This window comes from Pseudoduganella rhizocola (assembly GCF_045984285.3).
Lineage (GTDB): Bacteria > Pseudomonadota > Gammaproteobacteria > Burkholderiales > Burkholderiaceae_D > Rugamonas.
This window is the reverse complement of the sequence record NZ_JBJQIK030000002.1, coordinates 613,015-668,054: the sequence shown is the minus strand read 5'-3', so window position 1 is coordinate 668,054 and position 55,040 is coordinate 613,015. Positions and strand designations below refer to the sequence as shown.

50 protein-coding genes (2 of these 50 only partly in view) are annotated in these 55,040 nt (G+C 64.8%); 27 read left to right on the top strand and 23 right to left on the bottom strand.

All coding sequences use genetic code 11. From position 1 onward, the window contains the following. Positions 1-115, top strand: the 3' portion of a protein-coding gene (locus ACJRPG_RS06795; RefSeq protein ID WP_407999281.1) for an NUDIX hydrolase. 302 nt of this gene lie to the left of the window's left edge; only the last 115 of its 417 coding nucleotides appear in the window; its start codon lies off the left edge, out of view; the stop codon is at positions 113-115. On the opposite strand, the gene ACJRPG_RS06790 is transcribed toward ACJRPG_RS06795, so the two are convergent. Genes ACJRPG_RS06790 through ACJRPG_RS06780 form a run of 3 tightly spaced genes read right to left on the bottom strand, consistent with a single transcriptional unit; the run spans position 98 to position 3,295 of the window. Beyond that, the gene (locus tag ACJRPG_RS06790) at positions 98-1,597 is read right to left on the bottom strand and encodes an FAD-dependent oxidoreductase (protein ID WP_407999280.1); all 1,500 of its coding nucleotides are present in this window, start codon (positions 1,595-1,597) and stop codon (positions 98-100) included. The two genes, ACJRPG_RS06795 and ACJRPG_RS06790, sit on opposite strands and share 18 nt — an antisense overlap. A gap of 32 nt (positions 1,598-1,629) precedes the next feature. Then, positions 1,630-2,130, bottom strand: a complete 501-nt coding sequence (locus ACJRPG_RS06785; RefSeq protein WP_407999279.1) for a hypothetical protein — start codon at positions 2,128-2,130, stop codon at positions 1,630-1,632. A gap of 10 nt (positions 2,131-2,140) precedes the next feature. After that, positions 2,141-3,295, bottom strand: a complete 1,155-nt coding sequence (locus ACJRPG_RS06780) for a zinc-dependent alcohol dehydrogenase (protein ID WP_407999278.1) — start codon at positions 3,293-3,295, stop codon at positions 2,141-2,143. 94 nt (positions 3,296-3,389) lie between these two features. On the opposite strand from ACJRPG_RS06780, the gene ACJRPG_RS06775 reads away from it, so the two are divergent. Beyond that, on the top strand, positions 3,390-3,941 hold the full coding sequence (locus ACJRPG_RS06775) for a hypothetical protein (RefSeq protein WP_407999277.1): 552 nt from the start codon (positions 3,390-3,392) through the stop codon (positions 3,939-3,941). A gap of 102 nt (positions 3,942-4,043) precedes the next feature. Here the strand turns inward: ACJRPG_RS06775 and ACJRPG_RS06770 are convergent, their stop codons facing one another. After that, the gene (locus ACJRPG_RS06770) at positions 4,044-7,559 is read right to left on the bottom strand and encodes an indolepyruvate ferredoxin oxidoreductase family protein (protein ID WP_407999276.1); all 3,516 of its coding nucleotides are present in this window, start codon (positions 7,557-7,559) and stop codon (positions 4,044-4,046) included. A gap of 120 nt (positions 7,560-7,679) precedes the next feature. On the opposite strand from ACJRPG_RS06770, the gene ACJRPG_RS06765 reads away from it, so the two are divergent. Continuing rightward, positions 7,680-8,147: an Lrp/AsnC family transcriptional regulator gene (locus tag ACJRPG_RS06765; protein WP_407999275.1), complete on the top strand. Its 468-nt coding sequence runs from the start codon at positions 7,680-7,682 to the stop codon at positions 8,145-8,147. A gap of 53 nt (positions 8,148-8,200) precedes the next feature. Here the strand turns inward: ACJRPG_RS06765 and ACJRPG_RS06760 are convergent, their stop codons facing one another. The 4 genes from ACJRPG_RS06760 to ACJRPG_RS06745 are packed head-to-tail and all read right to left on the bottom strand — an operon-like array spanning position 8,201 to position 12,348. Beyond that, positions 8,201-9,145 carry a 2-hydroxyacid dehydrogenase gene (locus ACJRPG_RS06760; protein WP_407999274.1) on the bottom strand — a complete coding sequence of 315 codons (945 nt, stop codon included), beginning with the start codon at positions 9,143-9,145 and terminating at the stop codon, positions 8,201-8,203. After that, on the bottom strand, positions 9,135-10,100 hold the full coding sequence (locus tag ACJRPG_RS06755; protein ID WP_407999273.1) for an alpha/beta fold hydrolase: 966 nt from the start codon (positions 10,098-10,100) through the stop codon (positions 9,135-9,137). Before ACJRPG_RS06755 ends, ACJRPG_RS06760 begins: the two co-directional genes overlap by 11 nt. After that, entirely contained in the window at positions 10,097-10,906 is an 810-nt protein-coding gene (locus ACJRPG_RS06750) for an SDR family NAD(P)-dependent oxidoreductase (protein ID WP_407999272.1), read from the bottom strand. The genes ACJRPG_RS06755 and ACJRPG_RS06750 overlap by 4 nt, the downstream gene beginning before the upstream one ends. Beyond that, entirely contained in the window at positions 10,903-12,348 is a 1,446-nt protein-coding gene (locus ACJRPG_RS06745; RefSeq protein WP_407999271.1) for a flavin-containing monooxygenase, read from the bottom strand. The genes ACJRPG_RS06750 and ACJRPG_RS06745 overlap by 4 nt, the downstream gene beginning before the upstream one ends. A gap of 76 nt (positions 12,349-12,424) precedes the next feature. Here ACJRPG_RS06745 and ACJRPG_RS06740 point away from each other — a divergent pair, with 76 nt between their 5' ends. Both ACJRPG_RS06740 and ACJRPG_RS06735 read left to right on the top strand, forming a co-directional pair. Next, on the top strand, positions 12,425-13,057 hold the full coding sequence (locus ACJRPG_RS06740) for a TetR/AcrR family transcriptional regulator (protein WP_407999270.1): 633 nt from the start codon (positions 12,425-12,427) through the stop codon (positions 13,055-13,057). Continuing rightward, positions 13,054-13,596 (top strand): cysteine hydrolase family protein, encoded by a 543-nt coding sequence (locus ACJRPG_RS06735; RefSeq protein ID WP_407999269.1) that lies wholly within the window; start codon positions 13,054-13,056, stop codon positions 13,594-13,596. The genes ACJRPG_RS06740 and ACJRPG_RS06735 overlap by 4 nt, the downstream gene beginning before the upstream one ends. A gap of 283 nt (positions 13,597-13,879) precedes the next feature. Here ACJRPG_RS06735 and ACJRPG_RS06730 read toward each other — a convergent pair whose 3' ends face one another. Next, a complete protein-coding gene (locus tag ACJRPG_RS06730) occupies positions 13,880-14,527 on the bottom strand; it encodes a DsbA family protein (RefSeq protein ID WP_407999387.1) in 648 nt (215 codons plus the stop codon). Positions 14,528-14,691: 164 nt separating this feature from the next. Between ACJRPG_RS06730 and ACJRPG_RS06725 the strand changes: the two genes are divergently transcribed. Continuing rightward, complete coding sequence (locus ACJRPG_RS06725; RefSeq protein ID WP_407999268.1) at positions 14,692-16,527, top strand: AI-2E family transporter; 1,836 nt, start codon at positions 14,692-14,694, stop codon at positions 16,525-16,527. Between the two features lie 3 nt (positions 16,528-16,530). On the opposite strand, the gene ACJRPG_RS06720 is transcribed toward ACJRPG_RS06725, so the two are convergent. Next, on the bottom strand, positions 16,531-17,385 hold the full coding sequence (locus ACJRPG_RS06720) for a LysR family transcriptional regulator (RefSeq protein WP_407999267.1): 855 nt from the start codon (positions 17,383-17,385) through the stop codon (positions 16,531-16,533). Positions 17,386-17,486: 101 nt separating this feature from the next. Between ACJRPG_RS06720 and ACJRPG_RS06715 the strand changes: the two genes are divergently transcribed. Then, complete coding sequence (locus ACJRPG_RS06715; RefSeq protein WP_407999266.1) at positions 17,487-18,887, top strand: MFS transporter; 1,401 nt, start codon at positions 17,487-17,489, stop codon at positions 18,885-18,887. Positions 18,888-18,922: 35 nt separating this feature from the next. Continuing rightward, complete coding sequence (locus ACJRPG_RS06710) at positions 18,923-19,144, top strand: tautomerase family protein (protein ID WP_407999265.1); 222 nt, start codon at positions 18,923-18,925, stop codon at positions 19,142-19,144. Positions 19,145-19,307: 163 nt separating this feature from the next. Here ACJRPG_RS06710 and ACJRPG_RS06705 read toward each other — a convergent pair whose 3' ends face one another. The 3 genes from ACJRPG_RS06705 to ACJRPG_RS06695 all read right to left on the bottom strand — a co-directional run bounded on the left by ACJRPG_RS06705 (position 19,308) and on the right by ACJRPG_RS06695 (position 20,886). Next, complete coding sequence (locus ACJRPG_RS06705) at positions 19,308-19,757, bottom strand: carboxymuconolactone decarboxylase family protein (protein ID WP_407999264.1); 450 nt, start codon at positions 19,755-19,757, stop codon at positions 19,308-19,310. A 144-nt stretch (positions 19,758-19,901) separates the two neighbouring features. Further along, positions 19,902-20,120, bottom strand: coding sequence for a 2-hydroxymuconate tautomerase family protein (locus tag ACJRPG_RS06700; protein WP_407999263.1), 219 nt, complete (start codon positions 20,118-20,120; stop codon positions 19,902-19,904). Between the two features lie 22 nt (positions 20,121-20,142). Continuing rightward, the gene (locus tag ACJRPG_RS06695) at positions 20,143-20,886 is read right to left on the bottom strand and encodes an SDR family NAD(P)-dependent oxidoreductase (RefSeq protein WP_407999262.1); all 744 of its coding nucleotides are present in this window, start codon (positions 20,884-20,886) and stop codon (positions 20,143-20,145) included. Between the two features lie 128 nt (positions 20,887-21,014). Here ACJRPG_RS06695 and ACJRPG_RS06690 point away from each other — a divergent pair, with 128 nt between their 5' ends. From ACJRPG_RS06690 to ACJRPG_RS06675, 4 genes are all read left to right on the top strand, one after another. Beyond that, complete coding sequence (locus ACJRPG_RS06690) at positions 21,015-21,941, top strand: LysR family transcriptional regulator (RefSeq protein WP_407999261.1); 927 nt, start codon at positions 21,015-21,017, stop codon at positions 21,939-21,941. Between the two features lie 21 nt (positions 21,942-21,962). Beyond that, a complete protein-coding gene (locus tag ACJRPG_RS06685) occupies positions 21,963-22,466 on the top strand; it encodes a GNAT family N-acetyltransferase (RefSeq protein ID WP_407999260.1) in 504 nt (167 codons plus the stop codon). A gap of 277 nt (positions 22,467-22,743) precedes the next feature. Next, positions 22,744-24,447 carry a sensor histidine kinase gene (locus tag ACJRPG_RS06680; RefSeq protein WP_407999259.1) on the top strand — a complete coding sequence of 568 codons (1,704 nt, stop codon included), beginning with the start codon at positions 22,744-22,746 and terminating at the stop codon, positions 24,445-24,447. Positions 24,448-24,602: 155 nt separating this feature from the next. Next, entirely contained in the window at positions 24,603-26,240 is a 1,638-nt protein-coding gene (locus tag ACJRPG_RS06675; protein WP_407999258.1) for a methyl-accepting chemotaxis protein, read from the top strand. 181 nt (positions 26,241-26,421) lie between these two features. On the opposite strand, the gene ACJRPG_RS06670 is transcribed toward ACJRPG_RS06675, so the two are convergent. Then, a complete protein-coding gene (locus tag ACJRPG_RS06670) occupies positions 26,422-27,177 on the bottom strand; it encodes a hypothetical protein (protein ID WP_407999257.1) in 756 nt (251 codons plus the stop codon). 58 nt (positions 27,178-27,235) lie between these two features. Beyond that, entirely contained in the window at positions 27,236-29,434 is a 2,199-nt protein-coding gene (locus ACJRPG_RS06665; RefSeq protein ID WP_407999256.1) for a hypothetical protein, read from the bottom strand. 262 nt (positions 29,435-29,696) lie between these two features. On the opposite strand from ACJRPG_RS06665, the gene nhaA reads away from it, so the two are divergent. From nhaA to ACJRPG_RS06640, 5 genes are all read left to right on the top strand, one after another. Continuing rightward, positions 29,697-30,887, top strand: coding sequence for a Na+/H+ antiporter NhaA (gene nhaA / locus ACJRPG_RS06660; RefSeq protein WP_407999255.1), 1,191 nt, complete (start codon positions 29,697-29,699; stop codon positions 30,885-30,887). Positions 30,888-30,918: 31 nt separating this feature from the next. Next, the gene (locus tag ACJRPG_RS06655; protein WP_407999254.1) at positions 30,919-32,193 is read left to right on the top strand and encodes a DUF819 family protein; all 1,275 of its coding nucleotides are present in this window, start codon (positions 30,919-30,921) and stop codon (positions 32,191-32,193) included. Positions 32,194-32,450: 257 nt separating this feature from the next. Beyond that, entirely contained in the window at positions 32,451-32,873 is a 423-nt protein-coding gene (locus ACJRPG_RS06650) for a FixH family protein (protein ID WP_407999253.1), read from the top strand. Then, positions 32,870-34,120, top strand: coding sequence for a cytochrome-c peroxidase (locus tag ACJRPG_RS06645; protein WP_407999252.1), 1,251 nt, complete (start codon positions 32,870-32,872; stop codon positions 34,118-34,120). The genes ACJRPG_RS06650 and ACJRPG_RS06645 overlap by 4 nt, the downstream gene beginning before the upstream one ends. Positions 34,121-34,143: 23 nt before the next feature. After that, a complete protein-coding gene (locus tag ACJRPG_RS06640) occupies positions 34,144-35,157 on the top strand; it encodes a GlxA family transcriptional regulator (protein WP_407999251.1) in 1,014 nt (337 codons plus the stop codon). Positions 35,158-35,170: 13 nt separating this feature from the next. Here the strand turns inward: ACJRPG_RS06640 and ACJRPG_RS06635 are convergent, their stop codons facing one another. Further along, on the bottom strand, positions 35,171-36,220 hold the full coding sequence (locus tag ACJRPG_RS06635) for a GlxA family transcriptional regulator (RefSeq protein ID WP_407999250.1): 1,050 nt from the start codon (positions 36,218-36,220) through the stop codon (positions 35,171-35,173). Positions 36,221-36,459: 239 nt separating this feature from the next. On the opposite strand from ACJRPG_RS06635, the gene ACJRPG_RS06630 reads away from it, so the two are divergent. Then, a complete protein-coding gene (locus ACJRPG_RS06630) occupies positions 36,460-37,599 on the top strand; it encodes a DJ-1/PfpI family protein (protein ID WP_407999249.1) in 1,140 nt (379 codons plus the stop codon). A 16-nt stretch (positions 37,600-37,615) separates the two neighbouring features. Here the strand turns inward: ACJRPG_RS06630 and ACJRPG_RS06625 are convergent, their stop codons facing one another. Then, complete coding sequence (locus ACJRPG_RS06625; protein WP_407999248.1) at positions 37,616-38,317, bottom strand: hypothetical protein; 702 nt, start codon at positions 38,315-38,317, stop codon at positions 37,616-37,618. 245 nt (positions 38,318-38,562) lie between these two features. Between ACJRPG_RS06625 and ACJRPG_RS06620 the strand changes: the two genes are divergently transcribed. The 5 genes from ACJRPG_RS06620 to ACJRPG_RS06600 all read left to right on the top strand — a co-directional run bounded on the left by ACJRPG_RS06620 (position 38,563) and on the right by ACJRPG_RS06600 (position 44,161). After that, complete coding sequence (locus ACJRPG_RS06620; protein WP_407999247.1) at positions 38,563-39,741, top strand: hypothetical protein; 1,179 nt, start codon at positions 38,563-38,565, stop codon at positions 39,739-39,741. 9 nt (positions 39,742-39,750) lie between these two features. Beyond that, positions 39,751-40,158 (top strand): type 2 periplasmic-binding domain-containing protein, encoded by a 408-nt coding sequence (locus ACJRPG_RS06615; RefSeq protein ID WP_407999246.1) that lies wholly within the window; start codon positions 39,751-39,753, stop codon positions 40,156-40,158. A 67-nt stretch (positions 40,159-40,225) separates the two neighbouring features. Continuing rightward, a complete protein-coding gene (locus ACJRPG_RS06610) occupies positions 40,226-41,860 on the top strand; it encodes a methyl-accepting chemotaxis protein (protein ID WP_407999245.1) in 1,635 nt (544 codons plus the stop codon). A gap of 16 nt (positions 41,861-41,876) precedes the next feature. Beyond that, positions 41,877-43,622 (top strand): putative bifunctional diguanylate cyclase/phosphodiesterase, encoded by a 1,746-nt coding sequence (locus tag ACJRPG_RS06605; RefSeq protein ID WP_407999244.1) that lies wholly within the window; start codon positions 41,877-41,879, stop codon positions 43,620-43,622. Further along, on the top strand, positions 43,619-44,161 hold the full coding sequence (locus ACJRPG_RS06600) for a hypothetical protein (RefSeq protein WP_407999243.1): 543 nt from the start codon (positions 43,619-43,621) through the stop codon (positions 44,159-44,161). The genes ACJRPG_RS06605 and ACJRPG_RS06600 overlap by 4 nt, the downstream gene beginning before the upstream one ends. A 50-nt stretch (positions 44,162-44,211) precedes the next feature. Here ACJRPG_RS06600 and ACJRPG_RS06595 read toward each other — a convergent pair whose 3' ends face one another. Genes ACJRPG_RS06595 through ACJRPG_RS06585 form a run of 3 tightly spaced genes read right to left on the bottom strand, consistent with a single transcriptional unit; the run spans position 44,212 to position 46,354 of the window. Next, positions 44,212-45,216, bottom strand: coding sequence for a hypothetical protein (locus ACJRPG_RS06595; RefSeq protein ID WP_407999242.1), 1,005 nt, complete (start codon positions 45,214-45,216; stop codon positions 44,212-44,214). Positions 45,217-45,255: 39 nt separating this feature from the next. Further along, positions 45,256-45,744: a hypothetical protein gene (locus tag ACJRPG_RS06590; RefSeq protein ID WP_407999241.1), complete on the bottom strand. Its 489-nt coding sequence runs from the start codon at positions 45,742-45,744 to the stop codon at positions 45,256-45,258. Between the two features lie 7 nt (positions 45,745-45,751). Beyond that, positions 45,752-46,354 carry an RNA polymerase sigma factor gene (locus ACJRPG_RS06585; RefSeq protein ID WP_407999240.1) on the bottom strand — a complete coding sequence of 201 codons (603 nt, stop codon included), beginning with the start codon at positions 46,352-46,354 and terminating at the stop codon, positions 45,752-45,754. 280 nt (positions 46,355-46,634) lie between these two features. On the opposite strand from ACJRPG_RS06585, the gene ACJRPG_RS06580 reads away from it, so the two are divergent. After that, positions 46,635-50,309 carry a DUF4214 domain-containing protein gene (locus tag ACJRPG_RS06580; protein WP_407999239.1) on the top strand — a complete coding sequence of 1,225 codons (3,675 nt, stop codon included), beginning with the start codon at positions 46,635-46,637 and terminating at the stop codon, positions 50,307-50,309. 127 nt (positions 50,310-50,436) lie between these two features. On the opposite strand, the gene ACJRPG_RS06575 is transcribed toward ACJRPG_RS06580, so the two are convergent. Then, positions 50,437-51,315: a LysR family transcriptional regulator gene (locus ACJRPG_RS06575; protein WP_407999238.1), complete on the bottom strand. Its 879-nt coding sequence runs from the start codon at positions 51,313-51,315 to the stop codon at positions 50,437-50,439. 103 nt (positions 51,316-51,418) lie between these two features. On the opposite strand from ACJRPG_RS06575, the gene ACJRPG_RS06570 reads away from it, so the two are divergent. Genes ACJRPG_RS06570 through ACJRPG_RS06560 form a run of 3 tightly spaced genes read left to right on the top strand, consistent with a single transcriptional unit; the run spans position 51,419 to position 53,984 of the window. Beyond that, positions 51,419-52,165 (top strand): glucose 1-dehydrogenase, encoded by a 747-nt coding sequence (locus ACJRPG_RS06570; RefSeq protein ID WP_407999237.1) that lies wholly within the window; start codon positions 51,419-51,421, stop codon positions 52,163-52,165. 7 nt (positions 52,166-52,172) lie between these two features. Beyond that, positions 52,173-53,627 (top strand): MFS transporter, encoded by a 1,455-nt coding sequence (locus ACJRPG_RS06565; protein ID WP_407999236.1) that lies wholly within the window; start codon positions 52,173-52,175, stop codon positions 53,625-53,627. Between the two features lie 33 nt (positions 53,628-53,660). Further along, the gene (locus tag ACJRPG_RS06560; protein WP_407999235.1) at positions 53,661-53,984 is read left to right on the top strand and encodes an EthD family reductase; all 324 of its coding nucleotides are present in this window, start codon (positions 53,661-53,663) and stop codon (positions 53,982-53,984) included. Positions 53,985-54,093: 109 nt separating this feature from the next. On the opposite strand, the gene ACJRPG_RS06555 is transcribed toward ACJRPG_RS06560, so the two are convergent. Together ACJRPG_RS06555 and ACJRPG_RS06550 are read right to left on the bottom strand one after the other, a co-directional pair. Further along, complete coding sequence (locus ACJRPG_RS06555) at positions 54,094-54,876, bottom strand: SDR family oxidoreductase (RefSeq protein ID WP_407999234.1); 783 nt, start codon at positions 54,874-54,876, stop codon at positions 54,094-54,096. Then, a protein-coding gene (locus tag ACJRPG_RS06550) for a nuclear transport factor 2 family protein (RefSeq protein WP_407999233.1) crosses the window boundary here: on the bottom strand, positions 54,873-55,040 show its 3' portion. 171 nt of this gene lie beyond the right edge of the window; the window shows 168 of its 339 coding nt (coding positions 172-339); the start codon falls outside the window, past its right edge; its stop codon occupies positions 54,873-54,875. Before ACJRPG_RS06550 ends, ACJRPG_RS06555 begins: the two co-directional genes overlap by 4 nt.

Genomic DNA, 55,040 nt, shown 5'->3' with positions numbered 1-55,040 from the left:
TGTAACGGGCGAACCAACGCCGGAAGCGGATGGCTTCCGCTGGGCCGCGCGCGAACAGATCTCTACCCTGTGCTGGCCGCGCATGGCCCAGCGCCTGCTATCCCTCGACTGGTGACAGCGGTGCGTTCGACGGGCCGTGCAGTACCTGGCCCTTGGTGTCGAAACGCGAGCCGTGGCAGGGACAGTCCCATGATTTCTCGTCCGCGTTCCAGTGCACCGCACAGCCGAGGTGCGGGCAGGCGGCGCTGAGCCGCGTCAGTTCACCGTCCGGCGCCTTGTAGACCGCGATCAGCTTCCTTCCTTCGCGCACCAGAGCGCCCTCGCCCGCCGGAATCTGCTCCGGCGACGCCGCTTCGCCGCGCTTCAGCCAGTCCGCATACTGGGCCATGGTATTGGCCTGCTCCATGGCAAAGTCGCCCAGGCCATGCAACGGTTTGCGGGCCGGATCATAGAGTTCCGTCCAGGGATTGCTGCGGCCCTGGATCAGGTCCGTCACCAGCATGGCGCCTGCCGTGCAGTGCGTCATACCGTTGCCGGAATCACCGGTGATGAGATAGACCGAACCGTTGTCCGCCGGGTTGCGGCCGAGGTAGGCCACGCCGTCCGAAGGCTCCATGATTTCGCCGGACCAGCGCCATGCCGCTTCCTGCACCTGCGGGAAGCGTTCGCGGGTCCAGGCCTCTATCTGCTCGTAGCGTGGCTGCGGGTGGCTGTCCTGCCCGACCTTGTGGTCCGCGCCGCCGACGATCATGATGTCGTGCGTGGATTCGCCCTTCTGCACATCGAGCCGCACATAGTAGTAAGGATCGCCCGTATCCCACAGCAGGAAAGGCTGCAGGGCGCCGCGCGGCACACGCAGGCCCACCACATAGCTGCGGTAGCCGGCCACCTTGGTGTGCATCACGAAGCGGTCGTTGAATGGCGTGTTGGTCGCCACCACGACGGACTTTGCCGCCACGCGGCCTTTTTCGGTGACGACCGTTGTGTCCTCGATATCGCGCGCACGGGTGCTGCCGTAAATGCGGCCGCCGAGCCGCGTTACGGCGCGCGTCAGGCCGCCGAGATACTTCAGCGGATGGAATTGGGCCTGGTGGTGGAAGCACAGTGCCGGTCCGGTGTCCCAGCCCAGGCCGGGCGCGCGCAGCAGGCGCGTGACGGCAATGCCCAGCCGTTCGCAGGCAGCGAACTCGCGGTCGACGATGTCGGCGCCGCCGTCCGGCGCTGGAACGAGGTAGCCGTCCAGGCGCAGGAAGTCGCATTCGATCTGCTCGCGCTGCACGATCTCTTCCACCAGCTCAGTGGCTTTCTTGTAACTGTCGCGCAGCAGCGCCGCCCGCTCGCGGCCGAAGCGCTTCTCGATATTGAAGTAGCGCTCATCGGGCGGAAAGAAATGCGCCGTGGTGCGGCCGGTCTCGCCCTGCCCCACGTCCAGCGCATCCACCAGCACTACCGAGCGCCCCTCGCGCAGCAGCAGGTAAGCCGCCGTGAGCCCGGCGATGCCGCCGCCGACAACGCAAACATCCGCCTCCGCGTTGCCCTCCAGCGGCGCATGCTGCGGCAGGTCGGCGCTGGCATGCCATAGCGATTTGGTATCCATCCTCGTGTCCCCCGCGCAGGCGGCGACATACCTCAATGCGAACGGCGGCGTTTCAGCAGGTACCAGGCCGCGCCGGCGACTGCCGCGCCGATGGCGGCCTTGCGTACCAGCCCCGCCTTGTTGTGCTCCCACTCGGCCTTGATGCCCATTTCAGCCAGCACATTGGGGACTTTGCCGCGCGCCAGGTCTTCGCCGATCCCTTCCACCATATCGACACGGTCGGCCAGCAGCAGCATGAGCCAGTGGCGGATATCGTTCTCCGTCCCCTTGTAGGCGACCCTGCGCAGCAGGCCGCTCAGGCCGCGCGGCGGCGCACTGGTGCCGAACAGCGGCGTGATGCCCGGCCTTTCGGGCGAACAGAAAACTTCGATATCGCGCGGCTGCTGGGTGAGTTCTCCCTCCGGCACATCCAGCCTTTGCGGCATGCGCTCCATCGGCACGGCCGGGCGGTTGGCACGGTCGAGGTCTGCGCCCCAGCCCTGGATGGCGCTGCGGTCCGGCACGGGGCGGTGATGATGATGTTCATGTTCCATGGTCAGCTCCTCAATGCCGCGCACCGGGCGGGATCAGAATGGTCTTGATGCAGTTATCCAGCTTGCCGGAGAAGATGTGATATGCATCCGACACTTCTTCCAGCGGCACGCGGTGGGTGATGATCTCCCTCGGGCTGATGCGCCCGGCCTGGATATGCTCGATCAGGCGCGGCAGGTGGCGCTTCACGCTGGCCTGATTCATGCGCAGCGTTAGGCCCTTGTTCAGCGCATTGCCGATGGGGACGGCATTGAAGGTCGGCCCATACACGCCAACGATGGAAACATTGCCGCCCTTGCGCACCGAGTTGATGGCCCAGTGCAGCGCCGTGGCGGAACCGGCCTGCAGCATCATGTAGCGGCCGGTCAGCGTCTGCATCGCGTTGCCTGCGGCCTCGCAGCCCACGGCATCGATGCACACATCGGCGCCCAGCCAGTCCGTCATCTTCTTGATGTGCAGCGCCATATCATCCACTTCCTTGAAGTTGATGATCTCGCACTGCGCATAGCGCCTGACGAACTCCAGCCGGTATTCGATGTGATCGACCACGATCACGCGGCCTGCGCCCATCAGCCAGGCCGACTTCGCTGCGAAGATGCCAACCGGACCTGCGCCGAAAACCACCACGGTATCGCCTTCGCGGATATCTCCCATCTCGGCAGCCTGGTAGCCGGTGGGCAGCGCATCGGTCAGCAGCACGGCATCGTCTTCGTGCAGGTCGTGTGGAATGACCGTGGGTCCGACATCGGCCATCGGCACGCGCACATATTCGGCCTGGCCGCCGTCGTAGCCGCCGGCCGTGTGGGAGTAGCCGTAGATGGCGCCCACTGCCGTCGCTTCCGGATTCGTGTTGTGGCAGTTGCCATAGAGTTCGCGATCGCAGAAATAGCAGGAACCGCAGAAGATATTGAAAGGTACCAGCACATGGTCGCCCACCTTCAGCTTCTGCACGGCCGAGCCCACCTCCTCCACGATGCCGATGAACTCATGGCCGAAGGTGGTGCCGACGCGCGTGTCCGGCACCAGGCCGTGGTAGAGGTGCAGGTCGGAACCGCAAATGCAGGAACGGGTAACGCGGATGATGGCATCGCCGGGATGCTCGATGACGGGGTCTGGCTTGTAGTCGGCCCGCACACGATAGGGGCCACGGTAATTCATAGCTAGCATGCTGCTCTCCTGGTGAAGGACCGACCGCAGCAAAGCCGCACCGTTCAGGGGCGGCTTTGCATGGCGCTGGGCGGATCAGCGAGTTGGCGGCGGCGTGGTTGCGGTGCCGCTGCTGGTATTGGTGCTGGTACCGGAGCTGCTGGTACCGCTCGTGCCCGAGGTGTCCGAGGTGCCGGTCATGCCGGACGAACCGCTGGTGCCGGAAGTGCCGGTCGTGCCGGAAGAACCACTGGTGCCGCTTGTGGTGCCGGAGGTGCCGGAGGTGCCGGAGGTGCCGCCAGTGCCCGACGTCCCGGTGCCCGATGCGCCAGAGCTGTTCATGCCGCTTGTGCCGCTGGAACCGCGCCAGGTATCGGTGCCGCTGTCGCCCCGGTTACCGCTGCCGCTCGTACCGGACTGGCTGCTGCCGCTGCTCATCGAGCTGTCGGTTGAGCTGGAGCCTGCAGTACCGCTTGCACCGGAAGAAGTGCGGTCAGCAGAGCTGTTGGACTTCTTCTGTTTTTTCTTCGAAGTGGACTGTTTCTGCGGGTCAGTGCTGGTGTCCGTCGACTGGGCAACCACACCTGCGCTGACCAGCAATGCAGTAAGAATCAAGGCGATTTTGCTTTTCATGGGTATCTCCTTCAATGAAATGCCGCGTCAGTAGCGGCCAGCAAAAATTGTCCCACGGCGCTTTGGCAACGCACGTAGGACAACGCCCCTTACATCAGTCAGAACCTTGCGAAGTAATGGATGTGCAGACGTCCTTTCACGCCGCCCGCGCGTTCGCCGAGAGCTGTGCACGCAAACGCTGCGCTTCCTGCTCCGCCTTGTCCATGCTGGCCAGCTTCACATGGCCGTAACCGCGAATCTGTTCGGGAAGCTGGGCAAGCTTGAGCCACACTGCCTTATTGTCCGAGGTCAGGTTTGCGCACATTTCATCGAGGAGCGCGAAGTAATCATCGCGCAGTGCGCGTTCGCGCTTGCGTTCCGCCGTATAGCCGAAGAGATCGAGCGGCGTACCGCGCAGCACCTTCAGCGGCGCCAGCATGCGGAAGGCAGGCTGGATCCAGCCACCGAAACGCAGCTTGCGCTTGCCCAGTATGGGAGGCGCCAGGTGGAAGTTCAGCTTGTATTCGCCGCCGAACTGGCCGGCAATCTGCTGGCGGAACTCGTCGGAGGCATGCAGGCGCGCCACCTCATATTCATCCTTGTAAGCCATCAGCTTGAACAGATAGCGGGCCGCCGCTTTCGCCAGCGGCGTGCGCGACTGCTCGCCATCCAGCTCACGCTCCCTGGCCTCAATGCGGCGCACCGCATCCACGTAGCGCTGGGCGTAGGCTGCGTTCTGGTAGCGTTCCAGGCGTGGCATGCGCTGCGCGACCAGCTCTTCCAGCGATGCCGGGGCAGTGAACTGGATGACTTTCGCCCGCGCGCCCGACAAGCGCTCCAGCGCAGCAGCATCCGCTGCCGCGATACGGCCCAGCAGCAGCGCTTTCTTGTTCATCTCCACCGCCACATTGTTCAGCTCCACCGCCCGCAGCAGCGCAGTCATGGAAACCGGGACCAGGCCCTTCTGCCACGCATAGCCCAGCATCAGCATATTGGCGGCGATCGGCTCGCCCAGCAGGCGGCCGGCGACTTCCTGCGCATCGATGGCATACACGCGGTCCTCGCCCGCCGCACAGCGCAACTGGGCGAACAGGCCGGGCATATTGTTGCTGGCGTCCGGATTTCGCGTGAAGGCGGCGGTAGGAATCTCGCGCTCGTTGGCGATAATGGTGGTATGGCCATGGCGCATTACGGCCAGCGCATCCGGCATGGCGCCGACCACCAGGTCGCAGGCCAGCACGGCATCGGCCTGCTGCAGGTCGATGCGCACCTGGTTCAGCGCAGCGGGCGACGAGGCCAGGCGCACATGCGACATCACCGCCCCGCCCTTCTGCGCGAAGCCCATGAAGTCCAGCGTGGAGGCGCCCTTGCCTTCCAGGTGGGCCGCCATCGTGATGAGGGCGCCGATGGTGACGACGCCGGTACCGCCAACGCCCGCCACCAGCATTTCGAAAGGCTTGCCGTAATCGTGCGGCGCCGGCAGCGGGTAGGCAGCCAGCGCGCGTTCGAGGTCGGCCAGCTCCAGCTTTGCCGCTTCCGGCTTTTTCAATTCGCCGCCAATGACGGAAACGAAGCTCGGGCAGAAGCCCTCCACGCAGGAGAAGTCCTTGTTGCAGGAAGCCTGTTCGATCTGGCGCTTGCGGCCCAGTTCCGTTTCCAGCGGCAGAACGGACAGGCAGTTCGACTGCACGCCGCAGTCGCCGCAGCCTTCGCACACTTCCGCATTGATGACCATGCGGCGCGCCGGATCGGGGAACTCGGTATGCGTCGCGGTGTTTTTCTTGCGGCGGCGGCGCTTCTCGGCGGCGCAGGTCTGGTCGTAGACCAGCACGGTCACGCCCGGCGTATCGCGCAGCTCGCGCTGCACCTGGTCCAGGTCGCGGCGATGGTAGACCTTCACGCCTTCCGGCAGGGTGACGTCTTCATAGTTATCCGGTTCGTCGGTGACGACCACCGCACGCACCACGCCTTCGGTCAGCACCTGCTGCACGATCTGCGGCACGCTCAGTTTTCCATCCACCGGCTGGCCGCCCGTCATGGCGACAGCATCGTTGTACAGGATCTTGTAAGTGATGTTGGCGCGTGCCGCGACGGCCTGGCGCAGGGCCAGGAAGCCGGAATGGTAGTAGGTGCCGTCGCCAAGGTTCTGGAACACGTGCTTCTTGCCCACGAAGCGCGAGGCTGCAACCCAGGTCACGCCCTCGCCGCCCATCTGCGTCAGCTGCACGGTATCGCGCTGCATCCAGGTCGCCATGAAGTGGCAGCCGATACCGGCGATGGCAGTGCTGCCTTCCGGCACGCGGGTGGAGGTATTGTGCGGACAGCCGGAGCAGAAGTAAGGCGTGCGGACCGCATTGCCCGGATTGGCCTGCACATCGGCGGCGCAGAACGCCGGCAGGTACTGCTGCAGGCCAAGCTGCGGCAGGTGCGGCGCCAGCCAGCGGATCAGGGCCGGTGCGATGCGCGACGGCCGCAGCTCGCCGATGGCGGCCAGCATGGGCTGCCCGGCCAGGTCGGTCTTGCCCAGCACCTGCGGGCGTTCGCCGGCTGGCCGGTTGTAGAAATGGTTCTTGAGCTGCTGCTCGATGATGGGATCTTTTTCCTCCACCACCAGCACCTCGGCCAGCCCCTCGGCAAACTGCGCGAGGCGCTGCGGTTCCAGCGGCCAGGTCAGGCCCGGCTTGTAGAGGCGGATGCCCAGTTCTTCCAGCCGCTGCTGGGTGAGGCCCATGCGCTGCATTGCTTCCAGCAGGTCCAGGTAAGCCTTGCCCGCACTGATGATGCCCAGCGTCGCGCCGGGCGCCTGGGTGATGAAGCGATCGATGGAATTCGCCTGCGCGAAGGCGCGCACGGCGTTCAGCTTCTCGGCCACGCGCTGCTCGATCTTCAGGCTTGGCAGGTCGGGCCAGCGGTAGTGCAGGCCCTCGGCCGGATACTGGTAGTCCGGCGCTGCGAACACGGGCATGGGCGGCAGCTCGACTACCGCCCCGCCTTCCACGGTCTCCGAAATCGCCTTGAAACCCACCCAGTTGCCGGAGAAACGCGACAGCGCCCAGCCATACAGGCCGAACTCCAGGTACTCCTGGATGTTGGACGGGTTCAGGATCGGCATACTCCACGCGATCAGCGCCTGCTCGCTCTGGTGCGGCATGGAGGAAGACACGCAGCCGTGGTCGTCGCCCAGCACCACCAGCACGCCGCCGTGCGGCGAGGAACCGTAGGCATTGCCATGCTTGATGGCGTCGCCGGAGCGGTCCACGCCCGGGCCTTTGCCGTACCACATGGCGAACACTCCATCGACGTGGCGGGTGGGATCGGTTTCCACCTGCTGCGTGCCGAGAACCGCCGTGGCGCCAAGGTCTTCATTGATGGCGGGAAGGAACTCGATGCGGTGACTGGACAGCTGCTTCTGTGCGCGCCACATCTCCTGGTCCACGGCGCCCAGCGGCGAACCGCGGTAGCCGCTGACGAAGCCTGCGGTATTCAGGCCATTGGCGCGGTCCAGGCGCTGCTGCATCATCAGCAGGCGCACCAGGGCCTGGGTGCCGGTGAGGAAAACGCGGCCCGTTTCGCGGGTGAGGTTGTCCTGCAGGCGGTAATCGGGGTCGGCCAGTGTCTCGGCTGGCTGCGCCGCTGCGAGGGCGGCGGCGCTGTGCGCGGTATGAGCGTTCATATGCTTCTTCTAAGGCAGGAATCGAAGAAGAAATGATAGTTCGGCGGTGGCGGAATAATATTCCTGCTTTTTCAAGACAACGGTAGAATTGAGTAAGTTCCTTTCGATTTTTACGTGAATATGAAAAATCATTCCCTTGACCCCGCATCCGTGCGGATTCTGGCCGCCCTGCAGGACAACAGCCGCCTCTCGACGGCCGAGCTGGCGGAGGCGGTCGGCCTGTCGGCAACCCCGTGCTGGCGGCGCCAGAAAGAGCTGGAAGACGGCGGCTACATCACGCGCTATGCGGCGCTGGTGGACCGGCGCAAGGTCGGGCTGATGGTGTGCTGCCTGGCGCACGTATCGCTGAACCGGCACTCGGCAGGGATAGTGGAAGCTTTCGAAAGCGCGATGCAGGCGCGCGCAGAAGTAGTGGAATGCTACGAAACGACGGGCAATTCCGACTACACGATCAAGGTCATCGTGCCGGACATGGAGGCCTACCAGAACTTCCTGCACGAAGTAATGTTCAAGCTGCAGGGCGTATCCCAGATCAACACCAACGTCGCCCTGCGCGAAGTCAAATACAAAACCGCCCTGCCCCTATAGTCGAGCCCGTGTCCACCTTGGGGTCAGGCACCAAGGTGGACACGGGCTGAGCTTTAGGGGACGGGGGTAGGCAAGGGGGCGCCGCTGAAGTGGGCGAGCAGGTTGTCGACCACCAGCTGGCCCATTGCGTGGCGGGTTTCGGTGGTGAGGCTGCCCACGTGCGGCGTGAGGACGACGTTCGGCAGCGCGGCCAGCGCTTGCGGAACATGGGGCTCGTGCTCGAACACATCCAGGCCCGCGGCGCCGAGCGTGCCGTTCGATAGCGCTTCGATCAGCGCCGCTTCGTCCACCACGCTGCCGCGCGCGATGTTGATCAGGGTGCCGCCCGGCCCCAGCGCAGCCAGCACCTCCGCATCCACCACCCCGCGCGTCGCGGCGCCGCCTGGCGCGCAGACGAACAGGTAGTCGCTCTGCTCCGCCAGTTCGCGCAGCGATGCGGCGCGCGGCGTGTCCGTGTCAGCCACCACGCGCGGCTGGTAGTAGCGCGACGCCACGCCGAAGGCTTGCAGGCGCTGTGCGATGGCGCGGCCGATGCGTCCATAGCCATAGATGCCTGCCGCCTTGCCGCGCAGGGAGCGGGCCAGCGCCAGCGGCGCCTTGCGCGCCCAGGCGCCGCTGCGCACATAGCTGTCCAGCGCGGGAATGCGGCGCGTGGTGGCCAGCAGCAGCGTGACAGCCAAATCGGCTACGTCATCGGTCAGCACGCCCGGCGTATTGGTGACACGGATGCCGCGCGGGCGCAGCGCGTCGAACGCAACGGCATCGACGCCGATGCCGTTCACCGCCACGATTTCCAGCCTGGGCAGCCGCGCAGCCAGCTCTTCGGAAATGCCGATGATGCCGGTGGTCGCCACGCCGCGCACACGGTCTGCAACAGCGCCGATCAAGCTGTCCGCATCGCTCGCCTGCCACACATGGTGGCAGGCGAAATGGCGCTCAAGCTGCTCCATCACCGATGGCGACGGACTCGCCGCCATCACAAGAATCTCAGGTTTCATTCAGCAGGGCTTCCTTGGTCCACGCATCTTGCGCTGCCTGCATGATAAACCTTGCGCACAATTCCGGCTGCGTGACCGGCAGCATATGGCCGCCATCCACCAGCTGCAGGGTACTGCCCGGCAGCTGCGCCAGCAGGCCTTGTCCGTTGGCTTCCCAGTCCAGGATCCGGTCCTGCCGCCCATACAGCACGCTGACCGGCACCCGCATCGCGGGATAGCGCGCCATCACGCCCGGCATCGCATCGGGCACGGCCTGCATGTCCGCACAGGCGGCCAGGAACTGGCTGGGACGCAGGCTGAGAATGCCGCCGCCGCGCACGGCATAGTCGCGCGGTACGGCCTCCGGCCCGAACACCTGCTCCAGCACCTGCCGGCTGCGCGCAATCGTCGCCGGCGTCACCACCGTCCACGCCAGCAGCTGCCGCAGGGCGCGCGACTCTATCGTCAGCGCACGGAAAGCGGGCGGCACTTGTTCCGGCAATTGCGTAAGCGGCGCCAGCAGCGCGAGCGCTTTCACCTTGTCCGGGTGGCGCTGCGCCAGCGCCAGCGCCACCGCACCGCCGAGCGAATGGCCGACCACCACCGCCCGCCCGAGCTGCAGCGTATCGATCAGCGCGGCCAGCGCGTCCGCCTGGGCGTCAAGGCTGGCCGGATGCGCAGCGTCGCGCTCCGAGTAGCCGGAACCGGGCCGGTCCACCGTCACCACGCGGTAGTGCTGCGCCAGCAGGCCGGCCAGACGGTAGGTGTAATGGCAGGCCTGGCCACCGAGGCCGTGGATCAGCAGGATGGCCGGACCCGCGCCCTGCTCCTGCACGTGCATGCGACCACCCGGCACCGCGACCATCCGCCCCGCTGGCGGAAGCGCTGCCTCCACCTTGCCGGCGGTATAGCGCGTGAAGGCGGCCAGCACGCCGCTCAGTGCAAGCAGCGCAAGACCAAGCGTCAACAGCATCATGTCCTGATCCCTTTCTTCAGCAGCTTCCAGTAAGCGACCGGCATCAGGCGCTCAAGCAGCGCCACCACCACCGCATCAAACCCCACCAGCACGCGCGCCTTGCGCCGCTCGATGCCGCGCACAATGATTTCGCCCGCTTTCTCCGGCGGCATGCGCAGCAGCTTCTGGGCGATGGCGCGGTGGCGGCGGATCTCTTCTTCCGGCACCCCGGCCGGCGCGCGCGCGCTTTGCGCGATCGACGTGGCCACGCCGCCCGGATGCACCACCGTCACGCCCACATTGCTGCCCTCCAGCTCGTGCCGCAGCGCGTTGCTGAAGCCGCGCACCGCGAATTTGCTGGCCGAATAGGCCGATTGCCCCGGCGGCGACACAATGCCGTACAGGCTGGAGATGTTCACGATGCGGGCCTCCCCGCTGCGCTGCAGCTGCGGCAGGAAGGCGCGCGTCATGCTCACCACGCCGTGGAAGTTGATGTTCATGAGCCAGTCGAAATCTTCTTCGCTGACCTGCTGGAACGTGCCGCCGAGCGCCACGCCGGCATTATTCACCAGCAGCCGGGCGCCGCCATGCTCGCGCGCCACGGTCTGCGCCAGCTCGCGCACCGCCTCGCGGTCGGCCACATCGAGCCGGTAGCAATGCGCCTGCACGCCGGCCTCGCGCACCTCGCGCGCCGTCTGCGACAGGCCTTCCTGCGCAATATCGGCCAGCACCAGGTGGCAGCCGCGCCGCGCCAGCGCCAGCGCAATACCGCGTCCGATGCCGCTGCCGGCGCCCGTCACAACGGCGAGGCTGTTTTCAAGCTTCATGGCATGCGTCCTTTCGCACCGAAACGCATCACGCCGTCGCCGATTGCGCCATAGCGTATGGTGAACAGATCCTGGATATAGTTCTGGTACACCTGCCAGGGCCTGCGCGATCCCTGCTTCGGCAGGCCGGCGATGGCGCGCTGCACATAGCCCGAGGTAAAGCTGAGGAAGGGCTGCGGGCTCACGTCCGCCTCCTTCTGCGGCACGGCGATCGCATAAGCCTTGCGGTCCATGAAGCGCAGCAGGCGGCACACATAGGCAGCCGTCAGGTCCGCCTTCAGGGTCCAGGAAGCATTCGTGTAGCCGAAGGTCATGGCGCAATTGGGCAGGCCGCTCAGCATCATGCCCTTGTAGGCCATGGCCTGCGACGGTTCGAAAGGCAGGCCATCAATGGTGATGGCCATGCCGCCAAGGATGCGCAGCTTGAGGCCCGTGGCGATCACCACCACGTCGGCTGCCAGCTCCCGCCCTGAACCGAGCACGATGCCGTCCGGCGTGAAGCGCTCGATGGTATCGGTGGCTACCGAGGCCTTGCCTTCACGGATGGCGCGGAACAGGTCGCCGTCCGGCACCACGCACACGCGCTGGTCCCAGGGCTTGTAGTCCGGCGTGAAATGCTCGCGCGCCAGGCCGCTCTCCTTCGCCGCCAGCCGCACGATATGTTCCTTGACGATCTCCGGACGGCTGCGCGCCAGCCGGAACAGCACGATGCCTTCGACGATATTTTTCCAGCGCGTGAGCCACCAGGCCGCCCTTTCCGGCAGCATGCGGCGCAGGCGCCGGGCGATGCCGTCCACCGACGGCCGCGTAACGATGTATGTAGGTGAGCGCTGCAGCATGGTGACATGGGCCGCCGTTTCGGCCATGGCCGGCACCAGCGTGACCGCCGTGGCGCCGCTGCCGATGACTATCACGCGCTTGCCGCTGTAGTCCAGGCCCTCGGGCCAGAACTGCGGCTGCACCAGCCGGCCGCGGAACAGCTGTTCGTCCGCGAACTCCGGCCGGTGCCCTTCTTCGTAATCGTAATAGCCGCTGCACAGGCAGAGGAAGCGTGCGCGGAAGCTGCGCCGTTCGCCGCCGCATTCGGCTTCCAGCACCCAGCTCGCGTCGCTGCTGGACCACGCGGCGCTCACCACCCGGTGGCCGAAGCGGATGTGGCGCGCAAGGCCGGCCTCCGCCGCCGTCTCGCGGATATAGCGCAGGATGGCCGGGCCGTCGGCGATGGCCTTCGGGTCGGTCCAGGGCCGGAAGCCGTAGCCCAGGGTGTACATGTCGGAGTCCGAGCGCACGCCGGGATAGCGGAACAGATCCCAGGTGCCGCCGATGGCCTCGCGCCCTTCCAGGATCAGGAAGCGCTTGTCCGGACAGCGCTGCTGGAGCTGGTGCGCGGCGCCGATGCCGGACAGGCCCGCGCCGACGATGAGAACGTCGAATTCTTCCATCTTGTCTCCGCTTCCTTTTTCTGACACTGTACATTGTCACAATTTATCTGACAACAATATGTGCCAAAATAATGGCATGAGACCGGAATCACCTCCCGCCCGTGCCTACCGCGGCATTTCGCCGGAAGAACGGCGCGCGCAGCGCCGCAGCCGGCTGATTGCAGCCGCCGTCGACGTGTACGGCGAACGCGGCTACCGGCATGCCACGGTGAAGGCCGTGTGCAGTGCCGCAGGCCTGACGGAACGCTATTTTTACGAGTCCTTCGAAAACAGCGAAGCGCTGCTGATCGCCTGCTTCAACGCCGTCACCTACACCGTCTACCAGGAGATCGGTGCGGCGGCGAAGGCGGCAGGCCGCAGCCGCACCGCGCGCGCGCGCGCCATGCTGCACACCTATTTCGCCGCCCTGAAGCGCGAGCCGCGCTCGGCGCGCGTGTTCCTGGTGGAGATCCGTGGCGTGAGCCGCGCCGTGGACGAAGCCTTCGACGCGGCGCTGCGCGTGATCGGCCGCGGCGTGGCCGCCGCCGTGGCGCCGCCGGAAGCGCAGGACGACGAACTGCTGCAGGCCGGCGTGGTCGGCGGCGTGATCCACATTGCCCTGCGCTGGATTGAGCAGGGCTACCGGCCATCCATCGACGAGGTCAGCGACACCGCCCTGCGGCTCGGCATGATCCTCGCCCGCAAACCACCTGTACGGGGACCGCAATGAAGACCGCACTACTGATTATCGATGTCCAGGAAGCCCTCTGCTTCGGCGAGGAAGCTGCGTTCGAAGCCGAACGCGTGATCGACCGCATCAACACTGTGTCGCGCAAGGCGCGCGAGGCGGGCATGCCCGTGGTGCTGATCCAGCACGAGGAAGAGGAAGGCTCCTTGCAGTTCGAGAGCAGCGGCTGGCAGCTGGCGCGCGGCCTGTCCACCGCGCCGGCCGACCTGCGGGTGCGAAAGACCACACCGGACTCCTTCCACCTGACGCCGCTGCAGGCGCTGCTGGATGAGCGCGGCGTGACGGACGTGGTGGTCTGTGGCCTGCAAAGCGACTTCTGCGTGGACACCACCACGCGCCGCGCGCTGGGCCTCGGCTACCCGGTGGTACTGGTGAAGGATGGACATTCGACCGTCGATAACGGCCTGCTGACGGCAGCGCAGATTTCAGCGCATCACGCGCTCACGCTGAGCAATATCGGAAGCTTCGGGGTGGGCGTCAAGCTTCTGCCGGCGGGTGAAGTGACGTTTGCCGGCGCCTGATCAGCGCAGGCGGGGAATGCGGCGCCGTTCGTGATGCCGAACGTGCGCCGGAGAAGATAAAACACGCAATGCGGTCAGCTTGGGCACCCCGCAGTTGAGCATATGCTCAAGCGCAAGGCCAATGCCGTCGGTCCGCACGATTCTCAGCGCATTCTCAATACATGCCGCGTGGAAGGTATCAGTTCGCCGCGGCTCACCTTGCCCTGTCACCACTGCTCACCTCCGGAAAATGTGAAGCTTCGGAGACTAGCATTAGCAATGCCGCCCAGCGCACACAATACGATCAGGAAATTTCACGCCGCGCCAGGGCGGCCCGCAACAGCTGGTCGAGCTGCTGTGCATGCGCGTAGCCCGGGCTGACTTCAACGATTGCGTCGCCGGTTTCGAGCAGCAAGGCGGGGAAGCTGCGGACGCCCAGCGCGCGGGCGCGCACGAAATCGGCTTTGGTGGCAGTCACGGTGTCGGCGGAGCGCCACACGTTCCAGAGCGATTCCGGCGATACGTCGTGGCCCTGGCGTTGCAGCGCCGCGGCCGCGATATCGGCCAGCACGCGGCCATTCGTCGTATCGAGGCCTTCGGCGTAGAAGGCATGCTGCAGCGCACGGAACACGTCCAGCAGGTCGGCATCCGGCGCCGCTTTGCGCGCCGCGACCACCGCACGGCATACCGGCTCAGTGTCGTAGACGAAGTTTTCACGCGCGAGCAAGGCCTCGCGGTTGAAAGGCAGGCCGCTGTTTTTCTCCACACGCTCCCAGTGGGCCAGGCGGAACTGCTTGCCGCTGTCATCGAGGATGTCGGTGGCGCCGGCACGCACGCCGCCGACGATGATTTCCAGCGGCAGGTCCGGGTGCATAGTCATCAGTTCCGTCATTTCCTTACCGAATCCGTAGCACCATGAGCACATGGGATCGCCGACGTAGATCAGCTTCATGGGAGGGGTGGTGGTTTGCATGGCGAGCTCCTGTTGGTTGTATGAAACCACTATACTTTTTCCCTGGAAGTCGATAAATAGCCCGCGACACACTTCAGCAGGTACCTCATGTAATCAATTGATTGCTAAAATGGGCTGACCAACCGCTTCCTCCTTCGGCCTCAATGCGCGTTCACGCCACGTCCATCATCAGCGCCAGCTGCATCCTTGCCATCCTCTACTTCGGCCGCGACGTGCTTGAACCGCTGGCCTGCGCTGCGATCCTCAGCCTTGTGCTGGCGCCGCTGGTCCACAGCTTCCAGCGCGTGGGCCTGGGCCGCGTGCCATCCACGCTGCTGTCCGTAGCGCTGGGCGGCGGCATCGTCATCGGCTTGGCGCTGGTGCTGGCCTCGCAGCTCGGCGCCGTGACGGCGGACCTGCCGCAGTACCGCAAGGCCATCGTGGCCAAGCTCGATACCATCCGCGAAGTGACGGAGCGGCCGCTGGCGCGCATCGAGGCGGAACTGAATGCGGGCATCCCCGCGGTCGTGACGGCGCCCACGCCTTCCCTGAACAGCCGCTCCGCCGCGGCCCGCCAGCAGCCGATTCCCGTCGAGATCCGCCAGCCGCGCCTCACCACCAAGGAAACCGTGGGCCGCCTGTTCGCCCTCATGTGGGGCCCGCTCGGCAAAGCCGGCATCGTACTGGTGCTGCTGGTGTTTATCTCGCTCGAACACGAATCGCTGACCGAACGGGTGGTGCGGCTCACCGGCGAAACGGAGATCAGCCGCACCGTGAAGGCGCTGGCCGATGCGGCGGAAGGGATCTCGCGCTTTTTCTTTGCCCAGTTCATCGTGAACGCCACCTTCGGCGCCATGATCGGCCTGACCCTGTGGGCCGCAGGCGTGCCGCATGCGGCGCTGTGGGGCACGCTGAGCGCAGTGCTGCGCTTCGTTCCCTACCTCGGCATCCTGATCGCGGGCGCCGCCATTGCCCTGTTCGTGGCGGCGGTGGACCCCGGCTGGGCGCTGGCGGCAGGCTGTGTGGGCGTGTTCCTCGTGCTGGAACTGCTGGCGGCCAATGTGGTGGAGCCCAAGGTGTACGGGCACAGCGCAGGCCTGTCGCCGCTGGCCATCATCGTATCGGCGCTGTTCTGGGGCACGCTGTGGGGCCCGGTCGGGCTGCTGCTTTCCACGCCGCTGACGCTCTGCCTGGTGGTTGCGGGCCGCCATGTGCGCTCGCTCTCGCCCTTCACCATCCTGCTGGGCGCCGCCACGGACGTCACGGCGGCGCAGCGCTTCTACCAGCGCGCCCTGTCGGGCGACACCAGCGCCGTGCTGCGCGACGCGCACCGCTACCTGCGCCGCCATTCGCTGGCGCGCTACTGCGACGACGTGCTGCTGCCGGGGCTGGGCATGTCCCTGCCCGAATTCCGCAACGGGAATATCGATGAGGTGCAGCAGGAGCGCATCCGTTCCACCATCGTGGAGGTGGCGGAAGCGCTGGCGCCCACTTCCGCCGGCGGTGCACGCCGCCGCCGCAAAGCCAGCCCGCCGGCGGACGGCAATGTAGGCGCCTACCTGCGCAAGCTGCGCGAGGAACGCTTCGGCCAGTGGCAAGGCTCGCTGGACGTGCCATCCCATTCGGTGGCGCTATGTGTGGGCCTGGCCGCCGCGCGCGACGATTTCCTGTGCGAGCTGCTGGTGCGCGCCCTGCGCGAATCCGGCATCGATGCGCGCAGCGTCTCGCTGGGCAGCGGCGAGGAACATCCGGGACTGGAAAATGCGCACCTGGTGGCCGTGGTATTCATCCCCTATCCCGAGGAAGAAACGATGGCGGCATGGATGGAAGCCGTCGGCGACCTGCGCACCGCCTTGCCCGCCGCCTCCCTGATTGCGATTCAGCTGGAGATGGACCTTCCGGTGGCGGACCATCACGAAGTCCACAAGCGTGTGGACCTGCTGGTGAGCTCCTTCAATGAAGCCCTGGAAGTGGCCAGCAGCGCGAGCCACGCCGCATAAGGTTCAGAACGAAGCGGCGAAGGCGTCCCGCGCGGCATGCTGCACGATGTCGCGCCGCCACACCATCATGGTCTGCACCTGCGCCACTTCCGGCGGCAAAGCATGGCAGCGCACCGTGCGGGCCAGCCCGCGCTGCTTCAGCACCTCCTTCGGCATCATGGCCACGCCCATGCCCGCCGCCACACAGCCGATAATGGCTTCGAAAGTGCCGAATTCCGAGATACGGGCCGGCGCCACGTCCGCCTCCGCAAACCAGCGCTCCAGCCGCCGCCGGTAGGCGCAGCCGCTGCGAAAACCCAGCAGCGTGCGGCGCGACACATCGGCCGGCGTAAGCACGGCGCCATGCGAGGCGTCAGTCAGCAATACCAGCTCTTCCTCGAACACGGGCAGCTGCATCAGCTCCGGCCTTTCCACCGGCGCCGCCACCAGCGCCAGGTCCACACGATGATTCAACACCGCCTGCACCAGGTAGTCCGTGGGGCCCGTATCCAGCACCAGGTCAACAGCCGGATACTTCCGGTGGAAGGCGCCCAGCACCTGCGGCAGGCGTGCCGCCGCCGTGGTTTCCATGGACCCGATGCGCAACAGGCCGGCCGGTTCCTGGCCGCCGCGCAGCGATGCCTGCGCTTCGTCGGCCAGGCGCAGCAGCTGGTCGGTATAGGCCAGCAGACGCTCTCCTTCCGGCGTGATGAGCATGCGCCGCCCGGAACGGTGGAACAGCGTCACGCCCAGCGATTCCTCCAGCTGGTTCAGGCGGGCGGAGACGTTCGACTGCACGCGGTGCAGCCGGGCCGCCGCCTGCGTAACGCCCCCCTCTTCCGCCACGGTCTTGAAGATGCGAAGCGAAGACAGTTCCATACCAATCTCTCCGGAAGATACATGGATTCATAATAATTCATTTTTAATGATACATGAAGCCTTCTATAGTGAGAGCAAGTGAACCATCGCGGAGCTTTATCATGCGCAGTCCCAACACACCCTCACTGGCCATTCTGCTGGCCTGCAGTTTCGCCTTCATCATCGTGCAGCTGGACGTGACCATTGTGAACGTCGCCCTGCCCGCTATCGGCCAGGAGCTGAATGCCGGCGTGAGCGCCCTGCAATGGGTGGTCGATGCCTACACGCTCGGCTTCGCCGTCTTCCTGCTGTCCGCCGGCGCACTGGGCGACCGGTTCGGCTCGCGCGGCGTGTTCATGGGCGGATTTGCGCTCTTCACGCTCGCGTCCCTGGCCTGCGCCATGGCGCCGGACGCCCTCGCGCTCAATGTGGCGCGCGCCCTGCAAGGCATCGGCGCGGCGCTGATGGTGCCAAGTTCGCTCGCCATCTTGAACGCCGTGTATGCGGGCGACCGCAAGATGCTGGCCAAGGCCATTGCATGGTGGACTGCGGCGGGCGGAGTCTCCATCGCCGCCGGCCCTGTGCTGGGAGGCCTGCTGATGTCTTTCGCCGGATGGCGCAGCATTTTCTGGGTCAATATCCCAATCTGCATCGCCGGCTTCTGGCTCACGGCGCGAGTAGTACCCAAACTGCGCGGCAAGAATCCTGCACGCAGCTTCGATGTACAGGGCCAGGTCCTGGCCATCATTGCCCTTACCGCCTTTATCGGCGCCGTCATCGAGGTGCACACGCTCGGCCTGGGCCACGCCGCCGTGCTCGGCGCGCTGGCCATCGCCTTTGTCACCGGCGCCCTGTTTGTCCGCGTAGAGCAGCGCAGCTCCGCGCCGATGCTGCCACTGGGCCTGTTCCGCCAGTCCGGCTTCTCGGCCGCCGTACTGTTCGGCGTATTTGTCAACTTTGCCTACTACGGCGTGATCTTCATCCTGTCCTTCTACCTGCAGAAAGTGCGTGGTTTCTCCGTGATGCACGCCGGGCTGATTTTCCTTCCGCTGACCGGCACGTTCATCATCTCGAACATCATCAGCGGCAAGATGCAGGCACATACCGGTTCGCGCCTGCCCATGATCGTGGGTGGACTGATCGGCGCTTCCGGCTACGCCTTGCTCGGCATCTTCGGCATCTCCGAAGACGCGGGCTTCCTGGCGATGCTGCCCGGCCTCGCGCTGATCCCCGGCGGCATGGGCCTGGCGGTGCCGGCGATGACGACCTCCATCCTCTCGGCGGTGGACCGCATCCAGGCCGGCACCGCATCGGCAGTACTGAACACCGCACGCCAGGTTGGCGGCGCGCTCGGTGTGGCGGTATTCGGCGCATTGATCGCGAGCGCCGCAAGCACCGCCGTTTTGCGCGGCATCGGGATCGCGCTGGCCATCTCCACCGCGCTGCTGCTGGCCGGCGCCATGCTGGCCTGGCTGTATATTGCACCGCAGGCCAATGCGCTGCCGCGCGCCGCCGCCGACTAAGATTTCCACCACCCCTCTATTGAAGGAGCTTGACCATGCCATACGTGAATATCCGCGTAACCCGCGAAGGCGTTACCCCCGAACAGAAACTGGCGCTGATCGAAGGCGCTACGGACCTGCTGAGCCGTGTGCTCAACAAGAACCCGGCAACGACCTTTGTCATCATCGACGAAGTGGAAACCGATAACTGGGGCGTAAACCGGGAGAACGTCACCACGCTGCGCAAGCGCCAGGCGGCCGCCAAGGCCGGACAATGAGATAGCTTGCCCTGCCGCAGCTGTCTGGGAAAACTGGTCTTTTGATGGTCTTTTCCGGGGAAATCCGGGCCCGTGGGCCGGACTCCGCTAAAAAGGCTCAAAAAGACCAGTTTTCACCATCATTCCCCCAGTTTTCCCAGAAGGCGCCAGCCAGCTAGCTCCTTCAGTTCCTCGCGCGCGGCTTCAGGCGGAAGCTGACGCCGAGCCGGTTGATCGCGTTCATGGCCGCAATGGTCAAGGTCAGGTCCACCAGGTCCTTCTCGCCAAACACGGCCAGGGCGGCTGCGTAGGCTTCATCGGACGCGTGGGTTTCACTCACGCGCGTAACTTCCTCCGCCCAGGCCAGTGCGGCGCGCTCCTGCTCGGTGAAAAGATACCCGGCTTCATGCCAGACCGAAACCAGCACTGCCTTATCGACCGACATGCCCTCTTTGATGAGGTCGCGGTTGTGAATGTCGATGCAGTGTGCGCAGCCGTTGATCTGCGACACACGCAGGAATACAAGATGAATGAGGGTACTGGGCAGGTTCGTGCCGTTAACGACATAGTGGTGCAGGGCGCCGATTGCCTTTGCACCCTCGGGGGCGACTGCGAACCAGTTTGCGCGATTCATGGTATTCGATCCTTTCAAGATGTGGTGTTCGACGGGCAGGAGCGCCCTTCCACTTCAAGACGGATATCAGCCGCGCGTTGTGACAGCCTGCAAAAAAAAACCGCTCACATCACTGTGAGCGGCTCTGAATTTCTGCGGCAGTCCTTACTTGTTCTTCGCCTCGGCTTCCCGGCGGCGCCGGGTGGTGACGTTCTCGCGGTTGACGCCCCAGTTATCGGTTTCCACTTCGTCGATGATGACGAAGGTGGTGGCCGGGTCCTTGTTCAGCACGCGGCTCAGCAGGTCGGTGGCGCCTTCAATCAGTTCCAGTTTCTGGCCGGGCGTTACGCCTTCATTGGTAACGCGGATATTCACATAAGGCATGATCAGACTCCTTGAAAAAAGATTACCAGACGCCTGCAGCAGCGCCGCCATCCACCGGCAGCACCACGCCGGACGAGAAGTTGGCCTCGGTCAGGTACAACACCGCATTCACCACGTCGTCGGTATCACCGGTCGCCTGGGCCGGCGACAGGCCGCGCAGGAAGCTCTGCGTGCCTTCGTCGGTGGCGTGCATGGGAGTCGCGATGATGCCGGGAGCAACCGCATTGACCTTCACATTGGACGCTGCCAGTTCGATGGCAAGGCCGCGTGTGGCCTGGTTGATGCCGCCCTTGATCAGAATCGGAAGCAGCGATGGCACCTTGGCGGTCGGCTGGAGGCCCAGGCTGGCGGTGATGTTCACGATGTGGCCGGACTTGTTGGCCGCCATATGCTCCGCAGCCGCCTGCGATGGATAGAAGAAGCCCTTCAGGTTGGTGCCGACGATGGTTTCCAGGTCTTCTTCGGTGTAGCCGGTGATCGGCTTGGCGATAAAGATGCCCGCGTTGTTGATCAGGATATCGACCTTGCCGAAGGCTTCGATGGCGCGTGCGAACAGGGCTTTCGCGGTTTCCGGTTTGGAGATGTCGCCAGCCACGGCGAGGAAGCTTTCCGGCTTGCCCAGCTTTTCGGCCGCGGCCTGCAGGCGCTCCAGGGTGCGGGCATTGCCCACCACGTTGTAGCCGCGCTTCAGGTAAGCCTCGGCGATGGCGAAGCCGATGCCGCTGGATGCGCCGGTGACGATAACGGTTTTCTTGTTGCTGCTCATAGTAGTGCTCCTGTTTGTTGGGGCAACGGACGCCGCTGCCATGGAGTTCACTATAGAGAGGCATACGGGCTTGATAAAGACCGCTTCCGGCAAGATAATGAATACATCATGTAACTAATGGAACGCCGATGAAACGCCAATTCGATGACCTGATGTTGGGCAGTATCGAGCTGTTTTGCCTGGCGGCGGAACACAGCAGCTTTACCGCCGCGGCCACGGCGGCGGGCCTTACCCCGCCCGCGGTGAGCCGCTCGGTGCAGCGCCTTGAAACACGGCTTGGCGTGCGCCTGTTCGTGCGCACCACACGCCAGATCCGGCTCACCGACGCGGGCAAGCTCTATTTCGAGCAATGCCGCCAGGCGCTCTCACAGCTCACCGAAGCGGAGCGGCAGGTGACGGGCGGCCAGGTCAAACCGGCCGGACGCCTGCGCATCAGCGCGCCGACGCCGTATGCGCATTACCGCCTGCTGCCGCTGCTGGGGGAGTTCCGGCGCAAGCATCCCGAAGTGACCATCGATATCCACGTCAGCAACCGCAATATCGATTTCGCGGACGAAGGATTCGACCTGGCCATCCGCGGCCGCACGCCGCCGGATTCTTCGCTGGTGGCGCGCAAGCTGGAAGACGCGGAACTGGTGCTGGTCGCTGCGCCCTCCTACCTCAAGCGCGCAGGAAAACCGCGCACGCTGGAGGATCTCGCCAAACACGAGTGCATCCAGTTCGACCTGCCCAGCACCGGCAAGCGTATTCCCTGGCCCTTCCATCAGGACGGCAAGACCATCGATCTCCTTACCGATGGCGGCTTGTGCTGCGCCGAAGACGTGCTGGGCATCGTGACGCTGGCGCGCAGCGGCGCCGGCATCGTGCAGACCTACCGCTTTATCGTGGAACAGGATCTGGCACGCGGCGAGCTGGTGGAACTGCTGCCGGAATTCGGCGGCACCTCGCGCCCCTTCATCCTGCTCTATCCGCACGCGCGCCACTTGTCGCTGCGGGTCAGGACCTTCGTGGACTTCCTGACCCAGAAGCTGAACAAGGCGGGCGGCAAACGCTGACTTCATAAGGCATCCATCACCATGACACCTGTGTTCATCAAGGCTGGTTCCAGCCACCGCGCCGCGATGGCCGACCTGTTCCGCGACGTATGCCGCAGCGGCGACGCCCTGCCCTTCACCGAAGACACGCCCGACGCGATGTTTGACGCAATGTGGCTGTCCGACAGCGTCCAGTCCTATGCGGCGCTGGCAGATGGCGAGCTGGTTGGCATGTACAAGATCAACTCCAACCTGCCCGGACGCGCCTCCCATGTGGGCAGCGCCACCTACCTGGTGCGGCCGGACATGCAAGGCAAGGGCATCGGCGGCGCCATGCTGCGCGATTCGCTGGAACGCGCAGCGGCCGCGGGCTTTCGCGCCATGCAGTTCAACTTCGTGGTGTCGACCAACCAGGCCGCCGTCGCCCTGTATGAGAAGCATGGCTTCCGCATCGCCGGAACGCTTCCGGGCGCTTTCCAGCACAAGGCGCTCGGGTATGTGGACGCCTACGTCATGTTCCGCTCCCTGCGCACAGCGGCGCCGTGACAGCATGGCGGATATCGAGCGCGGCGTGCGTATCGCGCCGCCGCCGGAACACGCCTGCTTCAGACCTGAGCCCGGTCGCAACCACGCGCCGGATTGCCTGCATCTACCTCGATGCCGAACCGGCGGCGGCGCCCGTGCGGGCAGCGCCAGGCCCGATTGCCAGCGGCTGTTGTTGAGCTGCATCAGGCCGCCGAAATGGTGACTTACTACTGGTTAAATGGATGACTGGCTGTCACAATCGGTCCATGCACGCCAACCATTCCGGCCTGAGCCAGCCATGAGCTCCACCCCGGCCTTCCCGCGCTGGCTGTGGGCCCATTTCCGCCCCGCGCTGCGCGCCTGGCCGCGGCGCCTGGTCGGGCCAGGCCAGCGCCTGCTGGCCCACCTCAACTTTGCCAGCCGCATGGCGCTGACCGGCTTCGTATTCTCGGTGCCGATCGGCATCCTCCTGTTCACCTCGCACAGCGCGAACCTGGAGATGATACGCATCGCCGGGCGCGAGCGGGCAGGCATCGAGCAGATCACCGACCGGCTGGCCGCGCTGCAGCAGCGGCATGCCGTCACCGCTGCTGACGTGGCCGCGATTGCCGAAATGGCCGACCGCTCCAGCCTGACGCTCGATACCGACCTCGATTCCTATTACCTCATGCATGCGCTGACCGTGCAATTGCCGGAACTGCTGCACAGCCTTGCGCAGGCGCGCGCTGCGGACGAAAGGAACCGCGTCCCCCTGCTCTCCGAGCAGCTGGCCGGCCGCAGCGATGCCCTGCTGCGCTCGCTGGACAAGGCGGGCAGCCATAACGGCGCCGTGCGCGCCACGCTACAGGACACCATGCACATGCTGCGCCAGCTGGGCGCATGGGCCGGGCAGGCGCCGGGCGCGCGTCCGCCGCAGCAGGAGCGGCTGGCACTGCAGCGCTACCAGGATGCCGTCTTCGCCGCCGCCCCGCAATTCGCGGCGCAGCTGGACGGCTTGCTGGAGCGGCGCATCGCCGGCATCCAGGCCCAGCTCTGGACCGACCGCCTGATTGTGCTGGCAGCGCTGCTGCTGGTGGTCTATCTGGCGGCGGCCGCCTATTTCTCGGTGATGGACAGCGTGGCGCGCATCGTCAGCGGCGCCCAGCGCATTGCCAGCGGCGACTTCTCCAGCCAGGTGGATGTGCGCAGCGGCGACGAAATCGGCCTGCTCGCCCAGGCCCTGAACCAGCTGCAGTCCCAGCTGCATTCCCGTCTCAATGCCGAGCAGGCCAGGCTGGGCGCGCAGCGCCACCTGATAGCAGGCATCGCCCACGAGCTGAACACGCCGGTGGGCAATATGCGCCTGACCGCCAGCACGCTGGCCGAGGCCACCGGCCGCTACCAGGCCGAGGTGGCCGCCGGCCAGCTGTCGCGCTCCGGTTTCCAGCAGTACCTGCGCATGATGGCGGAAGGCAGCGCGCTGTTTGAACGCAATGCCGAGCGCGCCGTACAGCTGGTGGACGCGCTCAAGCACTCCGGGATCGAGGTGGGCGCCAGTCCGGCCGAAACAGTGGCCATGGAAGCGCTGCTGCAAAGCGCATTGCTGCCGCTGCGCCCGCTGCAGGAACGCAGCGGCGCGGAAGTCGTGCTGCACTGCCCGCCCGGACTGCGCCTGCACACCAATCGCGCCGCGCTGGAAGACATGCTGCGCCACCTGCTGCGCAACTCGCTGCAGCATGGCCTGCCCGCCCAAGGGCAGCCCCGCATCGTGGTGGAAGCGGCGGTGCAGGCGCAGCGCCTGGTGCTGCGCTACCGCGACAACGGCCCCGGCGTGCCGCACGAGGCGATCCCGAAACTGTTCGATCCTTTCTATACAACGGCGCAGCTGCGCGGCCAGCTCGGCCTGGGGCTCTACATCGTCAGCAACCTCGTCACCCATGTGCTGGGGGGACGCGTCAATTACCTGGCCGGCCAGCAGGGCTTCGCCATGCAGATCGAGGTGGCGCTGGCCGGCCCCGCATGACAGGCGCTCAGGCTAGCGCACGGTAGCTTGCCACTGCCGGCGCCTGCGGCGCGGCGAGCGAAACCGGTCACGCTGCAAACTGCTTCCCGCCCGGTCATGGGCCTGACACATTTTCTCCCTACCATGATGGAAGTCTGAACGAGAGAGAACATGTGATGAATTTCTTGCAAGTGCGCGCAGGCCGGAAAATCTCCGCGGCCTTTATCCTGATCCTTGCCCTGCTGGTCGCCATTACCGCCACGGCGCTATGGAAACTGGCGCTGGTGGCCGACACCACCACCGACCTGGTGGAGAACCGGCTGGCACGGCAGCAGATCACCGCCGACCTGCTGGCCACGAGCCGCCTGAATGCCTCGCGCGCGCTGGCCGTGGCGCGCAGCGACAGCCTCGAACTGGCGGACCTCTTCCTGGCCGAACTGGCCAAGGGCGACAAGCTGGCGGCCGCCCTCCAGCGCCAGCTGCTGCAGGGCGGGCAGGCGGCGGAGGAAAAGCCGCTGCTAGCCCAGGTGGCGGCCACCGCCGCGCAATACCACCGGGCGCGCAGCGAAACGCTGCGCCAGAAGGAGCTCGGCCGGACCCAGCAGGTGGAAGAACTGATCACAAGCCAGCTCGATCCCTCGGACCAGAAACATGCCGCGGCCCTGAATGCCCTGCTGTCGCAGCAGCATGGCGCCGCGCAGCGGCTGTCGGTCCAGGCGCGCGAACAGTACGCGCAGGGACGCAATGTCATCGTGCTGCTCGGCCTGACCGCCCTGCTCGCGAGCGCCCTGCTTGCCTGGCGCCTCACGCGCGGCGTGGTGCAGCCGCTGGGCGAAGCGCTTGCACTGGCCCAGCATGTGGCCGCGGGCGACCTGACGCAGCGCATCCGGCATGAACGGCGCGACGAGTTCGGCGCCCTGCTGACCGCACTGGAAACCATGCGCAGCACCCTGGCCGACACCGTGACCCGGGTGCGCGACAGCGCGCACGCCATCGACGACGCGGCGCGCGAAGTGGCGCGCGGCAACCTGGACCTGTCGCGCCGCACCGAGCACCAGGCGGCCACCTTGCAGGAAACGGCAGCGGCCATGACCGAGCTTACCGGCACCGTGCGCAACAACAGCGGCAGCGCCAGGGCGGCGGGCGGCCTGGCCGGCGCGGCCTCCACGGCAGCCAGCAGCGGCAACGCCGTGGTGGCCGAACTGGTGGCCACGATGAACACCATTGACAGCTCGGCCGGCCGCATCATGGACATCATCGGCGTCATCGACGGCATCGCCTTCCAGACCAATATCCTCGCCCTCAATGCCGCGGTGGAAGCGGCGCGGGCCGGCGAACAGGGCCGCGGCTTCGCCGTGGTGGCCAGCGAAGTGCGCAGCCTGGCGCAGCGTTCCGCCACGGCCGCCCACGAGATCAAGCAGCTGATCACCGACTCGGTCAGCACCATCAGCAGCGGCAGCGCGCTGGCCGGCCAGGCGGGCCAGGCCATGCAGGGCATGCTGGACAAGGTGCACCAGGTCACGGACATCATGGGCGCCATCACCGGCGCCTCCGCCACCCAGGAACACGGCATCGAGCAGATCAACACCTCCCTCGCCGATATCGATGAAGACACCCAGCGCAATGCGGCGCTGGTGGAAGAAGCGGCGGCCGCGGCTGACGCCCTGCAGCAGCAGGCGCGCCAGCTCGCGGGCCTGATGCAGCACTTCAAGCTGGCCGCCAGCGTTCAGGTGCCGAGCCGCGCCGCGGGTGCGAAAGCAGATCGCTCTCTCGCTTGGCCGATATTCCACAATAGCAGGCCGGGGATGAATTAATCTCCAGGAGCCCTGCAGCCCCTTCGCCGTGGTGCGTGACGCTGGCCAGCCACAGTGAACAGATCGCCGCAACCATCCCCTGCGCAAAGCCCATCGTGCTGCCTGCGGTTCACCTCAGCAACGTGGAATGGGCGGCGGCGTTCATGAACGCCGTGCTGCGTTTCCTGCCGAGCTGGATCACTCAGTGCGCCGCCGTGGGCGGCGCGCAGTCGCCGCCTGCCTCGAAACGCAACAGGACGTCGTCCCCCAGGCTTTGATCGTTAATCGGCGGATAGTACTTCCGGCCACCGGGAGCCGCCCGGGCACAAGGCAGCGGCCGGTCCCCGGCTGGCGTCTCGACAACAATGCGGCCGATCGGCTCATCGGAAAAAAAGTCCACGAGCACATCGCGCGCCAGGCAGGGGCCGCCGGCGGCATCGAACACCTTGCGCATCAGCCCCGGCACGTCGGCCCGCTCGATGGTCCAGCGCACCCGGCATTCGAGCCGCAGATCGCCCAGGCGCCGGAACCCGGCGGGAACGGCCGGACTGCGGATATCGGGCCGCCACCGGGTGCTGCCGCGGCGCTGGTTGCTCAGGATTTCTGCCTTGCCTTCCAATGCCCAGGCCAGGTGCGGCAATGCGAAACGCCCGTCGGGCCCAACGCCGACCGGAGCCGACTCCGTGTCGGTGGCAATCCGCAACAGGAGCTCTCCAGGCGGCAGGGCACCGTCACGGGTGAACAGCCTGAAGCGGAGCGGAGCGCCCGGTGCGGTCCTTCGTTCGGCCTCGAAGAACGCCACGCCCGCGCTGAATGCGGGATAGCGCTTCCAGTCCGGATCGGCAATCGCGGCAACGGTCACAACAGTGGGCGTGTCCTGCGGCTGCGCGCTGCCAGCCATGGGAAAGGAGCACAGGCCTGCCGCAAGCACGAGCAGGCCACGCCTTATGAATTTCATCTTCCGCCTCCAAGATGGCCGGAACCGATGAACAGTCCCGGCTGCCGGCATGCTGCTGCTAGCGTGGAACGATGGCAAACTGCGGCGACAAGCCATAGTTCGGCTTGACGGCTCTGCCGGCGAAAACCTTCCACGCGTTGGCGCCGGCCGGTCCCATTTGCGCCGCGTAAGCGAGTGCTGGCTGCATATTCGACGGATAACCGATGGTTTCCGCCGAGTAGCCCGTCATCTCGCCAAGCTTGAGCTTCAGGTGCTGCGCCATGCCTGTGCTGTTGCACGGCAGCGCATTGAATTCGGCAGTATGGCTTTTCCGGTAAACCTCGGCGTAGGCGGGGTAGAACGGCGCAGCCGTACTGTCGCGTACCTTCATCGAATACTTGGCTGCATCGATCCAGCAAGATCCTGGCGCTGTCATCCGGTCGATGGCAAATCTGGTCTTGTAGGCCAATAAGGGATAGGCCCGCGAAAAGCCCAGGTCCGTGATATAGCCGATGGCCGCAGTGAAGAAATCATCCATCCATGGCGCGATCCCCGTGCCGCCCTCGTACGCCACCGCCGTGCCGTTCACCAGCACGCCCAGCCGGTTGGCGCCGGGATTGTCCACATAATTGGCGATGTACCAATCCAGGTTCGCATGCAACATCGCGGTGAACGACTCTTTCTGGGGATCGGCCTCCGGGGTGATGAAGGCGGCCTGGCCCAGTGTCCGCATGCTCCACGCCTGCGCCCTCACCTGCTCGGTCTTGAACAAGCCCTTGGTCAGCTCACGGTAGACCGGATTGCTCCAGAAGCTGTTCCAGTGCGCCCAGAACTGCAGCTCTTCCAGGTAATAGTAATCCCCCGTGACGAGATAAGGCAGGTAAGCGAAGGATGGCTGGTGGGACGAATCATGGGTGTAGGGGGTGGTGCACAGGCCTGCGCCCGCGCAGGCCGGGAAGGCTTCCTTCTTCTTCGTCGCCGGATTGTACGAGTCGTTGTAGGCGCCGGCCACAACCGTCATATACGGATATTCCAGCAGCGTCACCGGGCGATCCGTCGCTTTGTTCCGGTAGTGGACCGACCAGCTGCCGGCCAGGTCCGCGGTGCCCAAGGTCGCATCCTTGGCGCGCCGGTCCATGCTCAGCACATAGGCGGCGGCCCAGCCAGGCAAGATACCGATGTCCGGACGGCCGCCGGTTTGCGGCATATAGGGGGTGGCCATGCCGACGCCCATGGGCTCCGTGACGGCCCCGCTGAACTTGCGGCTGATGGCGGCGAGGGCCGATTCCGCGACGGCCACGGTCCTGTCGTAGTTGGGCAGCGCTCCGGTGGCGAGCAAGTAGGGCACATCGTGCCGGATGTGCACAGCCGGTTCGTCGCCGAACCAGAATACCTTGCGCCACCGCGCATGGTGGTAGTGGGTCAGCGCAGGCTTGCTGAACACGGTCCTGTCGCCCACCGTGATGGCGGCATCGTAGACAAAATTCTGGGGCGCCGGTTCATAGGCCCAGTTGTTCTCCACGGTCACGTCGACGCGCACCTTGTTCGTGAAGAGATAGCTGCGGACGGCGAAGCGCGCGGTGAGGTGGGGATGGGCATTGCCGGCGCTGTCTTTCAAGGGGCCGCTGACCAGCCATTCCGTAGCCAGGGTACCCGACAACCACCGGTTGAACTTGCCTTCCCTGAGCAGCTGTTCGGCTGAAGCCGAATAACGCACCCTGCCGATGGTGGCGAACACCGAAGCCTTCAGTCCCTTCTGCAGCGGCACCGACGGGTCGATCGGCATGCCGGCCGGGGTCACCGGGCCCCGGATCAGGTCCAGGGTACGCGTCTGCGATGCCGCCAGGTTTGGAACCAGGGCCGACACGATCGCGTGCCGCAGCGATTTGTCGGCGTGGAGCGCCTTGATTTCGACCTGGAGATTTACCGGAGACCCGTCCTCCAGCCGCCCTTTTACGGTGGATCCTGCCGGAATGTCCCCCTGCCGGAAGACCTGGGCGAACGTCACGGGTACCGTGTACTGAGGCGCATTCGAGGTACTTACCAGCTTGACCTGAGTAACCGTGGCGGTATAGGGAACGGCCGCGGCGGCCACACGCGGGGCGCTCTCGCCAAGCACCTGGGCCGACGGGGCCGCAGGCTCGCGCGCCTCCGCGCTCCCTTCCTTCGCGGCGGACGGACCGGGTGATGCCTCGCCGTCCGGGTCCTGCCCTCCGCATCCCGCCAGGAACGCGGCGCAGGCCAGGGTCAAAAGCAGGAACTTCGATTGGTTTAACATTCTGCCTCCAGAAAAAGCACGCAGGCGCGCGCGGAATCCTGACCACGAAAGCGGGTTATGGAAACAGCGGCATCATATCGATCGCGCAAGCCCGCCCCCCGCCAAAACATGCACCGATTCCGCCAGGATCGTTGGCAATTGGCGGCACACGTTCCGGCATGCGCTGGACGCCGCCTGCCGGTTATAATGGGAACGGGTGCGCACACGCCGTGTGCCGCAGGGTTTGCGTCGGTCGGGCCGCCACGCGTATTCGGCGCGCCCTATGCAAACCTCACCAGCCACCTCTTCCTATCCACTGTCCAATAGCTTCAGGCGTTTTTCCGCGTCAAAGAAAGCGGGCGCAATCGTCCTGATTGCCTGCACCCTGGTCTCGCTGCTCGCGGCAAACTCGTCCGCAGGCCCTGCCTACGCCGCCTTCTGGCAGTTGCATGTGGCCGGCTTGAGCATCGAACACTGGATCAATGACGGCCTGATGGCGGTCTTCTTCCTGCTCGTGGGCCTCGAGCTGGAGCGGGAACTCTATAACGGTGAGCTGTCCGATTTCCGCCAGGCCCTGCTGCCTGCCGTGGCGGCACTGGGCGGCATCTGCCTGCCGGCCGCACTGCATCTTGCGTTCAATGGCGGCACGCCAACGCAGGCGGGCGCCGGCATCCCCATGGCCACCGATATTGCATTCGCCCTCGGCGTGCTGGCCCTGCTGGGCAGCCGCATCCCGGCATCCCTGAAGATTTTCCTGACTGCCCTGGCCGTGATCGACGACCTGGGCGCCATCATCGTCATCGCGCTGTTCTATAGCGGCGGCCTGAACATGGCTTACCTGCTCGCCGCGCTGGCCGTGTTCGCCGGCCTGACATGCCTGAACCGCTTCGGCCGCGTCCAGTCGCTGCTGCCTTACCTGCTGGGCGGCATTCTGATGTGGGGACTGATGCTGAAATCGGGCCTCCATGCCACGCTGGCCGGCGTGCTGCTGGCCTTCGCGATACCGTACTCGGCGCGGCAGGATGACGAACGGTCGCCCTCCCACCGGCTGGAACACGCGCTGCATGTTCCGGTAGCCTTTGGCATCCTGCCCTTGTTCGCACTGGCCAACACAGGGGTGGCCATCAGCAGCAACTGGGCGGCGGAACTCGCGTCTTCCAACAGTCTCGGCATCGCGGCCGGGCTATTGCTGGGCAAGCCCGCCGGCATCTTCCTGTTCTCGCTGGCCGCCGTCCTGCTTGGCGCCTGCAAGCTGCCGGATGACTTGAGCTGGCGCCACGTTCTGGGCGCCGGGATGCTGGGAGGCATAGGCTTCACGATGTCGATTTTCATCGCCAACCTGGCTTTCCAAGCGGCGCCCGAAGTGATCGCCGCGTCAAAGATCGCCATTCTCCTGGCCTCCCTCACCGCCGGGGCCATCGGATTTATCTGGCTGAAGCTCTGCTGCGGTCCCCATGGGGGCGCCATAAGGTAGTATTGCCACTTTCATCAGCTATCGGAACGCCATGCCAGCACCAGACGGAAGCGAACAACTGAACACTGCATTGATCACCTCGGACCCCGTGGTCCTCGGCATCCTGATCGTCATACTGGCCCTGGTGCTCGGCAGTGAACGCTCGCCGCACCCCGCCTGGCGCCGTTTCTACGCCGTGGTGCCATCCCTGCTGCTGTGTTATTTCATTCCCGGCCTGCTGAATACCTTCGGCATCATCGACGGCGAGAGCTCCCGCCTCTACCCGGTGGCACGCGACTACCTGCTGCCGATGGCCCTGGTCCTGCTGACGCTGGCCTGCGACCTGGGTGCGATTGTGCGGCTCGGCCCCAAGGCCATACTGCTGTTCCTGACCGGCACGGCCGGCGTCATTCTGGGCGCACCGCTCGCGCTCTCCATCGTGGGCCTTTTCGATCCTACCGTGCTGAATCCGGCCGGCCCGAATGCGATCTGGCGCGGCATGACCACGACGGCAGGCGCCTGGATCGGCGGCGGCGCGAACCAGGCGGCCATGAAGGAAGTCTATGGCGTGGGCGCGGACGTGTTCGGCAAATTCGTGGCGGTCGATGTCATCTGCGCCAACCTCTGGATGGCCTTCCTGCTGTTCCTGGCCGGCCGCAGCGCGAAGCTGGACGCCTGGCGTGGCGCCAATACCCAGGCCCTTGATGAACTGCGGGTCCGCGTCGAAAAAGTCCAGCTGGAGAACGTGCGCATCACCAGCTCCTACGACATGCTGCTCATCCTGGCCTATGGCCTGGGCGCCACCGCGCTCGCGCACTGGATGACCGGCTACATCGTGCCCTTCATCAAGGCCCATGCTCCTTATCTCGAGCGCTTCAGCCTGACAGCGAACTTTTTCTGGGTGACGGTGCTGGCGACGACCTTCGGCCTGCTCCTCTCGTTTACGCGGGCCAGGAAGCTCGAGGGCGCTGGCGCATCCAAGGTGGGCTCCATCGCCATCTATATCCTGGTGGCGACCATCGGCATGCAGATGAACCTGCACGCCATCTTCTCCGACCCGGAACTGTTTGCGCTGGGCCTGATCTGGATCAGCTTCCACGGCGCGCTCATGCTCGGCGTTGCCTGGCTGATCAAGGCACCGGTGTTTTACATGGCGGTCGGCAGCCAGGCCAATATCGGCGGCGCAGCCAGCGCGCCGGTGGTCGCCAGCGCCTTCCATCCGGCACTGGCGCCCGTGGGCGTGCTGCTTGCCGTGCTCGGGTACGCCCTTGGCACCTATGGCGGCTGGCTGGCCGGGCAACTGCTGCGCATGTTGACGGGCGCCTGATCTGATCGCAAGGGACAAACCCCGGCGTGACCCGGTCACGCCGGCAGCGGACACATTCAGCTTTGGTGGCGCGGCGCACGGCGACGCGCAGACCAGCCAAGTCCCTTGCAGGCAAGGTTCAGGGGATGCTTGTAGTCCACCATGACGCCCACCGGAAGGCTTGGCAGAAAAACCGGGCAGCTTGTCCGATGCAAGGAACTACGGCGCGCGATACTGCAGGCCTGCTAACTACCGCCCTCCGAGGCAGGCGACAAACCATGAATCCCTTGTTCCGTTTACTGCCGCTCCTCGCAGCCGCCTTGCTTGCCGGCTGCATGGCCCCGCCGCGCGACCTGGATTTATCCCTGGCGCGGCCTACTGCGCAAGCGCACTATCGCGCCGAGCTGACATCGCTCGCCGTCCCCATTACATTGAACAAACTGCACGCCTGGGACCTGAAACTGACGCAGCCGAACGGCCAGCCGGTGCTGGGTGCCCAGGTAAAGATCGACGGCGGCATGCCGCAGCACCATCACGGCCTGCCGACCCAGCCCCGCGTGACCCGTGAACTGGGCAACGGCCATTACCTGATCGAGGGCATGAAATTCAGCATGTCCGGCTGGTGGGAGATCAAGCTGGCGATCAGCGGCGCTAATGGCGCGGATAATGTGACCTTCAACGTGGTTCTGCCAGAATCATGAACTGCAGCCGCTGGATTGCCCTTGCGCTAACCGCCGCCACTCTCGCAGCCGGTCTGGCGTTTGCGCTCCCCGCTTCCGATGCCGCGTGGAGCAGCCAGGAACGCGCCATCCTCGCTACGCTGCAGCTCAGCCGCTTGCCCGCTGTCCCCAATGATCCGTCCAACCGGGTCGAGGCCGAGCCCGCGGCCATCGCGCTGGGCAAGCGGCTGTTCTTCGACCAGCGCCTGAGCAGCAACGGCGCGGTGTCCTGCGCGAGCTGCCACGATCCGGGCAAGCAGTTCCAGGACGGCCGCGCACTGGCGCAGGGCGTCGCCACCGGTATGCGGCGCACCATGCCCGTGCCGTTCGCAGGACACGCGCCCTTCCTGTTCTGGGATGGCCGCAAGGATAGCCTATGGGCGCAGGCCGTCGGCCCGCTGGAAGATCCGGCGGAGCATGGCAGCAACCGCCTGGCGCTGGCCCGCCTCATGCAACGGCACTATCGCCAGGAATATGAGGTGCTGTTCGGTGCGCTTCCCGTATTGCCCCCCTTGCCAGCCGATGCCGGACCGTTCGGCACGCCTGCGCAACAGCAGGCCTGGCTGACGCTTCCGGAGGCGACGCGCCTACAGGTATCGGGGGTGCTGGCCAATATCGGCAAGGCCATCGCCGCCTATGAGAAGACACTGCGCTACGGTGAATCGCGGCTGGATCGCTACCTGGCGGCACTGGCAGCGGGCGACCCGGCCGCAGGCCAGCTGCTGACGACGGACGAGATGCGTGGACTGCGCATTTTCATCGGCGCCGGCCGCTGCGTGACCTGCCACAACGGGCCGCTGCTCACCGACCAGCAATTCCATAATACCGGCATTGCCCCGCATGGCCCGGCGGCGCAGGCGGCCGGACGGCGCAATGGCGTACCCAGGCTGCGGCAGGATGAATTCAACTGCCAGGGGCCGCACAGCGACCGTCCAGCCGATCAATGCACGGAACTGCTCTTCCTGGCCGAAGACGGCCCCCTGCTGGAAGGCGCATTCAAGACGCCGGGGCTGCGCAATGTGGCGCTGCGTGCGCCCTATATGCATGCCGGCCAGCTCGCGACGCTGGATGAGGTAATCGAACACTATCGCAAAGCCGCACCTGCGCGGGTAGGCCGCAGCGAGCTGCGGCCGGTAGCGCTGAGCTCGGACCAGATGCGCTATCTTGCCGCGTTTCTGCACACTCTTTCCGGCCCGGTTCTGGAAGGCGAGCACAGCACAAAGCCATAGGCCGCCTGCGGATGAGTCGCCGAATGAAACCACACCTTATCGTTATTGCCGCTTTCCCTCCGGCGCAAATGCTCGACATCAGCGGCCCGCTCGACGCCTTGACGGCTGCCAACACGGCCGCCATGGCATTGGGGCGCAGCGCGCCCTACCGGATCGAGCTCGCCACACCGGCCGGCCTGCCCCTCGCAACCACCAGCGGCATCGCACTCAACGCAAGCTGCGATCTGTTGCGGCCCGACCTGGCGGCCGACACCCTGATGCTGGCGGGCGGACCGGGCGCGCGCGCCATGCCCCGCAACCCGCAGCTGGTGGACGTGGTGGGCCGCCTGTGCCACCGCAGCCCGCGCATCTCCAGCATCTGTACCGGCGCGTTTGCGCTGGCGGCAACCGGTGAACTCAACCAGCGCAGGGCGACCACCCACTGGGCCCACTTTGATGAGTTTGCCGCCTGCTTCCCACAGGTCCTGATTGAGCGCGACGCACTCTTCATCGCAGATGGCAAATACCACACCTCCGCCGGTGTTTCCGCGGGCATCGACTACACCCTGGCGATGATCCAGAATGATCTCGGCCGCTCGATTGCCCTGCAGGTGGCACGGGATCTGGTGATGTTCCTGAAACGGCCGGGCGGCCAGTCGCAGTTCAGCGCCCATCTTACCGCTGAGGTCGCCTCTGGAGACGCCGAGCGGTTCGCTGCGCTGACACCATGGCTGGAAGCCAATCTGGGCGGCAGCCTGTCGGTAACCATGATGGCCGACCACATGGCAATGAGCCCGCGCAATTTTGCCCGGCGCTTCAAGCAGGCGATGAATGTGACGCCCCACAGCTATCTGCGCATGCTGCGGGTCGATGCCGCGCGGCGCATGCTCAGCGACGGCACCTTGTCGATTGCCCGTATCGCGCAACGCTGCGGTTTCGCCTCCACCGCGGCCATGCGGGCAGAGTTCGCGTTCCACGTCCATGTCAGTCCGGAAGAATTCCGCGCACGCTTTCAAAGTGCAGGCAGTCCCCCTGCCCGGCCCTTGCTTGCCGCCTGAGCGCCCGCGCGCGCTAGGCCGTGCTTTCCGCTTCCGTGCCGTCCTGTTCCGGCGCGTAGCGGCGGGTAGAACGGAAGCGCGCCCGAAAGTCGTGCGGAGCAATGTCGACGTGACGCCTGAACGCGAGGCGCATGGTTTCTGCCGAGCCAAAGCCGCAGCGTTCGGCCACCCTGGCGAGCGACAGATTCCCTTCGGTGAGGAGGCGGCGCGCCGCATCGACACGCAGACGCTCCACATACTTCGCAGGCGCCACGTTCATATTCTCGACAAAGCGGCGCGCGAAATTGCGCGGGCTCATCGCCACTTTTTCGGCAAGCACTTCCACCGACAGATCGGCCGCCAGATGCTCCATGATCCATTGGCTCAGGCCGGCAAAGCGGTCCGGGTCCGGCGCGCTGGCCTGGGCGGCGAGCGGCGCACTGAACTGGGCCTGCCCGCCGGGGCGCTTGAGGAAAACCACCAGCGCGCGGGCGACCTGCAGGGCCCTGGCGCGGCCCAGGTCCGCTTCCAGCAGCGCCAGTGCATAATCGATACCCGCCGAGATCCCGGCCGACGTGTGGCAGGGCCCGCTGTCTACAAACAGTGCATTCCTGTCCAGCTCGATTTCAGGAAACAGTCCGGCAAATTCATCGAAGTGGTCCCAGTGCGTCGTGGCGCGGCCTTTGCCCAGCAAGCCGGTGGCCGCCAGCGGAAAGGCGCCCGTGCAGATTGAACCGACCCGCCCGGCGCCCTGGCAGACGGCGCGCAGTGCGGCGATCAGGCCGGCATCGCGCACGGCCTGGCGCGCGCCAGGCCCACCGGCCAGCAGCAAGGTGTCGGCCGCCAGCCCGGGGTCGGACAGCGCATGGGTCGCCTGCAAGGCGACGCCGGATGTGGTGGCAACCAGCCCGGCTTGCGGGGCGGCCAGCACCAGTTCATAGGGTGGCGGCAAGCCATCCTCCGCAGCGAACACATTGGCCATGCTGAAAACGTCCAGGGGTCCGCTGACATCGAGCATTTGCACGGGAGCAAACGCGACGACGACAACGCGATGGGGAAGCTGCTCTGCAGAACTGATGCACATGGGATTGCTGGCTGGCTAGGTGGATTGCCCATTGTAGCGAAGCGCTGCAGCCGTGGCAGAAAACCGGCGGAAATTATCCGGAAATTCGGCATTTTTGCCTTGATATTCCGCACTTACTTGCTAATGCTCACCCCGCACCGGCTGCCCCACTTTGGCAGGGCATCAGGGGTCTTTGTCCGACGCCCCCCGGGCGCGGGCAACATAATCGCTTCCTCATCAATATCGTGGAGGAAATGATCATGCCTGTGTTAAAAACCGGCGCGGTGTTATGCCTGCTGCTGAGCACCTTCCTCGTCCTTGCCCATGCCCGCGGCAGGAATGAGGCAGCGCCCGCAGCACGGCTGGACAGCGGCGCCGTCCCGCAGCAGCTGCCGCCGTACCAGAACCGCTTCGGGCGCGAGCGCCCCGTGGTTGCCGTCATTGGCGAAAACGGGGGCACCGAAATGACGGATTTCATCATCCCCTACAGCATACTGAGCGATGCGGACGTCGCCGAGGTGCATGCCCTGGGGATCCGGCCCGGGCCCGTCATCATGCGCCCGACCACGCTGCAACTGATGCCGTCGGCCAGCGCCGCCGACTTCGACACCCGCTATCCGGAGGGAGCCGACTACGTCATCGTGCCCGCCGTGGTGCAGCGGCGCGATCCGGCCTTGCTGGCATGGATCGCCGCCCAGGGCCACAAAGGCGCCACCATCGTCAGCATCTGCGATGGCGGCCTGGTCGTGGCGCAGAGCGGCCTGCTGAAAGGACGCCGCGCCACCGCGCACTGGTTTACCGAGGACATACGGCAAACCGAATATCCCGATACCCAGTGGCTGAAAAACCAGCGCTATGTCGTGGATGGCAGCCTGGTATCGAGCGCCGGGATCAGCGCGGCCCTGCCCACCTCGATCGCGCTGGTGGAAGCGATTGCAGGCACCGAGCGCGCGCGCCGCGTCGCCTCGCGTTACGGCATCAGCGACTGGAGCGCGCGCCACAACAGCGAAATGTTCATTCCCCGCTTCGGGGTCAATCTGCGCGCTTACGCTGCCACCTTCTACCTGAATGGATGGTTTCACCGCAACGAGGCAGTCGGCGTGCCGGTGGATTCCGGCGTGGATGATGTGGCCCTCGCGCTCACCATGGATGCCTTCTCGCGCACCGGCCGCAGCCAGGCGTACGCCCTGGCACCCGGCACCAGCTTCAGGACGCGCAACGGCTTGACCTTCGCCGCCCCGAAACCGGCCAGCCCACCGCAGCGGCTGCTGCCCGCCGTGCCCGACGCGCCGGCAGAGGATCCCTTTGACAGTGTCCTGGACCGGATCGAAACGGCGTATGGCAGTGCGACGGCAGACGGCGTCGCCTACGCTTTCGAGTACGCGCGCAAGCGCCGCTAGGTGTAGCGGCGGCGGTTCAGCGTAATTGCAGGTACAGCGGCGCGGTATCGGTTTCGATCAGCGCCGCTGCATCGTTCTCCTGCGGCCGCAGCGCAAGGCAGTGGCTGCCATGGTCCGGCTCGGCCACCCGTGGCACCCCCGCCACGCTCACCGTCGCGCCCGGTGCGGCAAAGCAGACCGCCACCTCGCTGAAGCGCGGCGCCAGCAGGCGCAGGTACCACGGCAGGACCGTGGCGCGCACCCGGTTGCCATCATCGATGGCGCGCCCCAGCTCACCGGCCGGAAAGCGGCGCGGATTCTCCAGCGCCACGGTCAGCAGCAGTTCCATGCGCAAGCTGCCCTTGCGCTGATTGGACCGGAACTCGGCTTCGGCATCATCGCTCACCGGCAGTTGCCGCAGCAGCGCGAATCCCGCCTCCAGCGGCACCGGCAGCACAGCGTCGCGCGCGGCCAGGACGACTGCCAGGCCCGGCACGGGCTCCCCGCTGCTGCGCCCGGTCACGCGCAGCGCCGGCAGGATCGATGCCGGCATGGCGGCGTCCGCAAACACCCGGCGCATCATCACCAGGTCCGCATACGGCATCAGCGCCGGATCGCGCACGCCCTTCACCTGCACCGACGGCGGCGGCGAGATATCGGGCGCCGCATCCTGGGCGTACAGGCTGGCGGGCAGCAGCAGTGCGGCAGCTGCCGCGTACCGCCATTTTCTGGCATTCATGGAGTTCTTCCTTTCATGGCAAAGGTCCTGGTCGGGCACGTGCGTGCGGTCCGAGTATGCCCCGGGGCGCCGGCGCGGATATGCCATCCGCACCTGTGTTTTCTGCCATCGCGGCAGCATTGCAACAGCAAGTTCCTGCCATTGCAGTTTGGCAGGAATTCGACAGTTTCTTGTCCGAGGGGCGGCAGCCATCGCTCCAATAATGGCAGCACAAAACGATTCCAACACTGACACAAAGGGATGAAATGAAACACCGCAGCTTCCTCAGTCTCGCCTTGCTGTCGTCGGCAAGCCTGGCTCTTCCGGCATACGCCGGCGACGACACCCCGCGCATCAATATCACCGGCTTCGGCACGGTCGCGCTGACCCGCAGCGACACCGCGGACGCCGAGTTTATCCGGCACAACCAGGCCGCCGGGGTCAAGAAAGAATTCCGGACCGGCGTGGACTCCAATTTCGGCATCCAAGGCACGTTCCAGCTGACTGAGCGTCTGTCTGCCGTGGCCCAGGGGCTGGTCAGCAAGAATGCTACCGACGCCTATGGCGCCGAACTGACCTGGGCCTTTCTGAAATATAAGCTGAACGAGGACTGGAGCGTGCGGCTCGGGCGCACCACGCCGCCGAATTACCTGATCTCCGATTTCCGCAACGTCGGCTACGCCAATCTCATGATCCGGCCGCCAGGCGACATGTACCGCCAGATCACGGTGGGCTCGATCGATGGCGTCGACCTGCTGTATCAGCGCAGTGTGGGCGACACCACCTACACGGCGCAACTGAACACGGGGCGTGGCAAGCGAACGGTGCCGAACGGCGCCTTCGTTGACTTCGACCGCATGACGACCCTGCACCTGGTGGCGGAGCACGGCCCCTACACCTTCCGCTACGGACATACCGACGCCAGGTTCTCCTTCCGCGATGCCGTGCCGCTGATCACGCTGCTGGCAGGCTTGCGCAATGCCGGCTTCGGCAATGTAGCGGACGCCCTCAATCCCTACGACCGGCATGGCAAATTCGATTCGCTGGGCTTCGGACTGGACTACAAGAATGTGCTGCTGCAGGCGGAATACGCGAAGAAGAAGATCAATTCGCGCGCAGTGCCGGACACAACGTCCTGGTACGCCCAGCTGGGCTACCGCTACGGCCAGCTGACCCCCTACTTCATGCACTCCTACTCGCGGCAGGACGTGCCACGCAGCTTTGACGGCCTGCCCGCCGCGTCGCCGGCGAATAACGCGACCAAGGCGCCACAGCAGCGCGACTATGCGCTCGGGCTGCGCTGGGACTTCGCAAAATCGGCGGCACTCAAGCTGCAGGTCGACCATATCCGCCCCCGCGATGGTGCGGGCGGCTTTATCAAGGCGACGCCGCAGTTCAAGGGGCCGGTAAACGTGTACGCGGCCGGCGTCGATTTTGTTTTCTAAGGAGATGGCATGAGCTTTCGTATCAGTTTCGTCACCGCTGCCGTGCTGGCGTGCAGCCTGCCTGCGGCCGCCACCGAACTGGTGGTCATCGTCAACCCGCAAAATCCGGCCACCCGCATGTTCAACAGCCAGGCCAGCCAGTTCTTCCTGGGGAAGTCGACGATGTTCACGCCGGTGGAGCACAGCGAGTCCTCCCCAATACGGGCCGAGTTCTACCGCAAGGTACTGGAGAAGGATGCGTCCCAGGTCAAGGCGCTCTGGTCCAAGCTGGTCCTGACCGGCAAGGCCGCGGCACCGCGCGAATATGCCTCGAGCGCGGAGGTAAAGAAAGCCGTCGCCGCCAGCCCCAACGCGATCGGCTACATCGAGAAGGCGGCAGTGGACGAGACCGTAAAAGTGGTGCTGACGGTTCAATAGACATCCACCGCGCGGATGTAAGCGGCCGACGCCGGCCGCAGCTGCTGCGCACAGTAATGAGGACATCATGAAGTTACGCAGTATACGAATCGGTGGCCGGCTCGGCATCGGGTTTGGACTCATCCTGCTGATTCTGGCACTGATTGTCGGTCTCACGTCAGCCCTCACGCTGCACCATAAAGCCCGGCTATTGCAGGGCCTGGAGACGGCTACCGCAAAGGAAAGAAGTATCACGGCCATGAAAGGCGCCATGCTGGAAAGCGGGGTCGCCACGCGCAATATCGGCCTGCAGTCCGATGTAAGCCTGATGCAGGTGGAAGAGGACAAGGTAAAGGCGGCCCGCAAGCGTTATGCGAACGCGCGCGCCGAACTGGCGAAGCTTGGCCTGCACGACGGCGAGGCCGATCTGCTGCGCGCCATCGACCGGTTGGACGGACAGGCCAGCCAGGCGTTTGACGAGACCGTCAAGCAGGTGCTTGCCTTCAATACGGAAGGTGCCAGCAAGCTGATCGCCGGCCAGATCGATCCGCTGAGCCAGCGCATGCTGGCATCGCTCAATGAACTGGTGGCCCTGCAGCAGGCAGCGACCCAGAAGTTTCTTGACGAATCGGTGCATACCGACCGCCAAATGATGGCGTGGCAATTCGCCCTCAGCGCCGCGGCGCTGGCACTGGGCATCTGCGCCAGCATTGTGATCACCCGCTCGATTACCCAGCCTTTGCGTTCTGCAGTGCTACTGGCCCAGACCGTGGCCAAAGGCGAGCTGTGCGCCACTGCGGACGTGGCGGGCAAGGACGAACTCAGTGAACTGATGCAGGCATTCAATAGCATGAGCCGCAGCCTGAGCGCCACCGTGCTGGCCGTGCGCGCCAGTACGGCCAGCATTGATGTCTCTTCACAGCTGATCGCCGACGGCAATGTGGATCTGTCGGCCCGTACCGAATCGCAGGCCGGAACGCTGGAACAGACGGCCAGTTCCATGGAAGAGCTGACGGCCACCGTCCGGCAGACAGCCGAGAATGCGCGTGCCGCCAATGTACTTGCCGCCCGGGCAGCGGAAGTGGCGACGCAAGGCGGCGATGTGGTTGCCAGGGTCGTCGACACCATGGGATCGATTCGCGGCAGCTCGTCCAAGATCGTCGATATTATCGGCGTCATCGAGGGTATTGCCTTCCAGACCAATATCCTCGCGCTCAACGCGGCGGTCGAAGCCGCCCGCGCCGGCGACCAGGGGCGTGGCTTCGCCGTGGTAGCTGCAGAGGTGCGCAACCTGGCACACCGCTCCGCCGCGGCGGCCAAGGAAATCAAACAGCTGATCGGGAACGCCGTGGCGCAGGTCGACACCGGCAGCACCCTGGTGGACGAGGCGGGCAGCACCATGATCCTGGTGGTCGACGCCGTTGGGAAGGTGGCCGAAATCATGGCCGACATCACGCTCGCGACCCAGGAACAAAGCAGCGGCATCGGTGAAATCAATCTGGCGATGACCGCCATGGACCAGATGACCCAGCAGAATGCGGATCTGGTGGATCAGGCAGCCACGGCGGCGAACAATATGCGTGAACAGGTCGAGCAGCTGGTCAATGCCGTCGCTGTGTTCAGGGTATCCGCCGAGGACGATGGCGCGGCCGGCGCCAGGCGGCCACCAGCCGTGATGGTGCTGGCTGCGCCGGCCCCGGCCCATCAGCTGGCCGCCGGCTAGCCGCTGGGACCCGATCATGTTGCCACTGACCATGCCACCGGCCTGGCTTGCCCCGTCCCGTTCGCTGCACGCTGACCGCGGCATCGGCCGGGCAAGCCAGTCGGCCTTGTCCCCGGTACTGGATTCAGGATATGTGGGGCTCGCCTGCTTCGATGCCGACGACGTCCTGCTGAACGCGAACATGGCCCTGTGCAGTGTCCTGGGCCGCACCACAGAGCAGCTGGCCGGCACCAGCTTCGTCGATCTGTTCGCGGTGGATGAGGCAATGCGGGGCGTCGGCCCTGGGGCCGCCCCCCAGGCCGGCTGGTCTGCCGTGCGCCTGCTGGGCTGCGGAGAAACCGGGCCGGCCCTGATGCTGCGCCTGCAGGGGCAGCACGAAGACGAGACCGCTCGCAGCACGATCGTGGCAATCGGCAATCCCGGCGTGCCCCACCATATCGACCCATTGACCGGCGCCCTGAATGCAGCCGCTTTCACTGCCGAACTTGAGCGGGCGGTTGCGCGGCACAGCTCCGGCACGGGCTTTGTTCTGCTGCTCCTGACCGTCAACCGCTTTCAATCGCTGGCCGCCGTCTATGGCCACGCTGCCTGCGACCGGCTCCTGCGCGATATTGCGCAACGCCTCAGAAGCCTGACCAGATGGCGCGGCCTGGTCGGCAGGTTGCGTGATGAGGAGTTTGGCGTGATCGTTGCGCGTGATACCGCGGACGATATCGGGCTCTTCACGCAACAGCTGGTCGCCGCCGTGTGCGAATCGTATCAGCTGGATGGCGAGGAGGTTCTGCTGACGGTGGCCGCTGGCGTGTCCAGCTTCCCGGAGCACGGGCGCGCCGCAGAGGCACTGTCGCGCGCCGCGGAGACCGCGCTCACCCATGCGCGCTCACGGCGCGGTCCTGCGGTACAGCTGTTCGATGCGGAACTGGGATGGTCCAGCCGCCGCAGGGCCGAGCTGGAGCGCTCCTTGCGGAAAGCGCTGCAGCGGGGCGAATTCGAGATCGAATATCAGCCGCGCATCGAACTGCAGTCGATGCAGGTGACGGCAATGGAAGCCCTGCTGCGATGGAACCATCCCCAGCTCGGCAGGATCCCACCGCTGGAGTTCATCGGCCTCGCTGAAGAACAGGGCGTGATCGCCGACATCGGGCGCTGGGTGCTGAACGAAGCCTGCGCCTTCGCTCGCCTGTTATCGGAACAGCGGGCCGTGCCACTGCGCGTCTCGGTCAATATTTCAGCGCAACAGCTGAAAGATGACCAGATCATTGACGATATCTGCTCTGCCCTGGATTGCACCCGGCTCCCGCCGCGCCTGCTGGAACTCGAACTCACCGAAAGCCTGCTCGTCGACGACCATGAACGATGCTCCGCGCTGTTCCGGCGCCTGAAGGATCTCGGGCTCATCTTGTCGGTAGATGACTTCGGCACCGGTTATTCCTCGCTCGCCTACCTGCAGGCCTTCCCGGTCGACACGATCAAATTGGACAAATCGTTCGTCAACCGGGGTGGCAGCACAGCACGCAATCTGCGCTTGTTGAAGGCGCTGGTCGACCTGGCGCACGCGCTGGACCTGGAGGTGGTAGCCGAAGGGGTGGAAGAACCGGAGGTGTTGCAGTTCCTGCATGGGTGCCGCTGCAATGAAGTGCAGGGTTATCTGGTTTCGAGGCCGCTGGGCCCCGAGGCGTTCAGGCGATTCCTGCGCTCTTACACTCCGGCTGCGGCCGATGCAGGCGGCCGGCAGCTTGCCGCCATCGGGCTGCAGGCATGAGCAAGCAGGCCAGCAATGCGGGCGACGCCGATATCGGCGAAGTTCTCGACGCCCTGGCTCAGCTCGCTGCGCGCCTGCTGGAGATTAACGGGCTGATCCTGCAGAAGGTGGTCCAGATGTGCCGCCAGATGAGCGACGACGGTACTGAACTGGACATCGTCCTGAGAATGCAAGACACTCCGCCCCGGCCGCCGATACCAATGGCATCTCTTGCGATTTCAGCGCGTTCATTCGCCGGCCATGCCAGGCAAGTACATTGCACCGTCAAGGGACTGACCGGCGCGGAGCCTGTCCACAGGGGCAAGCATAATCAGCTTACACTCGCCGGCACAGCGTCGTCACTGCAAGACCTGTATGAGCTGCTGAAGATGTGGGAAGATCGTTCGGCCGGCGGCGAGCGCTATCGCCCCCTTCGTACGCAGGTAGCCCATATGGCGAGCGTAGCCGCCGGGAACCTTCATATCGCGCATCAGGCGCTGGAGTCGCTTCGTTCGATGGCAGCCGCAGCACAACAATTCGCCAGCGCCCACTTGCCGTAAAACACGGTTCGGCATCTATCCGGGCTCACGCGGGCCCACACCGGCAGTGATCAGGGAGCTTTCTTTTCGAGGGTATTCTCCACTTTGTTCATCACGTCCTTGACCGTGTAGTCGGAGGGAACGGCGAACAGGGCCGCATCCGGCTCGCCACGCTTGATGTTATCGAGGCGGTAGACATGGTCGCCGCTGCGCGGGTCGCTATGTTTGGTCAGCAGCGTGACCTGCAGTTCCGGCGAATACCAGGTTTCGTCTGTGACCACGATCGCATTGCGGTTGCCGATTTCACCGGCCGGAATTTCATAGCTGCGCACACTGCCGTCAGCCTTCACGCCTTCGATCTCTTTGGTGCCAAGTTCGCGCGTGACGGCTTTCGCCGCATACTTTGCGTCGCCGAACGCGCCGAAGGCGCCGCCCAGCGCCAGCCCGCGCGCCAGTTCCCGCGCCGCGCCGGCATCCGCCGCCCTGGCCACGTGAACGCGCACGTTCTCCTGGATATTCTTGCGCAGCTCGCCATCGAATTTCTCGACGCGCTTGATGACGATCTCTTCACCGTTCGGCCCCTTGCTGCGCTCCACGCCCGGCACCTTGCCTTCCTTGCGCAGCGCCTCGATACGGCTGCGCGCCACTTCGGCCAACTCGCGCGGGGCCACAATCTTATTGGCCGTCTTTTGCTGGGGATTCAGCACATACATGGTGCCGTCTGTCTCCCGGATCGTGATCGTGCGCAGCTCGCCCTTGCTGTCGCGGATCTCCTGCCGCGTGCGCCCGGCGCTGTCACGGTAACTCATTGAGCTGGTTTTCACGGTGATGTCGTTGCCGTCAGCCAGATTCTGCTGGCGTTCGCTGATGACTTCGGCCGAGAATGGCATCCCCTTGACGGTACGGTCGGCGCGCAACAGCGGGCCTGTGATGCGAACGCCATCGGCGCCCTGGAAGGAATTGGCAATGACGATGGTGCGGTTGTCCGGACCATCGCCGAATTCGAAATCGCCCGCAAAGGCAGGAGCGAGCAGCGTGCTCATCAGGGCTGCAATCAGGATCTTCTTGGTATGCATGGCTTCCTCTTCGTGATGTAACTCAGTGGGTAAGAAAAATCATTGGGGCAGGAGGCGCAAGGCCAGCGGCTCGCCATCCGCGCCCACCAGCAGTTCGACACGCACCGTGTCCCCCGCCGTTTGCGGCGTGAGTGCGCCGTCCAGGCTGGCCAGCGACGTGCGCGGCACGGTTGTTTCGACCAGCTGCGGTGAAGCTTCCAGCTCGATACGTTCGCGCGATTCGAGGGCGATGAAGTCCCCTCCTTCATCGAAGCGCATTGCCGGATGGCCCGGATGCTGCGGCGCCGGCAGAATCAGCGTGAACACCAGCAGCGCCATGGCTCCAGCGCCGCTAATGAGGCCGCCCGCCATGCCCCATTGCCGGACACTCAGGCGCTGGTACCAGCGCTGCTTCGGAAACTGTTTCGCGAACGCGGCCAGCAGCTCCTTCTCCACGCGAGGCGGCGTATTCAGGCCGCTGCTGGAAGCGCGCAAGGCCGTGAAGTACGGCGCGATCAGCGGCTCGTCGAATTCATCGTGGGTCGGCATGTTCATTTCATTTACCTGCACAAGTTAAGGCGGGGCTATGCGCCCCCAGTCGTTTTGCCAGGGCGGACCGCGCACGCGAAAGGCGCGAGCGCACGGTGCCGAGGTCGATCTGGCAGATGGAAGCGATTTCCAGGTAGGACAGATCGTGCAATTCGTAGAGGATGACCACGTCGCGGTAGTGCGGCGGCAGCAGCGCCAGCGCACGGCGCACTTCCTCGGCCCGTTCGTCGCTGAGCATGCGCGCCAGCGGTTCCGCGCTGTCGTCGGGCAGATCGGCCTCGCCGTCTTCGTCCTCGCCGGGTTCGGTGAGGCTGGCCGTACGGCGCTGCGCTTCCTCATGCTTGAGCAGCAGGTTGCGGGCGACGCCGAGCAGGAAGGGAGCCAGCGCTCCACGTGTTGGGTCAAAGGCGAAACTGCCGGTCAGCAGGCCGATGAACACCTCCTGCACCACATCGGCCGCGCTATCGGCCGAGCCGCAGCGCATGGCGGCGAAGCGGAACACCGCGCTCTGGTGGCGCTGGTATAGCGCCTGGAAGGCGGCTGCGTCGCCCTGGCGCAGGCGGCGCAGCAAGTCGGTATCGGCGATGGTGGCTGGCGTAGTCATCTTCATGTTTGGATATATTCCGGCCAGGGGGCGGAAAAGTTCCAGGTATTTGATGAGATGCTACAAAATATTGTTGATGGGTACATGGCTCCCCTCCCCTTGCGTGCGGAGCGGCGACTAACGGCTTCACAGCAAGCTGTTCGTCCAGCATCCCTCGCTGAAAAACGAAGCGACTCAAGCAGCTATGGCGGCCACAGTGCAATGGCAGCGCATGCAGCCAAATGGCAGAGATTCGCTCGTACGCCGGTATAAGGTGGATTTTTTTTCGGCGGGGGGGGAAGGACGCATGGCAATACATTTGAATAACGGACCGGTTGGAACACTACTGACCCGGCTTGGGCAGGAAGGGGCTGCGGCGATCCAGCTTGAGGTTCTACCGGACGGAAGAGCTATCTTCCTTGCGTCGAACCGGGTCGGACGAGTCAACGTTGATGGGCAACTGGACGAAACCTTCGGGAGTGATGGTGCCGCAGTGTCACTGGGCGCCCACACTGGTTCCCTGGCGTTGGCTTCGAATGGCGCAATATATACGCTCGGGAATAGAACGGGCGGCGATCTGGTGCTGACCCGCCTGACGAGTGAAGGTCAACCGGACTTGTCTTTTGGTGACGCGGGGGCCGTGATCTTGGACGGGGGGCGCTACGAAACAGGCGGCCGCATCGCATGCCTTCCGGATGGAAGCGTCATTGTGGTCAGTGCCGCTCCGAGTGCTCGTCTGGCCGACGATGCCGTCCTCGAAGCATTTCGCGTGGCATCCGATGGCACGGTTGATACAGCGTTTGGCCTCCATGGATTGGGAACGACCGCGCAAAGTATCGCAACCGTACAGGACATTGCTGTTCAGTCTGACGGCCGGATCCTGATTGCCGGGATACCCGACACCACCGAACCGACTGCTCCTGTGTACGTGGCACGCCTGACTGCTACCGGACAAGTCGATTCCAGTTTCGGCAACGAAGGTATTGTCATCACCTCTTTCGGGGCGCCGCAGGGCCTTAGCATGAGCCAAATGCCTTCGATAACCCTGCAGGACGATGGGAAGATCCTGCTGGCCGGGGGCCGTTCCACGCACAATGATGGCACGCCCACCTCCCCGTACTCCGTGAGCTCCGAACTGGCAGTCATGCGCTTGAATAACGACGGTCAAGTCGATCATACCTTTGCAGCGGCCGGACTCGCAACCATCTCGCCGAACGTATTCGAGGCGGGGGGGCTCCCCTCGGCAGTGAGTGGCATGGCGTCCGCCGTGTCAATGGGCAGCCAAGGCGAGATATATGTCGCAGGATTTGCCCACCGTTGGCCTGACAGCCCCCATTACGACTACGACAGTGCCGTCATCGTGTCCCGTCTCGACTCAAATGGACACCTTGACCCGAGTTTCGGGAACAACGGCATCTGGCATCAGCAGTTGGGGTACTACAAGAATGCGACAACCTATGCGCTTGCCGTCGCTCCCGATGGCAGCCTGATCGTGTCTGGCAGTGCAGGGCCATTGGGGCATCCCCAAACCGTGTGGACCCAGGATCCACTCACTGCCTTTCTCATGCACGTGGACGCGAACGGCGTACAGAACGAACGCTACGGTGTCACTGAATTCACAACGAATGACGTCGACTTCCGGGGATTTGGACCAGCAGTCATCCTCAATAGCACGGTATCCCTCACCGGGGCAGAACACCCCGGTGTCACGCTCCAACGTGTTGGCGGAGCGAATCCGAATGATGAATTTATTGGAACGGGAGACCTTGAATTTTCCGAAGGATTTATCCTTTTGCGCGGCCACGCCATTGGCATCGTCGGCCAGTCCAATGGACTACTGGACCTCTCCTTCGACCTCACCACAACACCGGCCCAGGTCAACGACGCACTGCGCTTGATTGGCTACCGCAATTCGTCAGAATCGATTTCTGCCACCATCCCCTTGCAGTGGACAGTCAGTGATCAGGGTCGGCAGACCACGGCCATCACGGAGGTGCATGTCGAGGCAAACAGCGCCCCCTACTGGCTGCAGGCGCTCATCAATCCGGCAGGGCCAACCCTTGAGTCAACACGAGAGCAAGATCTTTCGTTTTTCCCGGCAGCTCACAATGTCCGAGTGACCTTTCCGGACCACGCGACGGACCCCATATTCGCGGCACAAGATCCCGATATCGACGTCCGCGCTCTATCCTCGGCCGAACAGTCGGCGCTCAAGCAAGCCTTTGCTTACATCAGTTCGGTGGTCGATCTTAAGTTCGTCGATGACCCTGCTGCCGAAGCATATTCGCTCGAGATCGTTCACAACGCAACCTCACAATCCATCTCGGGACGCGCCATATATCCCGGTGCGCAAGGCGGTACTGCGCGCATTCAGATGGATTTCGATCCGGGTACTGCGAGATGGACACCGTACGTGTCCATGCACGAGTTGGGGCACGTTTTCGGCTTGAAGCACTCCTTCGAGGGCGACGGCTTGCCGGATGAGGAGGACTGGACCTCTCTGACGCTCATGTCTTATTCCCCTTGGTCCCGTGGCATCAATCCTCAAACGGTATCGTATGGCGAACTCGACATTGCCGCCTTGCAATATATCTACGGACCCAGCAAAGTCGCCCGAACCGCGAATGACGTGTACCAGCCCACTGCGCACGGATCCAATTTCATCTGGGACGGTGGCGGCGTGGACACGATCAGCCTGGCCGCCCAAACCCAGAACGTCACTTTGCATCTACAGCCCGGCTATTGGGACTATATTGGTGAGCGGCGTGGCCAGTTCATCACCTCACCGGGCCAGTTGACTGTCAACTTTGGCACCGTGATCGAAAATGCGATTGGCGGGCGCGGCCACGACATCATCGTTGGCAACGACACCGACAATGGTCTGACTGGCGGATTGGGTAATGACACCATTGATGGAGGTCCCGGTTCTGACACAGCATTCTTTTCGGGACAGTATGCTGACTATCGCGTCGCAATAGGTCAAGATCGCCTGTTAACCGTCAGCGGTTTGGACGGCACGGACATACTCAACCATATTGAATGGCTACAGTTTACCGATGTACGCGTCCAATTCGATGCCAACGGTTTGCATGTGGTAGAGCCGCCGCCCACAGCACCGCCTCCGCCTCCGCCTCCGCCTCCGCCTCCGCCTCCGCCTCCGCCTCCGCCTCCGCCTCCGCCGCCGTCGCCGTCGCCGTCGCCGTCGCCGCCGTCGCCGCCGGCCCCGGTTCCCAGCCCGAGTCCTACGCCCCCGACACCCGATCCAGCACCTGGAACGCTTCCGCGGTTGCCGGTACCGGTCACTCAGCATGAGATCAGCGGTGCGGACAACCTGACAGGAAGTGCTGGGAATGACCTTATCCGCGCAGCCAGTGATTCATCCCATCTGTTGACCGGCGGCGGCGGTGATGACCTGCTGATCGGGGGAGCCGGAATCGATACCGCCGCGTATACCGGCCGCCTGGCCGACTATGAAATCACCGTGGGCGCAAATGGCGTGTCGGTGCTGGACAAGTCCGGTACCGACGGACATGACCTCACGGTTGCCGTGGAAAGGCTGCATTTCGCGGACTTTTCGGTCGCGCTCGACCTTGAAGGGCGTGCGGGCCAGCTTGCGGCCCTATACCGCGGAGCCTTCGACCGGGCCCCGGATACCACAGGGATGGGTTTCTGGCTGGAGAAACGTGATGGGGGTACGGATGCCCACACGATTGCGTCACAATTCGTTCGCAGTGACGAATTCGCCAAGCGGTATGGCGAGCTCACCAGCGTGCAGGACTTTGTAACCGCGTTCTACGAGAACGCCCTGGGCCGGGCTCCAGATAAGGAAGGATTTGACTGGTGGGTTCACCGCCTGACCGAACTCAACCAACCATTGGATGAGGCACTGGAGTCGACCGTGTTGGTCGCCTTCAGTCTGTGCGAGGAGAGTCTGGCGACGATCATCGGCAACTTCCCCCAAGGGATAGCGTACGGGCATTAAGCCGTGTGCATGGGCGTGCCGGACCGATCGCAGTGACCTGGGCGACTTGGTATCCGCGAAGTTGCAACTCCCGAAACAAGATGCCGTTCAGCGCTAACTGAACGGCATTACTTCCGCAGGGGAGGCTTTAGTCGGCGGCACCTTTACTGCCCGGCCCCTGCGCCAGCATCGTATCGGCGATATGCAGCATCGCGCGCAGGCGGTCCATATGGCGCAAGTCATGGTGGTAGCCAACCCAGACGTCCCTGCCCGGAGGTGGGCCCAGCGTTTCGATGCGCTGCAATCCAGCTGTCGCGTCGCCCAGCGGCCTGGGCAGCACCGCAATGCCCATGCCCCGCAGGCACATCTGTGCCTGGACGGCCCGGCTCGTGCTGGTGAAGACACGCGGCGACTTCGGGCACCGGTCAAGCAGCCAGGCCACATCGGGGAAATGCGACTGTGCCGTATTCATGAGAATCAATCCCACCGAAGCCGGATCCTTCTGCATTGCAGACACGGTGTCGGCAGAGCCATATACACCGTACGGAATGCTCATCAGGCGGCGCTGAACGATGTCCGGTTCGGTGAACGGAACGATGCGAAAAGCCACATCGGCCTCACGGCGCGACAGGTTCAGCAAGCGGTAGCTTGCGATCACCTCCGGCACCACGGCCGGGTGGCGGTGCGTGAGTTCAGCCAGCACGGGCGCCAGCACATAGCCGGCAAACCATTCCGCCGCCGATATCCGCAAGATGCCTTCAAGGCGCTGCTGGTTGCCTGCCAGCCGCCGCTCCATGGACAGCGCTGAGTCTTCCATGGATTCCGCGAGGGCCAGCACGGCGTCCCCGGCGTCCGTAAGCACCAGTCCATCCGGGGTCCTGCGAAAGAGCGCCTGCTCCGCTTCATCCTCAAGCGCTTTGATCCGGCGGCCCACCGTCGGATGGCTCACGCCCAGGGTGCGCGCGGCCTCGCCGAACGACCGGCCGCGCACTACCGCCAGAAAAATCCGGACGTCGCTCCATTCCATCTTTTCACCCGTACAAAAATGTACGTGAAATATACATGAATGGCAGTTCACAGACAATGGTGTACGCCTCACCATGCTGTTTTTGAACGAGGAATCTCAAGCCATGAACAAGTTGAAAGACAAAGTCGCCATTGTGACGGGCGCTTCCAAAGGTATCGGTGCGGGCATCGCCCGCCAGCTTGCGGCCGACGGCGCGAAGGTTGTCGTCAATTACGCATCCGGCAAAGGCGGCGCGGACAAGGTCGTCGCCGACATCGAAGCCGCTGGCGGCACGGCCATTGCAGTGGGCGCGGACGTCACCAGCAACGCGGAAGTCGAATCGCTGGTCAGCGCGGCAATCGACCGCTTCGGGCGCCTGGACATCGTGGTGAACAACGCCGGCATCTACCAGCTGGCCAAGGTCGAAGACACGACCGAAGAGCTCTATCGAAAGCAGTTCGATATCAATGTTCTGGGCCCGCTGCTGCTTATCCGCGCGGCCGCGCCGCACTTGGGCAAAGGCGGCAGCATCATCAACATCAGTTCCAATGTCACACGCGTCCTGCCGCCTGAAAGCGCGGTCTACACCGGTACCAAGGGCGCGATGGATGCCATCACCGGTGTGCTCTCGCGTGAACTCGGCCCGCGCGGCATCCGTGTCAATGCCGTGAACCCCGGCATGGTTGAAACCGAGGGCACCCACGCCGCCGGGGCAATAGGCTCCGATTTCCAGGCCTGGTACGAGCGTCTCACGCCGCTCGGCCGCATCGGCCAGGTGCGGGACATTGCGCCGATCGTTTCGTTCCTCGCATCGGACGAGGCCGGCTGGGTGACTGGCGAGATCATCCTGGCTTCGGGCGGCATGCGCTGAGGTGCTTATGTCACAGAACAATCCTACCCCACCTGAGCCGCGCCGCTGGGCGATGTTCGCCGTGCTGCTGGTCGGTTCCTTCCTGCCGCCGCTCGATTTCTTCATCGTCAACGTGGCGCTGCCTTCCATCCAGGGCGACCTGGGCACCTCGTCCTCGGCCGAGCAGATGGTCATTTCCTCGTATGCCGCGCTGTATGCGGTGATGCTGATTACCGGCGGGCGCCTGGGCGACCTGTTCGGCCGCAGCCGGGTGTTCTTCCTCGGACTGGTGGGATTCACCGCCGCCTCGCTGCTATGCGGCTTCGCCTGGTCACCGTGGGCCCTCATCGCCGGACGCGCCCTGCAGGGCATCACCGCCGCGATCATGGCGCCACAGGCGCTCGCCTCCATTCAGGCCATCTTCCCCGAATCCGAAAAGCCGCTGGCACTTAGCCTGTATGGCGCGGTGTTTGGCCTCGCCTCCGTCATCGGGCAGGCGCTGGGCGGTGTGCTGATTGCGCTGAACTTGTTCGGCATGGGATGGCGGGCGGTCTTCCTCGTCAACCTGCCGGTAGCCATGCTGGTGATCGTGTTCGGCATTCCTCTGCTGAAGCGGACGGGCAAGCAAGGCTTCGGCAAGCTGGATCCGGGCGGCATGGTCTTGTCGATGCTGACCCTGGCGCTGCTGATCGTGCCGCTGATCGAAGGCCGCGAGGCCGGATGGCCGTGGTGGTCATGGCTGTCGCTGGCCGCTGTGCCCCTGCTGGCCAGGTACTTCTGGCGGTACGAAACCCGGCTCGCGCAGGCCGGCGGGGCGCCCCTGCTCAATCCAGCGGCCCTGCGCGCGCCGGGACTGGGCCGCGCCCTGCTGATCGCCCTCTCCTTCTACTCGATCGGTTCCTTCTTCCTGCTGTTCTCCGTCTACTTGCAGAACGCCCTGCACGTCAGCGCCCTGAATGCGGGCCTGGTGTTCCTGCCTTTCGGCGCAGGCTTCCTGCTGGGCCCCTTGGCCACACCGTCTTTCCGGCGGCGCCTCGGCGAGTGGGTCAACCCGGTTGGCATGGGACTGGAAACCGCCGGTTTCCTCGGCCTGGCATGGCTCATCGCCGCGACGCCGGACAGCACGGCGCCGGCATCCGCGCCGCTTGCCTGCCTGCTGTTCTTCATCGGCTTCGGACAGGGACTCGGCTTGCCAACGCTGATGAAAATGATCACGGGCCGCGTGGCGCCAGCCTACTCCGGCATGATCGCCGGCATCGCCAGCTCGACCCTGCAGGTAAGCACCGCGCTCAGCGTGGCACTGATCGGCGGGATCTTCTATACCGTCCTCGGCGGACGGAATGACCCGACGGCGATCTCGCACGCCTTCGTCGTCGCGGCGCTGTGCATCGCCTTCTGTCTCAGCGTAGGCGTGGTGCTGGGCATGACGCTCGCCCGCCGCGCCGCCGCTGCGTCCATCCAAGGCCGGGTTTCCGGCGCTTGATCCACTACTTTTTCACAACCGGAGTCACACCAAATGAGTGCAAGCAACGAGCAAGTTACCCTCTACGTCTATTACCAGGGCACGCCCGAAACCCGCTTCGACCGCGATTACTACACCAATCACCACCTGCCGCTGTGCATGGAAGCCTGGCAGCAGTATGGCCTGCTCAGTTGCAGGGCCTTCTATCCTTCGATTGATGAGGAAGGTACGATCGCCATCTGCGAGAGCGTCTATCGCGACGAAGCGGCCGCCGAAGCCGCATTCAGTTCGCCGGAACTGGCAAAGGTGATGGAGGATGTCGCACGCTACACCGACGCCACGCCGATGCGCATGCGTGGCCTGCCAGCCGCGCTCTGACAGACCACACGGCGGGCGCGGCTCAGGCTCATGGGCCGGCGGCTTTACTTAAAGGTCAGGAACGGCACGCCCTGGAGCATGCCGTTCCTCAGCCGGTCTCCCCGCCTGGCTACACCGTGGGAACAGTGCCGCCGTCGATGCGATACTCCGCTCCCGCGATCGAAGCGGATCGCGAAGACGCCAGGAAGGCAATCAAATCGGCCACCTCCTGCGGCTTGGCGGGCCGGCCGACTGGAATTCCGCCAAGCCAATCCATGACGATTTTCTTGCCGCCCTCGTAGTCCGTTCCGGCCTCCGCCCCCATCCGCTCTGCAAACGCTACGGAGGCTTCGGTCTCGATCCATCCCGGCGCGACACTCAGCACACGAACTCCCTTTGGCGTGACCTCTCTTGCCAGCGATTTGCTGTAGGTAGTGAGGGCGCCCTTGGCCGCCGCATAGGCGGTCGTGGACTCGGGCAGCGGCAGCACGCGCTGGATGGAGCTGACGTGGATGACGACTCCCGAACCTTGCGCCAGCATGCCCGGCAGCAGCGCACGATCCAGCCGTACGGCAGGCATCAGGTTCAGGTTCAGCTCAGCGAACCAATGCTCATCGCTGATCGCAGCGAAACCGCCGCCGGGAGTCTTTGAGCCGCCGAGCACGTTGACCAGGATGTCGACGCCGCCCCAATCCTGCAGGACGGTCTGGGCAAGATGGCTCGTGCCTTCCGGCGTCGACAGGTCGGCAGCTACGTAGGTAACTCCTGCCACCGGCTGCGCCGGCACAGTGCGTGCGGATGTCATGACCCGGGCGCCGGCCTCCGCAAGGGTTTTCACGACTGCGGCGCCAAGACCCAGCGTGCCGCCGGTGACTACAGCCCGCAGGCCATTCAGATGAAGGTCGAAGCTCATACCGAAATCTCCATGGAGGCGATCAGTCCGCCGTCAAGCCGGAAGCGGAGGGTCATGTCAAGCGGGCTTCCCTTGAAGGTGCCCACCGTGTGCACGCGGACGATATGGAACCCGCCGTCGCGCTCCAGCGCAAAGGGCGTCATCGTGTACGTGTATTTGGCGTT

What these genes read in the sequence shown, in the direction of transcription:
- ACJRPG_RS06790 (WP_407999280.1), bottom strand. Translation starts at nt 1,597, where the DNA reads ATGGATACCAAATCGCTATGGCATGCCAGCGCCGACCTGCCGCAGCAT.
- ACJRPG_RS06785 (WP_407999279.1), bottom strand. Translation starts at nt 2,130, where the DNA reads ATGGAACATGAACATCATCATCACCGCCCCGTGCCGGACCGCAGCGCC.
- ACJRPG_RS06780 (WP_407999278.1), bottom strand. Translation starts at nt 3,295, where the DNA reads ATGCTAGCTATGAATTACCGTGGCCCCTATCGTGTGCGGGCCGACTAC.
- ACJRPG_RS06770 (WP_407999276.1), bottom strand. Translation starts at nt 7,559, where the DNA reads ATGAACGCTCATACCGCGCACAGCGCCGCCGCCCTCGCAGCGGCGCAG.
- ACJRPG_RS06765 (WP_407999275.1), top strand. Translation starts at nt 7,680, where the DNA reads ATGAAAAATCATTCCCTTGACCCCGCATCCGTGCGGATTCTGGCCGCC.
- ACJRPG_RS06760 (WP_407999274.1), bottom strand. Translation starts at nt 9,145, where the DNA reads ATGAAACCTGAGATTCTTGTGATGGCGGCGAGTCCGTCGCCATCGGTG.
- ACJRPG_RS06755 (WP_407999273.1), bottom strand. Translation starts at nt 10,100, where the DNA reads ATGATGCTGTTGACGCTTGGTCTTGCGCTGCTTGCACTGAGCGGCGTG.
- ACJRPG_RS06750 (WP_407999272.1), bottom strand. Translation starts at nt 10,906, where the DNA reads ATGAAGCTTGAAAACAGCCTCGCCGTTGTGACGGGCGCCGGCAGCGGC.
- ACJRPG_RS06745 (WP_407999271.1), bottom strand. Translation starts at nt 12,348, where the DNA reads ATGGAAGAATTCGACGTTCTCATCGTCGGCGCGGGCCTGTCCGGCATC.
- ACJRPG_RS06740 (WP_407999270.1), top strand. Translation starts at nt 12,425, where the DNA reads ATGAGACCGGAATCACCTCCCGCCCGTGCCTACCGCGGCATTTCGCCG.
- ACJRPG_RS06735 (WP_407999269.1), top strand. Translation starts at nt 13,054, where the DNA reads ATGAAGACCGCACTACTGATTATCGATGTCCAGGAAGCCCTCTGCTTC.
- ACJRPG_RS06730 (WP_407999387.1), bottom strand. Translation starts at nt 14,527, where the DNA reads ATGAAGCTGATCTACGTCGGCGATCCCATGTGCTCATGGTGCTACGGA.
- ACJRPG_RS06725 (WP_407999268.1), top strand. Translation starts at nt 14,692, where the DNA reads ATGCGCGTTCACGCCACGTCCATCATCAGCGCCAGCTGCATCCTTGCC.
- ACJRPG_RS06720 (WP_407999267.1), bottom strand. Translation starts at nt 17,385, where the DNA reads ATGGAACTGTCTTCGCTTCGCATCTTCAAGACCGTGGCGGAAGAGGGG.
- ACJRPG_RS06715 (WP_407999266.1), top strand. Translation starts at nt 17,487, where the DNA reads ATGCGCAGTCCCAACACACCCTCACTGGCCATTCTGCTGGCCTGCAGT.
- ACJRPG_RS06710 (WP_407999265.1), top strand. Translation starts at nt 18,923, where the DNA reads ATGCCATACGTGAATATCCGCGTAACCCGCGAAGGCGTTACCCCCGAA.
- ACJRPG_RS06705 (WP_407999264.1), bottom strand. Translation starts at nt 19,757, where the DNA reads ATGAATCGCGCAAACTGGTTCGCAGTCGCCCCCGAGGGTGCAAAGGCA.
- ACJRPG_RS06700 (WP_407999263.1), bottom strand. Translation starts at nt 20,120, where the DNA reads ATGCCTTATGTGAATATCCGCGTTACCAATGAAGGCGTAACGCCCGGC.
- ACJRPG_RS06695 (WP_407999262.1), bottom strand. Translation starts at nt 20,886, where the DNA reads ATGAGCAGCAACAAGAAAACCGTTATCGTCACCGGCGCATCCAGCGGC.
- ACJRPG_RS06690 (WP_407999261.1), top strand. Translation starts at nt 21,015, where the DNA reads ATGAAACGCCAATTCGATGACCTGATGTTGGGCAGTATCGAGCTGTTT.
- ACJRPG_RS06685 (WP_407999260.1), top strand. Translation starts at nt 21,963, where the DNA reads ATGACACCTGTGTTCATCAAGGCTGGTTCCAGCCACCGCGCCGCGATG.
- ACJRPG_RS06680 (WP_407999259.1), top strand. Translation starts at nt 22,744, where the DNA reads ATGAGCTCCACCCCGGCCTTCCCGCGCTGGCTGTGGGCCCATTTCCGC.
- ACJRPG_RS06675 (WP_407999258.1), top strand. Translation starts at nt 24,603, where the DNA reads ATGAATTTCTTGCAAGTGCGCGCAGGCCGGAAAATCTCCGCGGCCTTT.
- ACJRPG_RS06670 (WP_407999257.1), bottom strand. Translation starts at nt 27,177, where the DNA reads ATGAAATTCATAAGGCGTGGCCTGCTCGTGCTTGCGGCAGGCCTGTGC.
- ACJRPG_RS06665 (WP_407999256.1), bottom strand. Translation starts at nt 29,434, where the DNA reads ATGTTAAACCAATCGAAGTTCCTGCTTTTGACCCTGGCCTGCGCCGCG.
- nhaA (WP_407999255.1), top strand. Translation starts at nt 29,697, where the DNA reads ATGCAAACCTCACCAGCCACCTCTTCCTATCCACTGTCCAATAGCTTC.
- ACJRPG_RS06655 (WP_407999254.1), top strand. Translation starts at nt 30,919, where the DNA reads ATGCCAGCACCAGACGGAAGCGAACAACTGAACACTGCATTGATCACC.
- ACJRPG_RS06650 (WP_407999253.1), top strand. Translation starts at nt 32,451, where the DNA reads ATGAATCCCTTGTTCCGTTTACTGCCGCTCCTCGCAGCCGCCTTGCTT.
- ACJRPG_RS06645 (WP_407999252.1), top strand. Translation starts at nt 32,870, where the DNA reads ATGAACTGCAGCCGCTGGATTGCCCTTGCGCTAACCGCCGCCACTCTC.
- ACJRPG_RS06640 (WP_407999251.1), top strand. Translation starts at nt 34,144, where the DNA reads ATGAAACCACACCTTATCGTTATTGCCGCTTTCCCTCCGGCGCAAATG.
- ACJRPG_RS06635 (WP_407999250.1), bottom strand. Translation starts at nt 36,220, where the DNA reads ATGTGCATCAGTTCTGCAGAGCAGCTTCCCCATCGCGTTGTCGTCGTC.
- ACJRPG_RS06630 (WP_407999249.1), top strand. Translation starts at nt 36,460, where the DNA reads ATGCCTGTGTTAAAAACCGGCGCGGTGTTATGCCTGCTGCTGAGCACC.
- ACJRPG_RS06625 (WP_407999248.1), bottom strand. Translation starts at nt 38,317, where the DNA reads ATGAATGCCAGAAAATGGCGGTACGCGGCAGCTGCCGCACTGCTGCTG.
- ACJRPG_RS06620 (WP_407999247.1), top strand. Translation starts at nt 38,563, where the DNA reads ATGAAACACCGCAGCTTCCTCAGTCTCGCCTTGCTGTCGTCGGCAAGC.
- ACJRPG_RS06615 (WP_407999246.1), top strand. Translation starts at nt 39,751, where the DNA reads ATGAGCTTTCGTATCAGTTTCGTCACCGCTGCCGTGCTGGCGTGCAGC.
- ACJRPG_RS06610 (WP_407999245.1), top strand. Translation starts at nt 40,226, where the DNA reads ATGAAGTTACGCAGTATACGAATCGGTGGCCGGCTCGGCATCGGGTTT.
- ACJRPG_RS06605 (WP_407999244.1), top strand. Translation starts at nt 41,877, where the DNA reads ATGTTGCCACTGACCATGCCACCGGCCTGGCTTGCCCCGTCCCGTTCG.
- ACJRPG_RS06600 (WP_407999243.1), top strand. Translation starts at nt 43,619, where the DNA reads ATGAGCAAGCAGGCCAGCAATGCGGGCGACGCCGATATCGGCGAAGTT.
- ACJRPG_RS06595 (WP_407999242.1), bottom strand. Translation starts at nt 45,216, where the DNA reads ATGCATACCAAGAAGATCCTGATTGCAGCCCTGATGAGCACGCTGCTC.
- ACJRPG_RS06590 (WP_407999241.1), bottom strand. Translation starts at nt 45,744, where the DNA reads ATGCCGACCCACGATGAATTCGACGAGCCGCTGATCGCGCCGTACTTC.
- ACJRPG_RS06585 (WP_407999240.1), bottom strand. Translation starts at nt 46,354, where the DNA reads ATGAAGATGACTACGCCAGCCACCATCGCCGATACCGACTTGCTGCGC.
- ACJRPG_RS06580 (WP_407999239.1), top strand. Translation starts at nt 46,635, where the DNA reads ATGGCAATACATTTGAATAACGGACCGGTTGGAACACTACTGACCCGG.
- ACJRPG_RS06575 (WP_407999238.1), bottom strand. Translation starts at nt 51,315, where the DNA reads ATGGAATGGAGCGACGTCCGGATTTTTCTGGCGGTAGTGCGCGGCCGG.
- ACJRPG_RS06570 (WP_407999237.1), top strand. Translation starts at nt 51,419, where the DNA reads ATGAACAAGTTGAAAGACAAAGTCGCCATTGTGACGGGCGCTTCCAAA.
- ACJRPG_RS06565 (WP_407999236.1), top strand. Translation starts at nt 52,173, where the DNA reads ATGTCACAGAACAATCCTACCCCACCTGAGCCGCGCCGCTGGGCGATG.
- ACJRPG_RS06560 (WP_407999235.1), top strand. Translation starts at nt 53,661, where the DNA reads ATGAGTGCAAGCAACGAGCAAGTTACCCTCTACGTCTATTACCAGGGC.
- ACJRPG_RS06555 (WP_407999234.1), bottom strand. Translation starts at nt 54,876, where the DNA reads ATGAGCTTCGACCTTCATCTGAATGGCCTGCGGGCTGTAGTCACCGGC.